At 38.9% G+C, this 57,671-nt stretch carries 45 protein-coding genes and 1 pseudogene (2 of these 46 cut by a window edge); 33 read left to right on the top strand and 13 right to left on the bottom strand.

Going from position 1 to position 57,671, the window contains the following annotated elements; translation table 11 throughout:
• The 5 genes from ABP870_RS01670 to budA all read left to right on the top strand — a co-directional run.
• Positions 1-266: the 3' portion of an NUDIX hydrolase gene (locus ABP870_RS01670; RefSeq protein WP_350013766.1), read on the top strand. 220 nt of this gene lie to the left of the window's left edge; only the last 266 of its 486 coding nucleotides appear in the window; its start codon lies beyond the left edge, outside the window; it ends in the stop codon at positions 264-266.
• 10 nt (positions 267-276) lie between these two features.
• Positions 277-1,455: an AI-2E family transporter gene (locus ABP870_RS01665; protein ID WP_350013765.1), complete on the top strand. Its 1,179-nt coding sequence runs from the start codon at positions 277-279 to the stop codon at positions 1,453-1,455.
• Complete coding sequence (locus ABP870_RS01660; RefSeq protein ID WP_350013764.1) at positions 1,445-2,680, top strand: tetratricopeptide repeat protein; 1,236 nt, start codon at positions 1,445-1,447, stop codon at positions 2,678-2,680. The genes ABP870_RS01665 and ABP870_RS01660 overlap by 11 nt, the downstream gene beginning before the upstream one ends.
• A gap of 121 nt (positions 2,681-2,801) precedes the next feature.
• Positions 2,802-4,481 carry an acetolactate synthase AlsS gene (gene alsS / locus ABP870_RS01655; RefSeq protein WP_350013763.1) on the top strand — a complete coding sequence of 560 codons (1,680 nt, stop codon included), beginning with the start codon at positions 2,802-2,804 and terminating at the stop codon, positions 4,479-4,481.
• Positions 4,482-4,491: 10 nt separating this feature from the next.
• Positions 4,492-5,211, top strand: a complete 720-nt coding sequence (budA, locus tag ABP870_RS01650; RefSeq protein WP_350013762.1) for an acetolactate decarboxylase — start codon at positions 4,492-4,494, stop codon at positions 5,209-5,211.
• An 821-nt stretch (positions 5,212-6,032) separates the two neighbouring features.
• Here the strand turns inward: budA and ABP870_RS01645 are convergent.
• Positions 6,033-7,697, bottom strand: a complete 1,665-nt coding sequence (locus tag ABP870_RS01645) for an Rqc2 family fibronectin-binding protein (RefSeq protein ID WP_350013761.1) — start codon at positions 7,695-7,697, stop codon at positions 6,033-6,035.
• A gap of 398 nt (positions 7,698-8,095) precedes the next feature.
• Between ABP870_RS01645 and trpX the strand changes: the two genes are divergently transcribed.
• The 7 genes from trpX (at position 8,096) to ABP870_RS01610 (ending at position 16,722) form a co-directional block, all read left to right on the top strand.
• On the top strand, positions 8,096-9,106 hold the full coding sequence (trpX, locus tag ABP870_RS01640; protein WP_350013760.1) for a tryptophan ABC transporter substrate-binding protein: 1,011 nt from the start codon (positions 8,096-8,098) through the stop codon (positions 9,104-9,106).
• Between the two features lie 37 nt (positions 9,107-9,143).
• Entirely contained in the window at positions 9,144-10,013 is an 870-nt protein-coding gene (locus ABP870_RS01635) for an ABC transporter permease (protein WP_350013759.1), read from the top strand.
• Positions 10,010-10,768, top strand: a complete 759-nt coding sequence (locus ABP870_RS01630) for an ABC transporter ATP-binding protein (RefSeq protein ID WP_350013758.1) — start codon at positions 10,010-10,012, stop codon at positions 10,766-10,768. Before ABP870_RS01635 ends, ABP870_RS01630 begins: the two co-directional genes overlap by 4 nt.
• Before the next feature lie 358 nt (positions 10,769-11,126).
• Positions 11,127-12,788, top strand: a complete 1,662-nt coding sequence (locus ABP870_RS01625; protein ID WP_350013757.1) for a ribonuclease J — start codon at positions 11,127-11,129, stop codon at positions 12,786-12,788.
• 66 nt (positions 12,789-12,854) lie between these two features.
• On the top strand, positions 12,855-13,637 hold the full coding sequence (locus ABP870_RS01620; protein ID WP_350013756.1) for an alpha/beta hydrolase: 783 nt from the start codon (positions 12,855-12,857) through the stop codon (positions 13,635-13,637).
• A gap of 122 nt (positions 13,638-13,759) precedes the next feature.
• Positions 13,760-14,476, top strand: a complete 717-nt coding sequence (locus ABP870_RS01615; protein ID WP_350013755.1) for a matrixin family metalloprotease — start codon at positions 13,760-13,762, stop codon at positions 14,474-14,476.
• A 326-nt stretch (positions 14,477-14,802) separates the two neighbouring features.
• Complete coding sequence (locus ABP870_RS01610; protein ID WP_350013754.1) at positions 14,803-16,722, top strand: ABC-F family ATP-binding cassette domain-containing protein; 1,920 nt, start codon at positions 14,803-14,805, stop codon at positions 16,720-16,722.
• A gap of 272 nt (positions 16,723-16,994) precedes the next feature.
• On the opposite strand, the gene gatD is transcribed toward ABP870_RS01610, so the two are convergent.
• Together gatD and murT are read right to left on the bottom strand one after the other, a co-directional pair.
• A complete protein-coding gene (gene gatD / locus ABP870_RS01605) occupies positions 16,995-17,783 on the bottom strand; it encodes a lipid II isoglutaminyl synthase subunit GatD (RefSeq protein WP_350013753.1) in 789 nt (262 codons plus the stop codon).
• Entirely contained in the window at positions 17,783-19,126 is a 1,344-nt protein-coding gene (gene murT / locus ABP870_RS01600) for a lipid II isoglutaminyl synthase subunit MurT (RefSeq protein WP_350013752.1), read from the bottom strand. The genes gatD and murT overlap by 1 nt, the downstream gene beginning before the upstream one ends.
• Positions 19,127-19,225: 99 nt before the next feature.
• Between murT and cdaA the strand changes: the two genes are divergently transcribed.
• From cdaA to ABP870_RS01575, 5 genes are all read left to right on the top strand, one after another.
• The gene (cdaA, locus tag ABP870_RS01595; protein WP_350013751.1) at positions 19,226-20,080 is read left to right on the top strand and encodes a diadenylate cyclase CdaA; all 855 of its coding nucleotides are present in this window, start codon (positions 19,226-19,228) and stop codon (positions 20,078-20,080) included.
• Positions 20,080-21,036 carry a CdaR family protein gene (locus tag ABP870_RS01590; protein ID WP_350013842.1) on the top strand — a complete coding sequence of 319 codons (957 nt, stop codon included), beginning with the start codon at positions 20,080-20,082 and terminating at the stop codon, positions 21,034-21,036. The genes cdaA and ABP870_RS01590 overlap by 1 nt, the downstream gene beginning before the upstream one ends.
• Before the next feature lie 49 nt (positions 21,037-21,085).
• Positions 21,086-22,438: a phosphoglucosamine mutase gene (glmM, locus tag ABP870_RS01585; protein WP_350013750.1), complete on the top strand. Its 1,353-nt coding sequence runs from the start codon at positions 21,086-21,088 to the stop codon at positions 22,436-22,438.
• Positions 22,439-22,510: 72 nt separating this feature from the next.
• Positions 22,511-22,879, top strand: coding sequence for an iron chaperone (locus ABP870_RS01580; RefSeq protein WP_350013749.1), 369 nt, complete (start codon positions 22,511-22,513; stop codon positions 22,877-22,879).
• On the top strand, positions 22,869-23,597 hold the full coding sequence (locus ABP870_RS01575; protein ID WP_350013748.1) for a pseudouridine synthase: 729 nt from the start codon (positions 22,869-22,871) through the stop codon (positions 23,595-23,597). The genes ABP870_RS01580 and ABP870_RS01575 overlap by 11 nt, the downstream gene beginning before the upstream one ends.
• Before the next feature lie 47 nt (positions 23,598-23,644).
• Here the strand turns inward: ABP870_RS01575 and ABP870_RS01570 are convergent, their stop codons facing one another.
• Entirely contained in the window at positions 23,645-24,886 is a 1,242-nt protein-coding gene (locus ABP870_RS01570; protein WP_350013747.1) for an aminopeptidase, read from the bottom strand.
• Between the two features lie 164 nt (positions 24,887-25,050).
• Here ABP870_RS01570 and ABP870_RS01565 point away from each other — a divergent pair, with 164 nt between their 5' ends.
• The 3 genes from ABP870_RS01565 (at position 25,051) to ABP870_RS01555 (ending at position 27,039) form a co-directional block, all read left to right on the top strand.
• A complete protein-coding gene (locus ABP870_RS01565) occupies positions 25,051-25,182 on the top strand; it encodes a DUF4044 domain-containing protein (protein ID WP_018379768.1) in 132 nt (43 codons plus the stop codon).
• Between the two features lie 45 nt (positions 25,183-25,227).
• Complete coding sequence (gene obgE, locus ABP870_RS01560; protein WP_350013746.1) at positions 25,228-26,541, top strand: GTPase ObgE; 1,314 nt, start codon at positions 25,228-25,230, stop codon at positions 26,539-26,541.
• Positions 26,542-26,871: 330 nt separating this feature from the next.
• Entirely contained in the window at positions 26,872-27,039 is a 168-nt protein-coding gene (locus ABP870_RS01555; protein WP_350013745.1) for a hypothetical protein, read from the top strand.
• A gap of 1,090 nt (positions 27,040-28,129) precedes the next feature.
• Here the strand turns inward: ABP870_RS01555 and ABP870_RS01550 are convergent.
• Positions 28,130-29,887, bottom strand: coding sequence for a glycerophosphodiester phosphodiesterase (locus ABP870_RS01550; protein ID WP_350013744.1), 1,758 nt, complete (start codon positions 29,885-29,887; stop codon positions 28,130-28,132).
• A gap of 60 nt (positions 29,888-29,947) precedes the next feature.
• On the bottom strand, positions 29,948-31,456 hold the full coding sequence (locus ABP870_RS01545; RefSeq protein WP_350013743.1) for an ATP-binding cassette domain-containing protein: 1,509 nt from the start codon (positions 31,454-31,456) through the stop codon (positions 29,948-29,950).
• A gap of 347 nt (positions 31,457-31,803) precedes the next feature.
• Here ABP870_RS01545 and ABP870_RS01540 point away from each other — a divergent pair, with 347 nt between their 5' ends.
• Entirely contained in the window at positions 31,804-32,307 is a 504-nt protein-coding gene (locus ABP870_RS01540) for an adenylate kinase (RefSeq protein WP_350013742.1), read from the top strand.
• 18 nt (positions 32,308-32,325) lie between these two features.
• Here ABP870_RS01540 and ABP870_RS01535 read toward each other — a convergent pair whose 3' ends face one another.
• Both ABP870_RS01535 and ABP870_RS01530 read right to left on the bottom strand, forming a co-directional pair.
• The gene (locus tag ABP870_RS01535) at positions 32,326-33,066 is read right to left on the bottom strand and encodes an amino acid ABC transporter ATP-binding protein (protein ID WP_350013741.1); all 741 of its coding nucleotides are present in this window, start codon (positions 33,064-33,066) and stop codon (positions 32,326-32,328) included.
• Positions 33,066-35,246, bottom strand: a complete 2,181-nt coding sequence (locus ABP870_RS01530) for an ABC transporter substrate-binding protein/permease (protein WP_350013740.1) — start codon at positions 35,244-35,246, stop codon at positions 33,066-33,068. The genes ABP870_RS01535 and ABP870_RS01530 overlap by 1 nt, the downstream gene beginning before the upstream one ends.
• A 286-nt stretch (positions 35,247-35,532) precedes the next feature.
• Between ABP870_RS01530 and uvrB the strand changes: the two genes are divergently transcribed.
• Together uvrB and ABP870_RS01520 are read left to right on the top strand one after the other, a co-directional pair.
• Complete coding sequence (gene uvrB, locus ABP870_RS01525; protein WP_350013739.1) at positions 35,533-37,524, top strand: excinuclease ABC subunit UvrB; 1,992 nt, start codon at positions 35,533-35,535, stop codon at positions 37,522-37,524.
• Between the two features lie 126 nt (positions 37,525-37,650).
• Positions 37,651-38,322, top strand: a pseudogene (locus tag ABP870_RS01520) (transposase); the annotation flags it as partial.
• An 89-nt stretch (positions 38,323-38,411) separates the two neighbouring features.
• Here ABP870_RS01520 and ABP870_RS01515 read toward each other — a convergent pair.
• From ABP870_RS01515 to ABP870_RS01505, 3 genes are all read right to left on the bottom strand, one after another.
• Complete coding sequence (locus ABP870_RS01515; RefSeq protein ID WP_350013738.1) at positions 38,412-39,248, bottom strand: sugar ABC transporter permease; 837 nt, start codon at positions 39,246-39,248, stop codon at positions 38,412-38,414.
• Entirely contained in the window at positions 39,248-40,609 is a 1,362-nt protein-coding gene (locus ABP870_RS01510) for a carbohydrate ABC transporter permease (protein ID WP_350013737.1), read from the bottom strand. The genes ABP870_RS01515 and ABP870_RS01510 overlap by 1 nt, the downstream gene beginning before the upstream one ends.
• Before the next feature lie 178 nt (positions 40,610-40,787).
• Positions 40,788-42,020 (bottom strand): extracellular solute-binding protein, encoded by a 1,233-nt coding sequence (locus ABP870_RS01505; protein ID WP_350013736.1) that lies wholly within the window; start codon positions 42,018-42,020, stop codon positions 40,788-40,790.
• Positions 42,021-43,023: 1,003 nt separating this feature from the next.
• Here ABP870_RS01505 and ABP870_RS01500 point away from each other — a divergent pair.
• The 4 genes from ABP870_RS01500 to ABP870_RS01485 all read left to right on the top strand — a co-directional run bounded on the left by ABP870_RS01500 (position 43,024) and on the right by ABP870_RS01485 (position 50,089).
• Entirely contained in the window at positions 43,024-44,046 is a 1,023-nt protein-coding gene (locus ABP870_RS01500; protein ID WP_350013735.1) for a LacI family DNA-binding transcriptional regulator, read from the top strand.
• Positions 44,047-44,577: 531 nt separating this feature from the next.
• On the top strand, positions 44,578-46,086 hold the full coding sequence (gene malQ, locus ABP870_RS01495) for a 4-alpha-glucanotransferase (protein WP_350013734.1): 1,509 nt from the start codon (positions 44,578-44,580) through the stop codon (positions 46,084-46,086).
• A gap of 24 nt (positions 46,087-46,110) precedes the next feature.
• Entirely contained in the window at positions 46,111-48,372 is a 2,262-nt protein-coding gene (gene glgP / locus ABP870_RS01490) for a glycogen/starch/alpha-glucan family phosphorylase (RefSeq protein WP_350013733.1), read from the top strand.
• 898 nt (positions 48,373-49,270) lie between these two features.
• Positions 49,271-50,089 (top strand): transporter substrate-binding domain-containing protein, encoded by an 819-nt coding sequence (locus tag ABP870_RS01485; RefSeq protein ID WP_350013732.1) that lies wholly within the window; start codon positions 49,271-49,273, stop codon positions 50,087-50,089.
• A gap of 90 nt (positions 50,090-50,179) precedes the next feature.
• On the opposite strand, the gene mnmE is transcribed toward ABP870_RS01485, so the two are convergent.
• Together mnmE and ABP870_RS01475 are read right to left on the bottom strand one after the other, a co-directional pair.
• On the bottom strand, positions 50,180-51,547 hold the full coding sequence (gene mnmE, locus ABP870_RS01480) for a tRNA uridine-5-carboxymethylaminomethyl(34) synthesis GTPase MnmE (RefSeq protein WP_350013731.1): 1,368 nt from the start codon (positions 51,545-51,547) through the stop codon (positions 50,180-50,182).
• Positions 51,548-51,562: 15 nt separating this feature from the next.
• A complete protein-coding gene (locus ABP870_RS01475) occupies positions 51,563-52,279 on the bottom strand; it encodes an XRE family transcriptional regulator (RefSeq protein WP_350013730.1) in 717 nt (238 codons plus the stop codon).
• 138 nt (positions 52,280-52,417) lie between these two features.
• Between ABP870_RS01475 and rpiA the strand changes: the two genes are divergently transcribed.
• The 6 genes from rpiA to deoD all read left to right on the top strand — a co-directional run.
• Entirely contained in the window at positions 52,418-53,089 is a 672-nt protein-coding gene (rpiA, locus tag ABP870_RS01470) for a ribose-5-phosphate isomerase RpiA (protein ID WP_350013729.1), read from the top strand.
• Positions 53,090-53,181: 92 nt separating this feature from the next.
• Positions 53,182-54,393, top strand: coding sequence for a phosphopentomutase (locus ABP870_RS01465; protein WP_350013728.1), 1,212 nt, complete (start codon positions 53,182-53,184; stop codon positions 54,391-54,393).
• Positions 54,394-54,403: 10 nt separating this feature from the next.
• A complete protein-coding gene (arsC, locus tag ABP870_RS01460) occupies positions 54,404-54,814 on the top strand; it encodes an arsenate reductase (glutaredoxin) (RefSeq protein WP_350013727.1) in 411 nt (136 codons plus the stop codon).
• A gap of 12 nt (positions 54,815-54,826) precedes the next feature.
• Positions 54,827-55,636, top strand: a complete 810-nt coding sequence (locus ABP870_RS01455) for a purine-nucleoside phosphorylase (protein WP_350013726.1) — start codon at positions 54,827-54,829, stop codon at positions 55,634-55,636.
• Between the two features lie 251 nt (positions 55,637-55,887).
• The gene (locus ABP870_RS01450; RefSeq protein WP_350013725.1) at positions 55,888-57,030 is read left to right on the top strand and encodes a chloride channel protein; all 1,143 of its coding nucleotides are present in this window, start codon (positions 55,888-55,890) and stop codon (positions 57,028-57,030) included.
• A gap of 304 nt (positions 57,031-57,334) precedes the next feature.
• Positions 57,335-57,671, top strand: the beginning of a protein-coding gene (gene deoD, locus ABP870_RS01445) for a purine-nucleoside phosphorylase (RefSeq protein ID WP_350013724.1). It continues 374 nt past the right edge of the window; the window shows 337 of its 711 coding nt (coding positions 1-337); it begins with the start codon at positions 57,335-57,337; its stop codon lies off the right edge, out of view.

The following is a 57,671-nucleotide window of genomic DNA, read 5'->3' as shown; positions in this document are numbered from 1 at the left end:
CAAACTTTACACCAGGTCATGATTGGTATACCTACGTTTATAAAATCACAGATTTTGAAGGACAGCTGATCTCAGATGAAGAGTCAAGAGAGGGGACCTTGGAGTGGGTGCCTTACGATAAAGTTCTAGACAAGCCAACATGGGAAGGAGATTATCTCATGTTCAAATGGATTCTAGAAGATGTTCCTTTTTTCTCAGCAAAGTTCACCTATGAGAATAATGTTCTGATTGACCAAGATGTAACCTTTTATGGCAAAACAAACTAAAGGAGGTAATATGAATCAATCTGAAGAGAAAAAAATGAGCCTAAGTTGGTTTTTTAAATGGTTCTTAAACAATAAGGGAACCATGGTTCTGTTGATTAGCCTCTTACTGTTTTTAAATGTGTTTGTCTTCACTAAGATAGCGCATTTATTTGAGCCGGTCGTTGCTTTTTTAACAGTTATCATGTTACCTATTATTATTTCCGCATTACTGTATTATCTATTAAAGCCTTTTGTAGACTTTTTTGAGTATAAGCTGCATCTGAAGCGAACGCTAGCTATTGCTCTTGTTTTTGTTATCGTTATTGCGCTTTTAATTTGGGGCGTAGCAGTTTTGGTGCCATCTATTGAAACCCAATTGACTAACTTTGCGAATAATTTACCTGGTTATATAGAAGATATCGAAAGACAGATGACTAATCTTCTAACTGATCGTCAATTAAGTCATTACAATATTGAATTACAAAAAATAATCAATAATTTTTCTGATAGTGCCATCAATTATGCGCAATCTTTGTCCAAGTCAGCAGTCACATGGGCAGGTGATTTTGCCTCTACCGTGGCTCGAGTAGCTGTGGCCATTATGATTTCGCCTTTTATTCTCTTTTATTTACTAAGAGATGGTGATCGTTTGAAGTATTATGTGTCCCAATTTTTACCTCCAAAGTTACGGGTACCAACACGCCGTGTTATGACAAAAGTCAACCAGCAATTATCAAGTTACGTTCAAGGACAAGTACTGGTTTCCATTGTCGTAGCGATGCTTTTTTCCGTTATGTTCAGTGTTATCGGACTTAATTTTGGCGTGACATTAGGTATTATCGCTGGTTTCTTAAACCTTATTCCTTATTTAGGAAGTTTTGTAGCCATGATTCCAGTTTTTATATTAGCCTTCGTAGCTGGCCCCGCCATGGTGGTCAAGTGTATTATTGTCTTTACCATTGAACAAACGATTGAGGGGCGCCTTGTCACTCCGTTAGTGATTGGTAGTAAATTGCAAATCCATCCGATTACGATTTTATTTGTCCTGTTAACAGCAGGTACCTTGTTTGGCGTTTTGGGTGTTTTCTTGGCCATTCCCATCTATGCTTCAGTCAAAGTGGTGGCTATTGAAGTATTTGAATGGTATAAAGTGGTTAGTGGTCTGTACAAGTCTGATTTTTTAGAGGAGAATGCTGAAGATGTGGAATAGTGAAAAAATGGTGGCGTCCATTCAAAGTCAGGACCTACAACATGCAGATAAGTATTTTGAGCGTGCGCTAAGAGAAGATGATGAGCAAATCTTGCTGGAGTTAGGAGCTTACTTAGAGAGTATTGGATTTCTCCCACAGGCGAAACGGATTTATGATCAATTACGAGAGCGATATCCAGAGGTTAATCTTAATTTGGCCCAAATTGTTGCGGAAGATGGAGATATTGAAGAAGCCTTTCTCTATTTGGATGCAATCGATTCAGAGTCTGAAGATTACGTCAATGCCTTGATTATTATGGCAGACCTTTATCAAATGGAAGGTCTAGCAGATGTGGCAAGAGACAAGTTAGAACAAGCTCTCTCTTTATCAGATCATCCCTTAATTCGTTTCGGATTGGCCGAAATGCAGATGGAAGTTGGTGATTTTAAAGAAGCCATCACCAACTATGCCACTCTTGATAACCGCGACATTTTAGAGGAAACAGGTATTTCTACCTATGAGCGCATTGGGCGTGCCTATGCGGACATGGGAAAATTTGAATCTGCCATTGAGTTTCTAGAAAAAGCCGTTGAGATTGATTATGACGATATGACCGTTTTTGAATTGGCAACTCTTTTGTTTGAACAAGAGGAATATCAAAGAGCCAACCTTTACTTTAAACAATTGGATACCATGAATCCTGATTTCGCCGGGTACGAGTACTATTATGCCCAGTCTCTTCATGAAGAACACAGGATAGAAGAAGCATTAACATTAAGCCAACAGGGCCTATCCAAAAATGAATATGACAGTCAGCTCTTGTTGCTTGCTTCACAATTAGCCTATGAAAATCACGAAGCTAAATTATCCGAATCCTATCTCTTATCCGCTAAAGAATTGGCAGAAGATATGGAAGAAGTCGTTCTGCGTTTAACGAATCTTTATTTAGAAGAAGAACGTTATGAGGAAGTTGTAAGCATGGCAGAAGAAGATATTGATAATCTTTTAGCTAAATGGAATATTGCGAAGGCATACAAAGCTCTGGATCAAGAGGAAGAAGCTTTTGCGATTTACCAAGACCTTGCCAAAGACCTCAACCAAAATCCAGACTTTCTCTATGATTATGCTTATATCTTAAGAGAATTCGGTCAACTTAAAAAGGCAGAAGAAACAGCCAAAGCTTACTTAACCTTGGTGCCAGATGACTTAAACATGCAAAATTTCTTAGAAGAATTAGACTTTTAAAGGATTTGAGAGCACTCAAATTCTTTTTTTATTAAAATAATGATTTCACAAATGAAAATTTCACAAACTTTTCTAAAAAGTGCTATAATAAAAGCGATAAAAAAGATTGGAGAAAAAAGTCATGACTGAAGAAAAACAAGCTTTTGGTGCTGATTTAGTGGTAGATAGTTTGATTAACCACAAGGTTGATTATGTATTTGGTATTCCAGGAGCTAAAATCGACCGCGTTTTTGACACGCTTGAGGATAAAGGTCCAGAATTAATCGTAGCTCGTCACGAACAAAATGCTGCTTTTATGGCGCAAGCGGTTGGCCGTATTACTGGTGAACCAGGAGTTGTCTTAGTAACAAGTGGACCAGGTGTCTCTAATTTAGCAACAGGACTTGTTACGGCAACTGATGAAGGAGATGCTGTTTTAGCCCTTGGTGGTCAGGTTAAGCGTGGTGATCTTCTCAAACGTGCTCACCAATCAATGAATAATGTGGCCATGCTTGAACCAATCACCAAGTATTCAGCCGAAGTTCATGATCCAGATACGCTTTCTGAAACCATTGCCAATGCTTATCGTTTAGCAAAAGAAGGTAAACCAGGAGCTAGCTTCATCTCAATTCCTCAAGACGTTACAGATAGCAAGGTTTCTGTTAAGGCTATTAAACCATTAACAGAACCTAAATTAGGATCTGCATCCGTTGAAGATATCAACTACTTGGCGCAAGCTATCAAGAATGCTGTATTACCAGTATTGCTACTAGGTAACGGAGCCTCCTCAGCTAAAGTAACAGCAAGTATTCGTCGGCTCTTAGAGTCTACTAATCTCCCAGTTGTAGAAACCTTCCAAGGTGCAGGAATTGTCTCACGTGAACTTGAAGATGAAACATTCTTCGGACGCGTCGGTCTTTTTCGGAATCAACCGGGTGACATGTTGCTTAAAAAGTCTGACCTTGTTATTGCTATTGGTTATGACCCAATTGAATACGAAGCACGTAACTGGAATGCGGAAATTTCAGCACGGATTGTGGTTATCGATGTGGATCAAGCGGAAATCGATACTTACTTCCAACCCGAACGTGAACTGATCGGTGACATCTCTGGCACACTTGATTTGCTCTTGCCTGCCATTAAAGGTTACCAATTACCAGAAGGCTCTCGTGAGTATTTGGTATCTCTGCGGGATATTACCAATAAAGATGTTAAATTTGACCGTAGCCAAACTCAAGAAGGTCGCTTGCACCCGCTTGATTTGATTGATCGTTTGCAAGATCAAGTGACCGATGATATGACTGTTACAGTTGATGTTGGTAGTCACTACATTTGGATGGCACGCTACTTCAAATCATACGAAGCTCGTCATCTTCTTTTCTCAAATGGTATGCAAACCCTTGGTGTAGCACTTCCTTGGGCAATCTCTGCAGCCTTAATTCGTCCAAATACAAAAGTTGTTTCTGTATCTGGTGATGGTGGCTTCCTCTTCTCAGGACAAGAGCTGGAAACAGCAGTTCGTCTTAAATTGCCAATCGTTCATATCATCTGGAATGACGGCAAGTATAACATGGTAGAATTCCAAGAAGAAATGAAATACGGTCGTTCTTCAGGTGTAGCATTTGGACCGGTTGACTATGTCAAATACGCTGAAAGTTTCGGTGCGAAAGGCTACCGCGCAACTAGCAAGGAAGAATTTTCAACTATTTTGGAAAAAGCTCTTGCTGAAGCCGTTAATGGTCCAGTTATGATTGATGTGCCAGTGGATTATAAAGATAACATCAAACTTGGTGAGACCATCCTTCCTGACGAATTTTATTAAGGAGTAACTTATGACACAAGTAACCAAACTATTTCAATATGGTACCTTAGGTGCTTTGATGACAGGACTTTATGATGGCACACTGACTATCAGTGAGCTTCTAGAACATGGTGATATTGGAATTGGAACACTTGATCAGATTGATGGGGAGCTGATTGTTCTTGATGGCAAGGCCTATCAGGCTAAATCGACAGATGGTCAGCTTGAAGTTTTGGAAGTTTCTTCTGATATGACAGTCCCCTATGCAGCAGTTGTCCCTCATAAAGTTGCTCATTCTTTTGAGCAGGATCAAGTGATTTCGGATAGAGAGTTACACGCTAAAATTGAAACTTATTTTGAAGGGCAAAATCTTTTTAAATCCTTTAAAATGCACGGAAATTTTAAAAAGATGCACGTACGCATGATTCCAACTGCCAAAACTGGAGAATCCTTTGTCAAAGTAGCTGCAAATCAGCCTGAACACACTGCAGAAAATGTTAGTGGAACAATCGTTGGCATCTGGACACCAGAACTTTTTCATGGCATCGGAGTAGCAGGTTATCATTTGCATTTCCTATCAGATGATCATAGTTTTGGGGGCCACATTATGGATTATGTCATGATAAATGGTCACATCGAAATTGGGGATATTGCTCAACTGGATCAGCGTTTCCCCGTTACTGATGAAAAATACCTCAAATCTAATTTCAATTTAGACCAAATGAAATCAGATATTACAGCAGCAGAATAAGAAAAAACAGATTAGAACCCAATCGGTAACTTGAAGTGATTTCTGATGACGTTTGATTTCTATGACGTTAAAAGTGACAAAGGGACATGGAATTGGAAAACAAAGTGGGAAAATTTTATGTCATGCCTTGGAACTGTAAAAGTTAATAGCATCATTGAATAACAGTCTTCTATCATCTATCTGAAATTAATTCAATAAAAGTAAAGAAACTAAAGACTTTGAACTGCCTCTGTCAAGTAGACAATGAAATAACAAAAGAAACTGCCTTGTTCCTCTTGAAATGAGGAACGAGGCAGTTGCGCTTTTCTTGACAATACTGGTTATTGTAACAATAGATATAGGTATCACTAGCACTTCAAAGTTCTTGCAATATCTTCGACAATCAAAAGCAGACCTTGTTGACTTGATATGATGGACTTCAGCTCTATCTGCTATCTGTGTCGCCTAGTCTACTTTTGATTTTTATTGAGTATGAGTAGGGCGAGTCGAAAGTAATGAAGTATCAAAGTTCCTTCATTTGACTGTAAACTCACAACACTTCGTTTTAAAGCGACCAAAGAAGCTCTCAATCTGTACTTACCAATACGGGACATTGAGCGTGTTATCTGATGTTGTGTCACTGATAGCATGGGCTTGACTCCGTCGTCCCACTGATTGCTTATGTTCTAGATAGAATGCTACAATTATCTACTTTTCCTCTACTGATTTCAGACTTTTTTGACATATGAAAAGTCCCCTAGTAGCTTTCTTTTAGTGAGATTTTTGCTTGTTCACTATCCACTACAAGGGGAGCATATCAGTCTATATCAGCTTCTTTGTCTTTATTTTCTCGGCATTTTCATGCTTTGAATTTTTTCTTCAGTCGGGGTTACCCTAAGTGTTTTTTGTCCGGTATAGGTTACAAAGCCTGGTTTGGCAGCTGTTGGTTTATGCAATTTTTTGACCTCAATCATGTCTACCTGTACCAAATTAGACAAGCGAGCTTTAGAATAATAAGCGGCTAACTCAGCAGCATCTGTTTTGACGTCATCGCTTGGTTCAAGGTTATCCTTAATTAAAACGTGACTACCTGGAATGTCCTTGGCGTGGAACCACAGTTCCCCTTTTTTAGCTATTTTAAAGGTCAATTCCTCATTCTGAAGATTGTTTCGCCCAACCATGATGATGGTTTGTCCATCGGAAGCCAGGTATTGTTCTGGTTTTTTCCGCTTATGACGTTTATCAGTGGAACGACGCTTCATAAAGCCAGACTCAATAAGCTCTTCACGAATATCACCAATGTCATCCATAGTTGCTTGAGAAAGATTGACATCGACACTTTCAAAATAAGCAATACTTTGTTTGGTCTCTTCAATTAAGCCTTTGAGGTGTTTAACAGCCTCTTTGAGTTTTTGATATTTTTTAAAATATCGTTGAGCATTTTGATTGGGACTTAGAGTAAGGTCTAAAGGAATGGTAATGGGCTCACCAGTGTAATAATTATCTAGAGTCACCGAATCTTTATCATTAGGAACCATGGCCATATAAGTAGTTAACAGCTCTCCTTTTTGGCGGAAGTCTTCCGCAGATTCGGTCGCTGCTAATTCAGCTTCTTGTTTGACTAGTTTTTTACGATTTTTTTCCAATTCATTTTGCACGCGGTGGATCAAATCGCTAGCTTGCTGGCTGATACGATCTTGTTCCGCCTTTTCTTGGTAAAAGTGGTCCATCAATTCTGATAAGCTATCAAAAAATTGGCTCGAATTGGAAAAAGCGACCGCTGAGAATGACTTTTCAGTTAAACTTGGCTGACATTCTTGAGCAAAAAAGGTGCGGAAGGCTTTGAGTTTCTGGTCAGCAGTGGAGAGTTTTTTGGATAATTCTTTAGCCGTATCACGTCCTAAGCCTTGAAAGGCTTGCTGCAAGTTTTTAACTGATAAGTCAGTGGTTTGAAGAATTTCAAATAACTTGGCATCTTCAACTGTGAAAGGATTCAAGGCATCTGTCTTTGGAGGAGCAATGTAGCTTGACCCTGGTAAAATGGTTCGATAAGAGTTTTGCGAGAAGCCAACGTGTTTGATGGACTCGATGATTTTGCCTTCATTTTTATCAATCAAGATGATGTTACTGTGTTTGCCCATGATTTCGATGACCAGAGTTACTTTAACGTGATCGCCGATTTCATTTTTATTAGAAACAGTGATTTCTAAAATCCGATCGTTTTCAATTTGATTGACCGATTCAATGACAGCCCCTTGCAAATATTTACGCATAATCATGGTATAGGTGTTTGGGGTTTGTGGATTTTGAAAATCTGCCTTTGTTGTTTGAATGCGTCCGAAAACAGGATGGGCAGACAAAAGTAACTTGTAGTTTTGACGATTGTTGCGAATGCTTAGGACTAATTCACGTTCAAAAGGCTGGTTAACCTTTTGGATACGTCCATATAAAATAGATTCTTGTAATTCTTTAGTTAAGTGATGTAAAAAAAAGCCGTCGAAAGACATGGTTATCAATCTCCTAATATCAGTGTATTATTAAATAGTCACTAGTTTTACTACCGTTTCAATGTATCAGTTTATTATACCACAAGTCAGAGGTAGATAAGTTTTTAAGGATTTTTTGAAAAACCGATTGCAATTGTCAGCATTTATAGTATAATGATACAAAATAGATGGAAGGAAGTACTGATATGACAACACAAATCACACTTTGGCAAAGCTGGCGTAGATAAAAGTTGTGTTTGTGTGGTTTAGCATAGATACGACTTTTGATGTACTTCAAAAAGGATGGTATCTATGCGCAGCTCTATCAGTGATTATGACAAGAACAGGGCGCGTAGTTTCAGGCTAGGTGCTTTTCTTTTTGGAAAAAATGATCAGGACGAGTAAAGAGGGGAAATCGTATGAAAAATAAAGCAGTTATTGGAACATTAACAGTTTTGGTATTGATGGTCCTTGGTTCCATCTTTTATCATTTGGGTCAAAGCACTGCTCATTCGGAACAGGATAAAAAAGAAAAAGTAAAAGTTGGTATTTTGCAATTTGTGACCCACGATGCTCTAGATGCCATCAGCGCAGGCATTTCGAAAGGTCTCGAAGAGTCAGGTTATGATAAGGACAAAGTGGTGATTGATCATGTCAATGCTGAAGCAGACCAATCAAAAATCCAAACCATGAGTAAACAGCTTGTGGCAAACGGAAACGATGTGCTTGTTGGGGTTGCCACGCCGGCTGCTCAAGGCTTGGCTAATGCCACGAAGGAGATACCAGTTGTCATGGGAGCTATTTCTGATCCGGTTGGTGCTAAACTTGTTTCTGATTTAAAACACCCATCAGCCAATGTCACAGGAGTATCGAATCAAGTACCAGTGGCTCAAGAGGTTGATTTAATCACTCAATTAACACCTAAGGCTAAAACAATTGGTGTTCTCTATGCCAGCAGTGAAGATAATTCACAAAGTCAAGTAGATCAATTTGAAACATTGGCTAAAGAAAAAGGATTAACAGTAAAAACCTATGCTGTGCCATCAACCAATGAAATCACTGCAACCATGTCTGTCATGACAGGAAAAGTAGATGCCATTTTTATCCCGCAAGATAATACTATTGCTAGTGCGATGAAAACGGTCGCAGCGTCTGCTACTAAAGTAAAATTACCTGTTTACGTTGTCGATGATAGTATGGTTAAAAATGGTGGTTTTGCAGCTGTAGGGCAAAATCAATTTGATTTAGGCGTTGAAACAGGGAAAATGGTTGCTCAGTTACTTGATGGTAAAGCCGTCAAAGATACCCCAGTTAATGTTATCAATACTGGAACACCTACGCTCAACTTGAAGGTGGCTAAAGAGCTTGGTATCACTATTCCAAAAGAGATTATGGATGTGGCAGAGATTTCTGTTAAAGGTGATAAGTAGACAGTGATTACTAAAAAGAATATAGAAGGATAACGCAATGATTATTTCATCAATTTCACAGGGTCTTTTATATGGAATTCTTGGTTTGGGAATTTACCTGACCTTTCGAATCCTAGATTTTCCCGATTTAACCACAGAAGGGTCGTTTCCTTTGGGCGGTGCAGTGGCTGTCACCCTGCTCAATATGGGATGGCATCCGCTTTTGGCAACACTAGTTGCTATTTTGGCTGGTTGTTTGGCTGGCTTAGTAACAGGGCTCCTCTATACGAAGGGGGGTATTCCGACAATCTTAGCGGGAATATTGGTCATGACCTCCATCAACTCAGTCATGCTTATGATTATGGGTCGTGCCAATCTTGGTCTTCTCGATATCAAGCCTGTCCAGGACTTACTGCCATTTGGCACTAATTATAATCTCTTGGTGCTTGGTCTTGTAGCTGTCGTTGCTGTCATTGCTTTTCTTATCGTTTCCCTCAATACTCGTTTGGGGCAAGCCTATATTGCGACTGGAGATAATCGTGATATGGCGAAGAGTTTTGGTATTAACACGGACCGCATGGAGGTCATGGGCTTGGTTGTTTCTAATGGAATTATTGCCCTATCAGGAGCGCTAATCAGTCAACAAGATGGTTACGCTGATGTTTCCAAAGGAATTGGTATTATCGTTATCGGTCTAGCGAGTATCATTATCGGTGAGGTCGTCTACGCTAGCGACTTGACCTTCTTGGAACGTTTGGTGACGATTGTTATTGGGGCTATTTTCTATCAATTCTTGATAACAGCGGTGATAGCACTTGGCTTTAATACCAATTACCTTAAACTCTTCAGTGCCATTGTCCTTTCTATCTGCTTAATGGTGCCAGTCTTAAAAAACAAAGTATTTAAGGGGGCTAAAGTAACGCGATGACAAAAATAGTTGAATTACAAAAAGCAACAGTTCAGGTCCACAACGGTTCCAATGATTACAAGACAATTTTAGATGAGGTGGATTTGACCATCTACGAACATGATTTTATTACCATTTTGGGGGGAAATGGTGCTGGGAAATCCACCCTTTTTAATGTGATAGCAGGGACACTAATGTTAACCAGCGGTAAGATTTTCATTATGGGTGAGGACGTGACTCACTTGACAGCTGAGAGGCGCGCCAAGTATCTTGCACGCGTTTTCCAAGATCCCAAAATGGGAACAGCACCTCGTATGACCGTGGCTGAAAACCTTTTAGTAGCCAAATACCGTGGTGAAAAACGTGGATTAGTACCTCGACGTATCCATCAGTTTAAGGATGAATTTCAAGAACTGATTAGCAAAATTGGCAATGGCATTGAAAACCATTTGGAAACGCCAACCGGTTTTTTGTCGGGCGGCCAACGTCAGGCACTTAGTTTACTAATGGCTACCATTAAACGTCCCAACTTGTTACTATTGGATGAGCATACGGCGGCCTTAGATCCCAAAACTAGCGTGTCCCTCATGAACTTGACAGAAGCCTTTATCCAAAAGGATAAGTTAACCGCCCTCATGATTACCCATCGCATGGAAGACGCCCTCAAATACGGAAATCGTCTCATCGTCATGAAAGATGGCAAAATCGTGCAAGATAGGACAGCTGAAGAAAAAGCAGGACTGTCGATCGCTGATTATTACCAAGTGTTTGAGTGATGGAAGTAGCAGGACGAACCTATAAAGAAAATTGCTATTTCAGATAAGGGATTTTCATAACAATGATATTTCTTATAATGACCTTTTGCTATAATAGCAACGAAATGTGGGATTACCTTTGCGAGACTGTCAATGTTGCGAAAATCGGTTAAAAATACATGTAACGTTTGAAAATAGCTTGCAAAATTGAAAAATAGACCATAAAGTTGTATACTGAAGGGGAGTATGCAACTTTTTTGCTACTATCTGTAATTCGACTTAGCTTGCTAAGGACCGTTTGATGAAAATACTCTGATAGAGTATAATCATGGGATTTGTTTTCCATGACTGATAACTAATAACATTTTAAGGAGAACAAATGAGCGATATTAAAATTATGGCTTTGGGTGGGGTTCGAGAAAATGGAAAGAACCTTTATATTGCCGAAGTCAACGATGCCATTTTTGTGTTAGATGCGGGATTAAAATACCCGGAAAATGAACAGTTAGGGGTTGATGTTGTCATCCCTAATCTCGATTATCTCGTTAATCATAAGGACCGTGTTCAAGGTGTCTTTCTAACGCATGGACATGCGGACGCTATTGGTGCGCTTCCTTATGTGATTTCGGAAATGAATGTTCCGGTTTTTGGATCGGAGTTGACTATTGAGTTGGCAAAGTTGATGGTCAAAAACAATTCATCTGTTAAAAAATTCAATAACTTCCATGTAGTAGATAGTGACACTGAGATTGAATTTGAAGATGCAGTTGTATCTTTCTTTAAGACCACTCATTCCATTCCAGAAAGTTTAGGGGTTGTTGTTGGTACTAAAGAAGGCAATATTGTCTACACTGGTGACTTCAAGTTTGATCAGGCTGCACGTGATGAATACCGTACGGATTTTGCTCGTTTGACTGAAATTGGTCGAGAAGGTGTCTTGGCTCTTTTGGCAGATTCTGCTAATGCGACTAGTACAGAACAAGTGGCTAGTGAATCTGAAGTTGGTCTTGAAATTAACCAAGTTATTGGTGATGCACAAGGTCGTGTTATCGTAGCAGCCGTTTCAAGTAACTTAGCTCGAATTCAACAAGTTTTTGACGCGGCAGCTAATTATGGACGCCGTGTCGTTTTGACAGGGTTTGATGTGGAAAACATTGTTCGAACAGCTATCCGTCTTAAAAAATTGAGTATCGCTGATGAGCGTATTATGGTGAAGCCAAAAGAGATGGCTAAGTTTGAAGATCATGAATTGGTTATCTTAGAAACTGGGCGAATGGGTGAGCCAATCAATAGTCTGGAGAAAATGGCTATTGGCCGGCATCGTTATGTCAATATTAAAGATGGTGATTTGGTATACATTATAACGACACCAAGTATTGCGAAAGAAGCTGTTGTAGCGCGGATGGAGAACATGATTTACAAGGCCGGAGGTTCGGTGAAATTGATTACGCAAAACCTGCGCGTGTCCGGACATGCCAACGGTCGTGACTTGCAGTTGATGTTAAACCTCATCAAACCAAAATACCTCTTCCCAATTCAAGGAGAATATCGTGATCTAGCAGCACATGCAGACATGGCTGAAGAAACTGGGATGTTCCCAGAGAACATCTACATCATGAAACGAGGTGACATCATGCACCTTTCTGATCAAGGCTTCTTACATGAAGGAGCAGTACTTGCAGGCGATGTCATGATTGATGGAAATGCTATTGGTGATGTTGGGAACATCGTTCTTCGTGATCGTAAAGTATTATCAGAAGATGGCATCTTTATCGTTGCCATGACTGTTAACAAAAAAGAGCGCAAGATTGTTTCACGTGCGAAAATCAATACGCGCGGTTTTGTTTACGTTAAGAAGAGTCGCGATATTTTACGGGAATCAGCTGATTTGGTTAATACAACTGTTGAAAATTACCTTGCCGAAGATGGCTTTGATTGGGGTGAACTCAAAGGACAGGTGCGTGATGAAATTAGCAAGTTCTTATTTGAACAAACCAAACGTCGTCCAGCCATTTTACCGGTTATTATGGAAGTTCGCTAAGGGTTAATAAAGATAATGATTGAAGTTGAGCTAGTTTCAACTTCTTTTTATAGAAAGAGGAAACACATGGCATTTTTTCAAATAGAGTACAGTTCGGAAGTTTTAGGTTTGTATCGGCAGGTCGATGTCTTGTATCCAGATGCTGACCAAATTAAGGAAGACTATCGTGAGGATAAGGATATCCCAGTTCTTTATCTCCTGCACGGTATGGGTGGTAATCATCGTTCTTGGATCTCTCGAACAAACTTAGAGCGTTTGGTGCGTAAAACAAATCTTATTGTCGTTATGCCAAATGGGGACAATGGTTTTTATACCAATACCAAATATGGGGCACGTTATTTCGATGCTATCGCTGAAGAGTTACCTCAGGTCATGAAACGTTTTTTCCCAAATATGACTGATAAACGTGAAAAGACCTTTATAGCCGGTCTTTCTATGGGAGGCTATGGGGCTTTTAAACTTGCTATGTTGACCAATAACTATGCTTTTGCTGGTTCATTTTCAGGAGCATTGGGATTTGATTTTGATGATAAAGACATGATCGATGCCGAAAACGATTATTGGACAGGCTTATTTGGAAGTGTTAAAGAATTTACAAAAAGTGACAATAATCTACAAGTAGCTGCTGAACATGTTGATGGCAGTACGAAGTTTTACGCTTGGTGTGGTTACGAGGATTTTCTCTATCGGATCAATGAAACAGCCGTTGCTGACTTCAAAGAAGCAGGATTAGATGTTGACTATCGCAATGACCATGGCACCCATGACTGGTATTATTGGGAAAAACAGGTCGAAGTCTTTTTGGAAATGTTACCGATTGATTATGTCAAAGAAGAACGTTTGTCATAAGAGAGGGTTGTAGGACCATTTAAAAAGAGGTAACAGTCTGGTTTTGAGTTGAATTGTCCGAAAGAGCCTGCTATACTAGGAGACACTGTTTTAGGAAATTTACGTCAAAGAAAGTATGGAATATGAAATTTCTGTTGAAAACCTTGATTGCTATACCAAAATTAATTATCTCTTTTGTTTGGCATTTAATTTTTAGTATTGTTAAAACTGTCATTTTCGTGGCTTTAGTGATATTCGCTCTGATGTATTATGCCAACCATAGTAGTTCACCAGTGGCTAATCAACTGTCCAATTTCTTTGAGACAGTAACGACAGTGTTTGACAGTTCTCAGTTTGAAAATCCCAGCGAGTTGGGCAAACAATTAACTTACCTAAAGACTGACTCACATAATCACCTAGGTGGTGCCCGCTGGTCAACTAATTCAGCGACGATTTATATTGAAACTAAAAATGAAACCTTTCGTTCGGCCTATCAAGAAGCCATTTCAGCATGGAATCAGACAGGTGCTTTTCAGTTCAAATTAGTCGATCAGCCAGATCAAGCTAAGATTATTGCTAAAGAGTATTCAGATCCGTCAACTCAAGCGGCTGGTTTGGCTAATACCAAAACCAATGCTTTAACCAATCGTTTGGTATCTGCTGAAGTGTTTCTCAATGCCTATTATCTTTCCGATCCTGACTATGGTTACAGTCAAGAGCGTATTGTGAATACTGCGATTCATGAGCTTGGACATGCCATCGGTTTAGAGCACGATGACAACCACGACTCTGTGATGCAATCAGCAGGTTCTTATTATGGCATACAAGACGTTGATATTGAGGCAGTGAAACAACTCTAGGCTTCTCAAAGCAAGGCGTCCTAAGGCTTGCTATTGTGTTCTTATTCTGCTTAATACGTCAACTAAGTCTTCAACCAATCATAAAGTTAAAAAAGACCACGACAAACGTATGAAACAGTTATTTCCGAATTATAGTACAGATAAAAATAGTTTATCTAAGCGTTTTTACTATAGGAAAAACGCTTAAACATGGCTATTATTTTTGTAAATGCTGAACATTGAAATACAGAAAACTTTATTTTCTTGCTAAAAATCCTTCATGCGTTTGTCGTGAAAAAAGACCTTGCTTTCTTTTAGGAACAAGGTCTTTTTGCTATAATATAACTATGATTATTTTACAAGCAAACAAGATTGAGCGTTCCTTCTCTGGGGATGTTTTATTTGATAATATTAACCTACAAATCGATGAAAAGGACAGGATTGCTCTGGTTGGCCGCAATGGCGCAGGTAAATCAACCCTTTTAAAAATTTTAGTTGGTGAGGAGGCCCCTACAAAAGGAGACATCAATACCAAGCGTGATTTGCAAATAGCTTATTTAGCGCAAGATAGTCGTTTTGAATCTGAAAATACGATTTACGATGAAATGTTAGCTATTTTTTCTGATTTACGACACGATGAGCAAAAGTTACGACAAATGGAAAGTCAGATGGGAACTTTATCAGGTGAGAGTCTCGATAAACTTATGACCGATTATGACCGTTTGTCTGAACATTTTCGTCTGGCTGGCGGTTTCACTTATGAGAGTGATATCCGTGCCATTCTTAATGGCTTTAAGTTTGACCAAAGCATGTGGGATATGAAAATATCGGAGCTATCTGGCGGTCAAAACACACGATTAGCCCTAGCTCGAATGCTCTTACAGAAACCAGAACTTTTGGTTCTAGATGAGCCGACTAACCACTTAGATATTGATACGATTGCCTGGCTGGAAAATTATTTGGTTAATTACCAAGGTGCCCTTCTCATCGTCAGTCATGACCGTTATTTCCTAGATAAGGTGGCGACAGTAACGGTTGATTTGAACGCGCATTCTCTGGATCGCTATGTGGGAAATTATTCTAAATTTATGGATCTCAAAGCTGAGAAATTAGCCACAGAAACTAAACATTTTGAGAAACAGCAAAAAGAAATTGCCAAATTAGAAGAATTTGTTCAGAAGAATATTGTCCGTGCCTCAACCACTAAACGAGCCCAAGCTCGTCGCAAGCAGTTAGAAAAAATGGACCGTTTGGATAAACCGACAGTTAGCCAAAAATCAGCTAACATGACCTTCCATTCAGACAAAGTTTCTGGCAATGTTGTTCTGACAGTGGAAGAGGCAGCTATTGGTTATCATGATCATGTGTTGTCAGAACCCATCTCTCTTGAACTGAACAAATTAGACGCCGTTGCAGTAGTTGGTCCAAATGGTATTGGCAAAACGACTTTTATCAAATCAGTTATTGGTCAACTTCCTTTTATCAAGGGACAGGCTCGATTTGGTGCCAATGTAGAGACAGGTTATTACGATCAAACTCAATCGCATTTGACTAATTCTAATACTGTACTCGATGAACTTTGGAATGATTTTTCAACCACACCAGAACTTGACATTCGCAATCGTCTCGGCGCCTTTCTTTTCTCAGGAGATGACGTCAAAAAATCAGTTAGCATGCTGTCAGGTGGGGAAAGAGCTCGGCTACTTTTAGCGAAATTATCTATGGAAAATAACAATTTCTTGATATTGGATGAGCCAACCAACCATTTGGATATTGATAGTAAAGAAGTGCTTGAAGAAGCATTGATAGACTTTGACGGGAGTTTACTGTTTGTTAGTCACGATCGCTATTTTATCAATCGTATTGCTACCAAGGTTTTGGAAATTTCTGAAGAAGGAGCAAGGCTTTATCTTGGTGATTACGATTATTATGTCGAAAAAAAGGCCGAGTTAGCATTTTTAGCGCAAGAGGCTGCTGAAGATTTGGAACAAGAGGCAGTAAGTCCATCACAAGGTTCTACAGATTACCAACAACAAAAGGCTAATCAAAAAGAAGTTCGTAAGATAGCTCGCCGCGTTGAGGCTATTGAAGCTCAATTGGAAATGATTGATAATCAAGAAGCAGATATTACCGAGCAGATGGCACAAAGCAATGATGCCATGGCATTGGCAGATTTACAAAAAGAGTTGGACGTGATCCAAGAAAATCAAATGCAACTGATGGAAGAATGGGAAGTGCAATCTCAATTACTTGAAGAACTTTCCTAAGTTCTCTTCCTTGTCAATGGCAACTAGTCCCTTTTTATAGTCAACTGAATTACCTTTCAAACAAGGAACTGAGACGCGGAGAGTACTTTATTTTCATGGAAGATTAGTACGGTAAGTTGAAAGTGTCGATCTATCAAAGCTCATTCAAAAGACTCTATCAAAGCTCATTCAAAAGACTCTATCACTGCTGAATCGAAGAACACTCTAGGAAGATTGGAGTATATAGAAAGAAAAAATCAAAATCTCGTTCTTGAGATTTTGATTTTTTGTATTTATTGTTCAAATGCTACTCTGGACTTAACATCACCGTACTCTTCAGGAACTTCCCGTCCTAAAATAGTTTCATAGCTTGGTAAGACAAGGTCTTGACCATATTTGTTGCGAAGAGCCGTGGTCACTAATCGGTAAGCCAAGTTGGTATTTCTGGATAAGATTGGACCATGGAAGTAGGACCCATAAACATTTTTATAATGAACGCCTTCGCTACCATCTTCCTTATTATTACCGTTACCGTAGATAACCTTTCCTAATGGTTTTTCATCGTCTGAAAGGAAGGTGCGTCCTTGATGATTTTCAAAACCATAGTAGGTTTCGTTAAATTCCTCATTATGGATTTTGATGTCACCAATGTAACGGTTATTTTCTTGATTGAGCGTATAGTGTCCCATCACACCAATACCATCAATTTTGACACCATTAGCTTGAATATAATATTGTCCCAAAAGTTGGAAACCACCACAGATAGCCAAGATAACTTTATCTTCTTGGATGAATTGGTCAATACTTTGGCGTTTGCTTGGTAAATCTCGAGCTACAATGGATTGTTCGTAATCCTGACCACCACCAAAGAAGATCATATCGTAATCATGAAGATCAAAATCATCCCCTATGGATACGATATCAAAGGTCATTTTGGCACCCAATTTTTCTCCAACATACTTCATCATAAGGATATTGCCGTTATCTCCGTAGGTATTTAGAAGATTTCCATAGAGATGGGCGATATTGAGCTCATAATCATAATCTCGATTTTGGGGAGATTGTAAAGAGGTATAGACCATTAGTTCATCTCCTTTCCAACAGCTTTTTTAGTAGCTAGGATGTCCCGAAATTCAAGCATTGCTGTATAAGTTGCTAAGATGTATGCGTGATCAGCTGTTTGATGTTCGATCCTGGACACGATGTCATCCAAGGTTTCGGCTTGGTGAATCTTATCTTCTGGATAACCGGTCACTCGTAAACGTCGAGCAATTTCAGTTTGGCGTACGCCACCGGCATTGATTTCTGTGATTTCCATGTCGTTAATGGCTTCAAAGTTGGCATCCCAAATCCATGATGTGTCAATGCCATCTGCGTAGTTGGCATTTAAAAGAACGGATAAGGAAAATGAATAATCTGCTAATTTAATCATCTCGAGAGCTTGACTAGCTCCCACAGGATTTTTGATGAGGACTAAGGTACATGATTTGTCACCAATTTTGAAAGTTTCTTGTCGTCCAAAGACAGCCCGACTCTTATCAAAACCAGCCTTAATGTTATCAGGTGAAACACCAAAGAACTCAGCAACTGAGACGGCAGCGAGAGCGTTATAGATGTTGTACAAGCCGCCAACATTGATTTTGTAATCCTGTCCATCAATGACAAACTCAGATGTTGTATTGGTAATGTTGGTTAAGGCTGTCAGTTTGTAGTCTAGCTGCGGACGCTTGAAGTCACAGTTGAGGCAGACATAATCACCAAGATTAGCGTAAGTATTCATCTTATACTGCAAAATGTGCTCGCATTTTGGACAGACAATACCTTCTGTATTGTAGTGGGCTAACTGTGGTTCGTGGGATTCTGTTTCAAAACCGTAAAATTGGACAGGGTTAACCACTTGTCGTGAATGGAATAAAGGACTGTCTCCGTTAGCTAGAATAGTCGCTTGAGGAGCCTTAGCAGCACCTGCTAAAATCATATCGTAAGTGGTATAAATCTCACCGTAGCGGTCCATTTGATCTCGGAAAATATTGGTGAAAACAAAAAGGCTAGGAGTGATGTACTCCGTAATTTTGGGCAAGCTAGCCTCATCAATTTCAAGCACCGCAATTTTTTTTCCAGATTTATTCGGTTTGGCTGTTAAAAAGGTAGAAGTGATTCCAGTAATCATATTGGCACCACTGGGATTGGTTACGATTTCGCCAAAAGCCTCTTTGAGAATTCCAACTGTAAGAGCAGTTGTGAGGGTTTTACCATTGGTACCAGTAACAACAACAATTTCATAATCTTTAGCTAGATTATCTAAAATATTAGTATCGAATTTAAGGGCAACTTTTCCAGGTAGAGTTGAGCCACGTCCCATTTTGGAAAGAAAAAAATGAGCTGTTTTACCGGCAAAAATTCCCATTTGAGTTTTCATAGTCATGGTTTTATTCTAACAAAAATACTACAAACTAGCTAGAGAAAATGCTATAATGAAAACAGTGTCTATTTAGAAGGTACAGATAAGAAGGAGCGTACCAACATGAGTTTTTTTTCACAGCTTGATGCTAGGTTCTGGCAATCACTGTTTGACAACCCTTGGACTATATTAGTTAATATTTTAGACATCAGTCTTGTTGCCTATCTGATTTTTCGCTTTATTAAAGCATTGGCTGGGACTAAAGTCATGTCTTTGGTTCAAGGTATTATTTTATTTATTCTCTTAAAATTATTAGCAGAATTTATCGGTTTAACAACAATAACCTATTTGATGAATCAAATTATTACCTATGGCGTTATTGCAGGTGTTGTTATCTTTGCCCCTGAAATTCGTCTAGGGTTAGAGAAATTCGGTAAAACGACACAACTATTTGCATCAGGTTCTTCGGTGACTACTGACGAGGAAAAATTGATAGAAGCTCTGGTTAAATCGGTAGCCTATATGAGCCCTCGTAAAATCGGTGCCCTCATTTCCATTCAAGGGACACAGACTTTGCAGGAATATATCAATACAGGGATTCCCTTAAATGCGGATGTCTCCAGTCAATTGTTGATTAATACCTTTATTCCAAACACGCCATTACATGATGGTGCAGTCATTATAAAAGGTAAGAAAATTGCAGCTGCTTGTTGTTATCTTCCTTTGACGGAATCAACAGCCATTTCAAAAGAATTTGGAACAAGACACAGAGCAGCGATTGGTTTATCCGAAAATTCCGATGCTCTAACGATTGTGGTATCAGAAGAAACAGGTGGTATCTCGATTACGCATAATGGACGTTTCCAACATGATTTGAGCAACGACAGTTTTGAGTTGGTTTTAAAAGACATTCTCATGGCAGATTTAGATAAACCACTTAGTTGGAAAGAACGCTTGTTTGGGAGGCAGAAGAAATGATCAAGAGATTTTTTAACCAACCCATTTTCTACATTGTTGTTTCTGTTTTCTTTGCTTTGGTTCTCTTCTTTTTAGCCAAATCAACGGCTTATAATGCTTCTGGAACACAATTATCTCGTGTCACAGAGACTTATAGTCATACCATTGAAAGTGTTCCCATTGATATTAAGTATGATACGGAAAAGTATTTTATCAGTGGTTATTCTTACGAAGCGGAAGTTTACCTAACTTCTACTAATCGGATAAAGCTTGATTCTGAGATCAATGAAGATACACGCCGCTTTAAGGTTGTAGCGGATTTATCCAATGTCAAAGCTGGAACAGCTAATGCCAAATTAAAAGTCGTTGGCTTACCTAGAGATGTGAATGCTACAGTTAATCCGAAAAGCGTCGCGATTACAATTGGCAAAAAAGCTAAAAAAACCTTTAAGGTAAAATCAACGATTCCACCAGAACAAGTAGCAGACGGCTATAAGATTGAAAGCATAGAGACTGGGATTTCTGAGGTTACCGTCACTAGCAATGAATCCACCTTACAACAAATTGATCACGTTGAGGCGGTTTTGGTATCTGATAAGGTTTTAAGTAGTGATTACAGTGGTACTGTTAATTTACAAGCTGTTTCATCAGATGGCACTATTTTGGCTTCAATTGTTGATCCCGCTAAAACTCAATTGAAAGTGTCGGTAAAAAAATTAACCAAAGAAGTGCCCATTAATTTATCGGTGACGGGTGTGCTTTCTGATAAATTAACAAATATTGGCTATAAGTTGAGTCAAGAGACAGTAACCGTATCTGGGACACAAGAAGAACTTGATGCTATTGATAGTGTCAAAGGGACTGTCGATATTACAGGGGTTTCAAAAGACGTCTCAAAGACGGTTTCATTGTCTGCGTCGAATGTAACAATCATCCCGCAAACAGTAACGGTTAAGTTGACAGCAACTAAGAAATAAGACATAATAACTTTAAGAAAAATGGAGGAGCGCATAAGCGCTAAAAACTATGGGAAAATATTTTGGAACAGATGGTGTTCGCGGAGAAGCAAACTTAGAGTTAACACCAGAACTAGCATTTAAATTGGGGCGTTTTGGTGGCTATGTTCTTAGTCAGCATGAAAATGAACGTCCTAAAGTCTTTGTAGCTCGTGATACTCGCATTTCTGGTGAAATGTTAGAGGCTGCTTTGGTAGCAGGACTTTTATCTGTTGGCATTGAAGTCTACCGACTTGGTGTGCTGGCAACACCAGGCGTTTCCTATCTTGTAAGAACAGAAAATGCTAGCGCTGGCGTGATGATTTCAGCTAGTCATAATCCTGCCCAAGACAATGGGATCAAATTCTTCGCTAATGACGGTTTCAAACTCAGTGATGCATTAGAAGCTGAGATTGAAGCACTTTTAGAAGCTGAAGATGATAACCTACCGCGTCCATCAGCTGAGGGCCTTGGCAGTTTAGTGGATTATCCAGAAGGCCTTCGTAAATATGAAGCCTTCTTGGTTTCTACCGGTGTTACCCTTAACGGTATGAAAGTTGCCCTTGACGGTGCCAACGGTGCTGCTCATCGTTCAGCACGTCAGGTCTTCCTAGATTTGGATGCTAATATTTCAGTCATTGGGGATCAGCCGGATGGACTAAACATCAATGCCGGCGTTGGTTCAACACACCCAGAAGCTCTACAAGACTTGGTTAAAGAAACTGGTTCAGCGATTGGCTTGGCTTTTGATGGCGATAGCGACCGCTTAATTGCAGTAGATGAGAATGGTGAGATTGTAGACGGTGATAAAATCATGTACATCATCGGTAAGCACATGGCCCAACATGGTCAATTAGCTAAAAATACGATTGTAACGACTGTCATGTCAAACCTAGGTTTCCATAAGGCTTTGGATAGAGAAGGTATTGAAAAGGCAGTGACAGCAGTTGGTGACCGCTATGTTGTCGAAGCAATGCGTCAATCAGGTTATAATCTTGGTGGTGAACAGTCTGGACATGTCATTATTATGGATTACAACACGACGGGTGATGGTCAATTGACAGCAATCCAACTGACAAAAGTCATGCAGGAAACAGGGAAGTCACTATCTGAATTATCATCAGACGTCACTATTTACCCACAAAAACTGGTCAATATTCACGTTGAAAATGGCATGAAAGATAAAAGTATGGAAGTTCCAGCTATCGCTGATATCATTGCCAAGATGGAAGCTGAAATGGCTGGCAACGGCCGTATTCTCGTTCGCCCAAGTGGAACAGAACCTCTTCTTCGAGTAATGGCAGAAGCTCCAACAGATGAAGAAGTAGACTATTATGTTGATACTATCGCTGATGTTGTACGGGCAGAAATTGGTATCGACTAGAACCATAAAGTCGTCATTTGACGGCTTTTTTGGTATGATTGAAGAAATGATAACAATAGTGAGGTTACAGCTATGCCAATGCTTGCAGACAGTAAGGCCGTAGATAATTATATTGCAAAAGTGGATGAAACACACCGGACTCTTTTGAAAGAACTAAGAGAGATTATTAAGACCACCTTGCCAAAGGCTTCAGAAGGTTTAGCCTGGTCCATGCCCTCTTATTGGCAAAATACTTACATCATCCACTTTCAAGCTTTTAAAAAGCATGTCAATGTTTATGTTGGACCTGATGCTGTGTCCTATTGGCAAGATAAATACCCTGAACTATCATTTACCAAACGTGGTTTTCAGTTGCCCTATGATCAGAAAGTTCCAAAAGAAGCCATTAAGACGATTTGTCTCTGGCAATTACAACAATATGGAGAAAGAGATGAGACTTGATAAATTTTTAGTTGAAAACGGCATTGGTTCTCGTACAGAAGTTAAAGCTATTCTCAAGAAAAAGCACATAGCAGTAAACGGGGAGGTAGAAACATCACCTAAATGTCATATCGATCCGTTGGTGGATCAAGTGTTTTATAATGGTCAATTGTTGGTTTATGAGAAATTTCTTTATTACATGTTACATAAGCCAGCAGGAGTGGTTTCAGCGACAGAGGATGTTCAGCATAAAACAGTCCTGGATTGTCTGGATGGCTTGGCTAGAACGAAAGGCGTTTTTCCAGTTGGGCGTTTAGATATTGATACAGAAGGATTGCTGTTATTGACCAACAACGGACAACTAGCGCATGCTATGCTGTCACCTAAGAAACATGTTGATAAGGTCTATCAAGCAGAGGTGGAAGGTATCATGACCACGGAAGATCAGCTTATGTTTCAAAAAGGCATTGCCTTAAGTGATCATGTTTGCCTACCTGCTCAGTTAGATATTATATCAGTGGACATGGAAAATCAAAAAAGTCTTGTTAATATTACGATTCAAGAAGGTAAATTCCACCAGGTTAAACGTATGGTGAAAGCTTGTGGCAAGGAAGTTATCCATCTTAAGCGTTTATCCATGGGACCACTATGGCTTGATAGTCGTTTAAAAAAAGGTGACTGGCGTCGTCTTTCTGAAAAAGAACTCTCCAGTCTAGAGTTATTCGATGTGACATTATAAAAAGAATCTCGCTTGGTTAAACGAGATTCTTTTTGATATGATGGCATTTAGATGGCCCATTCTCCGTTACGGAAAATCGGAACAACTTGCCCATCGGCAGTGATACCATCAATATCCATTTGATCAGAGCCGATCATAAAGTCAACGTGTGCGGTTGAACGATTAAGGCCAGCAGCTTCGAGCTCTTCATTGGACATCTCAGTACCACCTTGAATGCTAAAGGCATAGGCTTGACCGATAGCCAAGTGGTTTGAGGCATTTTCATCAAAGAGAGTATTAAAGAAAGTCAATCCTGATAATGAAATGGGTGTTTTATGTGGGACAAGAGCCACTTCACCCAGAGAGCGGGCACCATCACTTTCTTCGACTAGACGCTTGATGGTATCTTCTCCTTTTTTAGCAGTAACATCAATAATGCGCCCATTTTCGAAAGTGAATGTCATATCTTCGATAATAACCCCAGCATAGCTTAGTGGCTTGGTAGAAGAGACGTAACCATCAGCACGACGGTAATCAGGAGCCGTGAAAACTTCTTCAGTTGGCATATTGGCAATAAATTCTTCGCCTTGAGCATTAATGCTACCAGCAGCTTCCCAAAGGTGATTTTTAGGCATACCAAGCGTTAAGTCAGTTCCAGGAGCTGTATAATGAAGGGCGTCAAATTGGTAGTTGTTTAAAATGTCAGCTTTTGAAACTAGGTTTGCTTGATGCTGATCCCAAGCTTTAATTGGGTCTTCTTCGTAAACACGGTTTAGTTTGAAAATAGTATCCCAAAGGGCATCAACTTGCTCTTCTTCAGTAGCTAAATCAGGGAAGACAAGAGCGGCCCATTCTTTACCAGATGCAGCTGCTAAATTCCAGCTAATTTTATTTGATTGTGTTGCTTCACGCTGTGCAGCAAGCGCGATTGCTTGAGCCTGAGTAGCTTTTGAAAGGCGCTCTTGATCGACGACTGAGAAAACATTTGGATCAGATGAACGGATCACTAAGCGGCTAGCTTTTTTCTCTAAGAAATAGTCTGACTTAGCCACCAGGTAATCCGCAACGCTTGTGACGCGCTCCTCATCAGCATGTAGGAAGCGATCACGCGTAATTTGGTCGTCAATGTAATCAACAACCACTTCAGCAGCCCCATATTGGTAAGCAAATTTGGTTAATAAACGGGCGAAATCAACTTGATCAACGCCAATTGAAATAACAAGTGTGTGTCCTTTTTGAACATTAACCCCTTTAGCGATCAGCAATTCTGCATATTTTGCTAAATTAGCTTGAAAATTAGGTAAAACCATAACGATCTCCTTTTTACATAGTAAGTTTATTTTACCATAAAAACGCTGTAAAATCACAATTTCTCGACAGTTCCAAATCTTAAGAAGTGACTGGTTTCAGTTGCTATATCATCTAAATCATGGTATCATTTTAAGAGATAAATTCAGAATAAGAGGTATTACTTTTGGCATTTGGAGATAACGGACCACGTAAGAAAACAGCATTTCAAAAATTAACGATTGTAGTCGTCTTTTTGATGGTTATCATAACCGTTGCTGGTCTTGTTGTATCAGCACTAGGTTCATTAGGCTGGTAGGGAAACGCTGTAAAGCGTTTTTTTCTGCTAAGAAAAGAGGAAAATATGAGTATGTTTTTAGACACAGCCAAGGTTTCAGTGAAAGCTGGTCGTGGCGGAGATGGCATGGTTGCCTTCCGTCGTGAAAAGTATGTTCCAGACGGAGGACCTTGGGGAGGTGATGGCGGACGTGGCGGTAACGTCATTTTTGTCGTGGATGAGGGCCTTCGTACCTTGATGGATTTTCGGTACAACCGTAAATTTAACGCCCAAGCTGGGGAAAAAGGAATGACGAAGGGCATGCACGGAAAAGGTGCTCAGGATCTTTATGTTAAGGTCCCTCAAGGAACAACCGTCCGTGATGCGGAAACTGGAAAAGTTCTAACTGATTTGATTGAAAATGGTCAAGAATTCGTTGTCGCGCGTGGGGGTCGTGGGGGTCGTGGTAATATTCGATTTGCAACTCCTAGAAACCCTGCACCTGAAATTGCTGAAAATGGGGAGCCAGGAGAAGAGCGTCGCCTTGAGCTTGAATTGAAAATTTTGGCTGATGTTGGTTTAGTCGGCTTTCCATCTGTTGGGAAATCAACACTGTTAAGTGTGGTTTCAGCAGCTAAACCTAAGATTGGCGCTTACCACTTCACGACTATTGTCCCTAATATCGGTATGGTCCGTACTAAGTCAGGTGAGAGCTTTGTCATGGCAGACCTTCCAGGACTGATTGAGGGAGCTCATCAAGGTGTCGGCTTAGGCACTCAATTCTTACGTCATATTGAGCGTACGCGAGTGATTCTGCATGTTATTGATATGTCCGCTAGTGAAGGTCGTGATCCATTTGAAGATTATCAAACGATTAATAACGAGTTGGAGTCTTATAATCTCCGTTTGATGGAACGTCCGCAAGTCATCGTAGCTAATAAGATGGACATGCCAGAATCAGAAGAAAATCTGAAAGTATTTAAAGAGAAATTGGCAAAAGAATATGATGAATTTGATGATTTGCCAATGATTTTCCCAATTTCAAGTATTGCTCATCAAGGTTTGGAGAATCTTCTTGAGGCAACCTCTGAGTTATTGGATCATACAGATGACTTCTTGCTCTATGATGAATCCGATATGCAAGATGATGAAGTTTACTATGGTTTCAATCCAGATGAACGTCCATTTGACATTTCACGTGATGATGATGCCACCTGGGTACTGTCTGGTGAGAAACTGGAAAAACTTTTTGTCATGACGAATTTGGAACGCGACGAATCCCTTATGAAATTTGCACGTCAACTGCGTGGTATGGGTGTTGATGATGCTCTTCGTCAACGTGGTGCCAAAGATGGTGACATCGTCCGTATCGGCAACTTTGAATTTGAGTTTGTGGATTAACATACAAAAACCATTAACGGTTTATCGTAAACTTACAGCTGTGACAATTCATGATTGACCTTTTAAAGAAAAGCAACCACTAAAATGTTACGCTACGTTAGTTTTCTTAGAGGCTGCGTTGCCGTGTTCAGTTGTAAATATTTTCAACTTGGATAAGATAGTATAGATAGATTCCTTTCGTGTCGTAAGCTGCACTATCTGGAAACGGAAATATAGACAGCAGAAATCTCGGGAAATTTATTTAAAGTTGATATGATTATAAATGAAATGCGATGACATGATCTGCAATTTCAAAACTAGAGCTCAAAAATTCATTTACGGGAGGTTGTTATGGGAGATAAACCCATATCTTTTAAAGATAAAGATGGTAATTTTGTTTCGGCAGCCGATGTTTGGAATGCTGCTAAGTTAGAAGAACTGTTCAACCAACTTAATCCAAATCGAAAATTACGCTTAGAGCGTGAACGAAAAGCTAAAGAGATAGAATTAAATCAATAAGAAAACAGTATGAAGCATTCATCGTTGAGTTCAGCTATACTGTCTGTTGACGACAATGGATAACTGATGTCTAAACAAAAGAGAAGACGAAGGGTAGAGTTTACTGAAAAGTAAGCCTTACTGTTTACATAAAAAGAGAAAAGAGGAATCTAGCCATACTAGGGTGGATTCCTTTTTGCTTTTGTTTTATCATATCCATCAAAATCCAAAAAAAGCGGAATCCAGTCTCTGTATACAATTGATTTTAGTCGGGGAGGAGTGAGTTCTTTTGGCATAACAAGACCATACCGCTATTTCTGAATTTTAGTAAATGTTAAGGCCATAATCTTCTTCGAATTAACCACAATAGGATTGTGGCTGTTTGTAATGCCATGTTGAAAAGACCTGATACCTTAGAAACATCAAGACTATATCTGTGTTTAAGTCCGCATTTTTGGCTTTTATCTTTTAGTGATGATTTAACAGACGCTTTTTCTAAAATCTCTTCTGAAAGAGGTGTTCATCACGCCTAATGGTGATAGCATTAGTCACTTCTTGATAACAATCTGCTTTTGAAGGGTAGATTTGACAAGGCTTCATATTAAAATAGTGGGTTTCCTGAGGATGATATTTTTCCGTCGTATCCCTATTTTTGCCTTCTTTAGTGCCATATGTCCCTTAATGAGTCCAAAGAAGGACTGCCTTTTTTAACGAAATGGCTCTTAGCTAGGATAATGTGACAATGAGATTTCTTTCGGTAGCTTTACCTATTTGGTGACGTATCGTTGCCATTTCTTGGATGTCCAGAATGAAGATTATCGGTGGTTCCTAATATCATATTTCCTTGACAATGAGAAAAGTGGAATGTTTGAACATTGTAGTTATTTTGATAACCGTAGGCTATCGTAAGACAAATGAGATTTTGATATTGGACTCTTTTAGTTCCAACGATTCTATGACATTCTGATTCGTTTTAGACGATGCTTGCTAACGCTCCGTTTCCTTGCTTTACATGAAACATCATATGGCAGGTTTTGCTTAAACTAAAAAGCCCTATTATCTCTATAGAGTGGAATTGACCCAATATAGAAATGATAGCGCCTGTTTACAATTAGTCTAAATGGTATAATCTCATCAAAAACGTTAAATAATCTTGTGGCTTATTCGTTATATGCTTTTGTTCATAGCGAGCTTTGTTAGGATAGTCTGTGATTATCCCATCAATAGGTGCTTGGAGATATGTTGCTAATTGCTTTTGGTCATTGATAGTCCAAACATATAAATCTTTATGTTTATCGTGAGCTAATTTAGCGATGTGATTGGTGTATGAAAATTCTTCAAGAGCATAGAAGTCAACCTTATCACTGATAAAGTCTCCAAATTGAAAAGTGATAACATGCCCCGTTTTGAGATCAGGGCGCTTGTCCTCAATAGTTTCGATGAGGTTTAAATCCTGAGACATGAATTGATGTTTAGGATGATGTGATACCCTGCTTAATTCTTTTAGGAAATATTCGGCATAATCAGGTTGATGTCTCGTAGGTTTTAACTCAATCAAAAGAGGTAAGTTTATCTTCTGAGCTTCTTCTAAAAATGTTTTGAAAGAGACGATCTGGCTAGTATGTTCATTTTGTCTAAGGGTTTGACCGATGATATCCTGTGCTTTAGATTGACTTACTCGCTTAGCTTGACCAGTAAGACGTCTAAGATTATCATCGTGATTAATGATAAATTGTTTATCCTTTGTCATTAGAACATCAATCTCAACCATATCTGCCCCCGCTTGTTTAGAAGCTTTCAGACCTTCTATCGAATTTTCAACAGCCTCGTCAACATAGCCACGATGGGCGATAATGTTAACTTTTTCTGGGTCCCCATTGCCAAGCCGGTTGGCATTGTAAAAGAAGGCACCAAAAGCAACGGCGATATTTAAAAGAAGAAGTCGCATCCAACGGCCTTTTCGACGTTGGGGACTCGGTTCTACGTCGATAATATCCTTTTGTTCAAGTTCTAGAATGAGATAAGCCAAGGAGGCTAGTTTAATCAAAAGACTTGCGGTAAATAGGATTAACCAAGTCAGGCTGGCTAAAATAGTTTGAGCTAATACCTCTGTACCGCTATTTCCTCTAAAAAGAAGAGCAAGGATGCCCAGTAAAAGCCCTGTTGCTATCATAGATAGCAGTGTGATGGTTCCAGCAATAACTGCCAGTCCAATGAAGGTTAATAAGGAGCGCCCCGCAGTCATTTGCCAACTGGTTCTGAGGTTGTCAGTGAAAGAACTCTCCTTACGTGTAACTGTTAAAGGGAGCGTATAGACTAATCGACTATTGATGTAAAACAGTAGAGCATAGACGATAAAGAGCCCCACTTGACCTGAATGAGATTTTTGTAATTCTCCAATGATAAACTCTGGAATATAGAGCCGTTCAATAAGAGCAGATGAGAAGAAAAAACGAAGTACTGGAATGGTTATCAGCAGATACGACAGAAAGGCAAAGAAATGTCGACCCTTAATGCTGCCAATAAAGTTTTTACAATCGGTTTTAAAATATTCAAATCCCAATTCTAAAGGAGTGTCTTTGTAGCGTAGTATTTCAACAAGGAGGGAGAATTCTATAAAAACAAGAAAGGCTAGTACAAGTAAATAAATCAGTAGGAGTAAAAACGTTAATGGATTACCTAAAAAGCTATAGATATTATCCATAGATAGGCCAGGAAATCCCGAGGTTACTAAAATGCCACGGAAAAGCCAGGAAAGTAGGTAAGAGCCACCGATGGTCATGGTTACCTGTAAAAAAGCCGTACGAAGACTATATATGATAACATGTTTGTAGATGTCGTGTAAGACAGCAAGAAGTTTGATAATCATAGGATACTTTCTGTTGATATGATTATTCTATTTTATCAGATTGACCGTATTAGGGGAATGTCATTGTCTTATTTGTTCGAGTTTTTCAGGAGTTAACTGATACCTCTTTTGGGCAACCTCTCTAATGTAGTTTCTGTCATGTGAGACACTAATGATGGCTCCTGGAAAATCTCTGAGAATTTCTCGGATGATGGGCTGACTAGTCGGAGAAAAATGTCGAGTTGGCTCATCTAAAACGAGCACATTATTACCCGCTAAGACCATTTTAGCTAAGAAGAGTTTGGCCTTTTGACCTCCAGACAAATCTATTACCGAATGTGAGATTTCATCTCTTGTGAATTGAAGGCTCGCCAGTAGTGTTCTTGCTTTTTCTGGTTCAGTAACTTCAGTTAGAAAGTCAAGAGTAGAAAGATTGTGATTTAGAAAATCATCATAATGCTGGGGCATGTAGCCAAGGGATGGTTCTGTTCTAGAAGATAGTTCGTTCAAGATTTTCTTGAGGAGGCGAGTTTTACCGATGCCGTTTGAGCCAGTGATAACTATCTTGTCTTGTCCCTTGACCAGTAAGTTAATCGTTTGGCCAGTTTCAAGGGGCTGTTCTACCCAATTGATCAGGATTTTGTTTGTGGAAAGGGGAGAGATTTCTGAAAAGAAGAGGTTAATAGCATCCATATCTTGCGGGATTTCCGTAAACTTTTCAGCTTCCTTGCCATAACGTTTTTCTTGGGAAAGAATGGTGTTCAGTTTTTTAGCTAATAATCGACCTGCTACACCATTTTTAGTATGACGAAGTTGGTGCTCTACGCTTTGATGAATACGGTGACTGCGAGCCATACGTTCTTGATGTTCCTCTCTTTCCTTGTTGGCTCGTTGCAGTTGTCGTTCAAAAGTTTCTCTTCGATTTTCTTTATAGTCACTATAGCTACCTTTGAAATAGCTAGCGCGCGGTGTGGAACGTTTTTTTAATAACTCTAAATGAAGAATAGCAGTGGCTGTATTTTCTAGAAAAGTTTCGTCGTGTGAAATAAAAATAATCGTCTTATCGGATTGAATAATAAAGTGTTCTAACCAAATAATACTATCTCGATCCAAGTCACTAGATGGCTCATCTAAGATTAGTAAATCAGGATCCTGTGCTAATATTTTTAACAATTGGATCTTTAATTTTTCCCCGCCTGATAAACTAGATAGAGTCTGAGCATTATCCTCGAATCGCTCTACATCAAGGTGAAAACGATCAGCCATTCTGTAAAATATAGAAAAGTCGAAAGTGGTGTAGTCTATGTCCCCATAGAGAAAATCAGCTACACTTTGTTTCAGTTGTTCTGAAGTTAGACTTTGTGGTAAATAACCGATATGATGCCATTGATTTATAATTTTGCCCTCTACATTGATGTAGTCAGATACAGCAGTAGGGTCTATAATTGCTTTGATAAGGCTGGATTTACCAGTCCCTTCTTCACCGATAATGGCCAGTTTATCGCCAACATTAACCACCAAATCAAGATTGTTAACCAAATCCGTCAAGTCTTTTTGATGAGTTAGAGTAAGATGCTGTGTTTGTAACATAAATGCCTCCTTTTGAACAAGCTAAAAACTCCCTACTTTATCAAGTAGAGAGTCTGAGTATGCAGATAGACCTGATAGTCAACGAAAATCAAAATAAGACCAGGAGATGCTGGTGTCGATAGAAATGAAGGGCATTTCTATCAAGTCAATAAGGTCTCAATTTGAGTTTAGAAGCGTGTGAAAGATTAGCATTTGAAAACAGGTACGAAAGAGCATACTAAAAAACAAAACTTGATAAAGCTATCATATTTTCTTTCTTAGTGAATCATGTGCTCCTTACCTCCAGCTGTTATTGAATTGACTATAACATACTTTGTAAATGGTGTCAATTTTGATATGATAGAGGTATGAAAAAAATCATCGTTATTGGTTGCCCTGGCTCTGGCAAATCAACCTTGGCTAGACAACTGGCAGAACTGACAAAATTCCCCTTACACCATTTGGATTTGATGAATTGGAATGCTGACAGAACAACAGTCGCACCTGAGCTTTTTCTAGAACGTCAAAAAACTATTTTAAAGCAAGATTCTTGGATTATCGATGGTAATTATGGCGGTACACTAGATTTGCGCTTTGAAGCGTGCGACACGATTATCTTTCTCGATTTTCCTTTGGATATCTGTATAGAAGGAGTGATGAAGAGAGTCGGGACTGTTAGACCAGATATGCCTTGGATTGAGACAGAAATTGATTTAGAGTTTTTAGAGTTCATCAAACAATTTCCTGAGAAGAGCCGCCCTAAAATTTTAGCTTTAATTGATAAATTTTCCCATAAAAACATTTATCAATTAATAAGCAGAGAAGAATCAGAAGCATTTTTACAAAACATCAAAAAAGCCTTCAAGTCATGAAACTTGAAAGCTTTTTTCTTAATGACTGAGAACCTTATCAAGGAAGTCTTTAAGTCGCGGATGTTGTGGGCTATCAAAGATTTGTTCTGGTGTACCATCCTCGATAAATTGACCACCATCGGTAAAGATAACACGATTGGCAACTTGGCGTGCAAATCCCATCTCGTGGGTAACAATTAACATGGTCATGCCTTGTTCAGCTAGGTCTTTCATAACGTTAAGAACATCCCCAACCATTTCAGGGTCAAGGGCAGACGTTGGCTCGTCAAAGAGCATAATATCAGGATTCATGGCCAATGAACGAGCAATGGCAACACGTTGTTTTTGTCCACCAGACAAACTATCTGGAAGAGCGTCCCGTTTTTCAGCCAAACCAACTTTTTCGAGAAGCTCCATTCCTTGTTTTTCAGCTTCAGCTTTTCCTAATTTACCAAGTTCAATCGGTCCAAACATGATATTTTCAAGAACAGTCATGTGAGGAAATAAGTTGAAGTGTTGGAACACCATACCGATGTTTTCACGAGCTTTATCGATATTTGTTTTGGGGTCTGAGAGTTCGAAGCCATCAACGATAACATTACCACTTGTGATGGTCTCTAATAGATTAAGAGTACGAAGGAAAGTTGATTTTCCTGAACCAGAAGGACCAATGATACAAACGACATCGCCTTCGTAAAATTTAGCATTAATTCCTTTTAAAACTTCGTTATCGCCATAAGATTTGTGCAAATCCTGGACGTCGATTTTTAATTCTGCCATTATTTAAGCCTCTTTTCTAAACGTTTTGCCAACTTAGTCAATAGCGTAATGATGACTAGATAAATGAGAGCAAGGATTGCATACATCCGGAAAGATTGGTAGTTACGAGCAATGATAATCTTACCTGTTTGGAAAAGTTCCACCAAACCAATCGCTGATACGATGGTGGTATCCTTCAAAGAAATAACAAACTGGTTGATGAAGTTTGGAAGCATTAGTTTAACTGCTTGAGGTAGAATAATCTTACGCATAGTTGTCTGGTAGGAGATACCGAGACTGCGGCTGGCTTCCATCTGTCCAATAGGGACCGCTTCGATACCACCACGTACAATTTCAGCAATATAAGCACCACCATTTAAAGAAAGGGCAATAGTTGCTGCAACAAAGTCATTGATGGGTGATTGTTGACCGGTAATGCTTTCAATAAGATTAGGGATTCCCCAGAAAATGAAAGCAGCTACAATCATAAGTGGGATACCACGCACCACATCAACGAAAATGGTTGAAATGACACGAAGTGTTTTATTTGGGGCGACAGCCATCATACCAAAGATAATTCCGATAATCATGGCAATGGCAAATGAAATAAGTGTTAGGCTAACTGTCGTCCCAAGGCCAGAAAGAAGTTGTTTGTAGTTATTCTTGATGAGCCCAAGAATAGTTGTTTCATCAATCGTTTTTTCCTCTTTATTGTTAGAGGTTGTTGAAGTAGCAAGGTATTTTTTAACAAGTTTATCGTAAGTACCATCTTCTTTAAGGGCAGCCATACCATTATTGAACATTTCAATAAGTTCTGGATCAGTTCCCTTTTTAACGGCAAATCCAACTTGACCAGAAGGTTCTCCTTTGATAGGTGTTTCGAACTTACGACCTTGTTGAATAGCGTATGCTAAGACTGGCTCATCATCCATAAGTGCATCGATAGAACCTGAGTTCAAACTGTCATACATGGTGGATGCTTCGTCGAATGCTTTTAGTTTGTAGCCGTATTTCTCTTTCTTGTCAGCGAGGAAATCGTAAGAAGACGTTCCGTTCTTAGCACCGACTGTCTTACCTTTTAAATCTTTATACGAAGAAACGTCAGTCCCTTTTTTAATGGCAAGGATGATATTAGTAGTGTAGTAAGGATCTGAGAAATCAAATGTTCCTTTACGCTCTTCGGTAATAGTCATACCAGCGATAGCACCATCCGCTTGGCTAGATTGCACGGCGTTAAGAGCAGCATCGAAACCAACATTGTTAATTTTGATTTTAAAGCCTTGTTGCTTAGCGATGGCTTTGATTAAGTCCATATCAAAACCAGTGTATTTACCAGCATCATCTTGGTATTCAAATGGTGCAAAAGAAGTGTCAGATGCGATCACATATTGTTCTTTTTGGGGCTCTGCCTTAGCGTTTGCATCGCCAGTTGAACTTAGCTTAGCAATGGTTGCAGCTTTACCGAGCCATTTAGCCATGATGTCATCATAGGTACCATCTTTTTTCATGTCAGCAAAAGCTTCATTAAAATCCTTGATAAGGTACTCGTACTGGCTTCCTTTTTTGACGCCAAAAGCAAAGCTACCGACTTTCTCGCCATCCATTTTGATAGCGTAATCCTTGCCTTGTTTAATAGCAAATTGGACAACAGGTTCATCATCCATAGCTGCATCAATAGAACCAGAATCAAGACTGTTATTCATAAGATCACTAGTGTCAAATGTTTTAACTTTAAAGTGGTATTTTTTATGAATGTTATCTAAGAAAGTTTGAGAAGCAGTACCATTTTTGACACCCACTGTTTTGCCTTTTAATTGGCTATATTTTGAAATAGTTTTCCCTTTTTTAGTATATAGGACAACAGCTGTATCATAGTAAGTGTCAGAGAATGTAAAGACTTTTTTACGAGGTTCAGTAACTGTTGTACCAGCCATCAAGGCGTCTGCTTGGCCAGCTTGTACAGCATTTACTGCAGCATCAAAGCCAGGAAAAGTCATATTAACATCCCAATTCTTACGTTTGGCGACCTCGTTGATAATATCAACATCAATCCCCTTGTAAATTTGGTCGGAATCTTTGAATTCAAATGGTGCATAAGCGGTGTCAGAGACAACGTCAATCGTATCAGCAGCGACACGAGCACCGAACACAAAGAAAACGGAAACAAGCGTTAATAGAAATGCTTTAAATTTCGTCTTCATGTTCATCTCCTTATATAAAAAAATTATAGCTCATTATAGCAAAATATTGACAAGATAGCAAGATTTGAAGGACGTTGTGTCATAAAACCTAACATTGCAAGATTAAGTTTTCATAAAACTTATTAAAACGATAATAGCATCAGCCAAAGTTTGCTTAATATTGAGTATTCGTTATCAGTTAAAGAAACAGACAAAGATGGTAGCATTAGGATAGTTGGACAAAGAATTACTTGAGATTAGAATCTTTTTCTCTTCTTAAAAGGAAGGGCTATGATAAAATAGAAGCATGATAGATAAACAAGAAAATAATGTATTTAAATTAGTATCGAAATATCAACCTTCAGGGGATCAACCGCAAGCCATTGAGCAGCTAGTTGATAATATCGAAGGTGGCGAAAAAGCTCAAATTTTGCTTGGAGCCACGGGTACTGGTAAGACTTATACCATGAGTCAAGTCATTAGCAAGGTGAACAAGCCCACCTTGGTTATTGCTCATAATAAAACGTTGGCGGGTCAGCTTTATGGTGAGTTTAAAGAGTTTTTCCCGGACAATGCGGTGGAATATTTTGTTTCCTATTATGATTATTATCAGCCAGAAGCCTATGTCCCTTCATCTGATACCTATATTGAGAAGGATTCTTCGGTTAATGATGAGATTGATAAATTAAGGCATTCAGCGACATCAGCGCTTTTGGAGCGAAATGATGTGATTGTTGTTGCCTCCGTATCTTGTATCTATGGATTAGGATCACCCAAAGAATATGCTGATTCAGCCGTTTCTCTACGACCAGGTCAAGAAATCTCCCGTGATCAATTGCTAAATCAACTGGTAGATATCCAGTTTGAACGTAATGATATTGACTTCCAACGTGGGCGTTTTCGTGTTCGTGGGGATGTTGTAGAAATTTTCCCAGCTTCTCGTGACGAACATGCCTTTCGTGTCGAATTTTTCGGTGATGAAATTGACCGCATTCGTGAAATCGAAAGTTTGACAGGTAAAAATCTAGGCGAGGTTGAGCATCTGGTTCTCTTCCCTGCTACTCACTTTGTGACAAATGATGAGCATATGGAGCAATCCATTGCCAAAATTCAAGCGGAGTTAGAGGAACAACTAAAGGTCTTTGAATCAGAAGGCAAACTCTTAGAAGCCCAACGTCTCAAACAACGAACTGAATATGATATTGAGATGTTACGCGAGATGGGCTATACCAATGGTGTTGAAAACTATTCCCGCCATATGGATGGACGAAGTGAAGGCGAGCCACCTTATACACTGCTTGATTTCTTTCCTGAGGATTTCATGATTATGATTGATGAAAGCCACATGACTATGGGGCAAATCAAAGGCATGTATAATGGTGACCGTTCTCGTAAACAGATGCTGGTTGATTATGGATTTCGTTTGCCATCGGCTTTGGATAACCGTCCGCTTCGTCGCGAAGAATTTGAAAGCCATGTTCATCAGATCGTTTATGTATCTGCGACACCTGGCGACTATGAGAACGAACAAACCGATACTGTCATTGAACAAATCATCCGTCCAACAGGCCTCCTAGACCCAGAAGTAGAAGTTCGCCCAACCATGGGACAAATGGACGACTTGCTAGAAGAAATCACGATACGATCAGAAAAAGGTGAGCGTACCTTTATTACCACACTGACTAAGAAAATGGCTGAGGACTTGACAGATTATCTGAAAGAAATGGGTGTCAAGGTTAAATACATGCACTCAGATATTAAAACGCTTGAACGGACTGAGATCATTCGTGACCTTCGCTTAGGAATCTTTGATGTTCTTATTGGGATTAACTTACTCCGCGAGGGGATTGATGTTCCAGAAGTCAGTCTGGTAGCGATTTTAGATGCTGACAAAGAAGGATTTCTTCGAAATGAACGCGGTCTTATCCAGACTATTGGACGTGCTGCTCGTAACTCAGAGGGACATGTCATCATGTATGCAGACAAGATGACTGAATCCATGCAACGGGCCATAGATGAAACCGCTCGTCGTCGTGAGATCCAGATTCGCTACAATGAAGAGCATGGCATTGTTCCACAAACCATTAAGAAAGATATTCGTGATTTAATTGCTATTTCCAAGACTTCTGATAGCGATGTCGCAGAGGAAGCGGTTGATTACACAGCGATGACTAAATCCGAGCGTCAAGAAGCCATTAAGAAACTACAAAAACAAATGCAAGAAGCGGCAGAGTTGCTTGATTTCGAATTAGCAGCCCAAATCCGCGATATGGTCTTGGAATTGAAAGCTATGGATTAGGAATTAGACTGCTATTTTGAACTGCTCTACTTAGATGGAAGACAAAGTTCTTAGAATTTTATTTCTAAGGACTTTTTGCCAATTTTAGGAGTATAATAAAAGAAAAAACATTTGTGAGGTATGGGTATGTTTCACAAAGAAAATCCAGATTATAATCGCAATCAATATGGTTTCTACACATTAGATCAACTCGTTCCTGAGGATCATTTTCTTCGACAAGTAGATGAGATTATTGACTTTGGTTTCATCTACGATTTGGTAGAGGAGACCTACTCCTCTGACAATGGGCGTCCAAGTCTTGATCCTATCATGCTTATCAAAATCCCTATCCTTCAATGCTTTTATGGCATTCGTTCCATGCGTCAAACCATCAAGGATATTGAAGTGAACATAGCTTATCGTTGGTTTCTTGGGTTGACTTTGGACGATAAGATACCCCATTTTACCACTTATGGTAAGAATTACAGTCGACGTTTTCAGGATAAAGCTGTGATTTCTGAAATCTTTAGCCACGTTTTGACTCAAGCACTCAATGCTGGTTTAGTTGATTCAGATGAGATTTTTGTAGATGGCACCCATATTAAAGCTGCAGCTAATAACCATAAGTATCGGAAGGCATTAGTGGAACAGCAGGCTAAGTTTATGAGTGATCAGTTAGACCTTGAAATTGATTTAGACAGGGAGAAGCATGGAAAAAAGCCCTTAAAAACTGCCAAAAAAGAGGACCCTCAAGAAAAGAAACGATCAACCACCGACCCTGAAAGTGGCTGGTTCCATAAAGGGGAGCATAAGGAGGTCTGAGTATAAGTAAGGTCTTACATTATGATATGTTGACGATTAAAAAGCATGTCAGCTTAGAGCTGACATGCTTTTTGAATATAGTCGTGTTATTTAACTGACCCACCCGTAATACCTTCAACATAGTATTTTTGCATGAACATAAAGAGGAGGGTGATTGGTACAGCAATGAGAACAGAGCCTGCTGTAAACGACATGAACCAATCGTTAATAGTGTCAGGTTGTAACATGGAGAAGAGTCCAATAGCCACAGTATACTTACTGGTAGCATCACCAAGAATAACCTGAGCAAAGATGAAGTCCATCCATGGTCCGATGAAAGCCATCAAAGCTGTGTAAACGATGATAGGTTTTGAAAGTGGTAACGTAATCTTAAAGAAAATATCTTTACGAGTAGCTCCATCAATCATAGCGGATTCATCCAAAGAATATGGGATAGTATCAAAGAATCCTTTGGCAATATAAAAGCCAAGTGCTGCCCCAGATGAGTAAACCAGGACTAAGGCTATGAGCGATTGCGTTAAATTAAGTGCTTTTAAAATATAGTAAACAGCAATCATGCTCATGAAGCCTGGAAACATGTTAAGAACAAGCGCCAATTTTAAGAAGCCATTGCGGAATTTAAACTTAATGCGGCTGAGAGAGTAAGCCATGGCTACGGTGATAAAGGTTGAAATGATGCAGGTTGCCAAAGCCACAAAGAGCGTATTCAGAAACCATTGTCCAAATGGAAAGGAATCATTAGTAAAGAGTTTGATGTAATTTTCTAAAGTCCAAGTTTTTGGAATAAAGTAATTAACATAAGCTGTTCCTTCACCGCGTAAGCTTGTAAGAATTACCCAAGCGATAGGAAAGAGCCAGATAATAGAAAGGACGATAAGCAGGGTATAAACAAACCCTAATTGCATACGGCGTTTTGATTTCATTATTTAACAGCTCCTTCCTTGTAAGATGCAGTGCGCGTGTAGGCTAGTAGACTAAATGCAGCTGAGAGAACAAAGATCAAGATACCGATAACTGAAGCCAAGTTATAGTCCGCAGCTGTAACTGTTAATTTGTAGAGCCAGGTTACCAAGAGATCGGTTGAGCCTGCTTGATAGAATTTTGAGTTAACAGGACCACCACCTGTGAGAAGGTAGATAACGTTAAAGTTATTGATATTACCAATAAATTGTTGGATCAAAGTCGGTGTCATGATTAAGAGAATTTGTGGGAAAGTGATGGATTTAAAGACTTGGAATTTGCTGGCGCCATCGATTTCTGCAGCTTCAATTTGCTCTTGCGGTAAGTTCATGATGATCCCAGTTGCAACAAGCATGGTTACAGGAATACCAACCCACATGTTAACAAATATGATTGAAAATTTAGCCCAAAGTGGATCTGATAGAAACGGTAGACCGTTACTAATTAAACCGATTTTTTGAAGTAAGACATTTAAAGGACCCTCATCATTCAATAGGTTTTTCATGATAAGCAATGAAATGAATTGTGGCACAGCCATAGTGATAACAAAGATGGTACGCCACATTTTTTTGAATTTGAGGCCTTTAGTGTTAATCAAAAGAGCAAGTAGAATACCAAAGAAGAAGTTCGTCACGGTAGCAAAGACCGCCCAGATTAGAGTCCAAGATAGGACTGGGAAGAAGGTGCCAGCCATACGACCACTAAGGATATTACCAAAGTTTGTAAATCCGACCCAATCAAAGAGTGATTTTGGTGGTAAGTGGTTATGATCATAGTTGGTGAAAGCCAATGAGATCATGTAAATCAATGGCAAAATAGTAAACAGAAGAACACCAATCATAGGAATAGCCATTAAGGTCATGTGGAACCGACCGTTGGACAATGTCTCAAGATCTTCCTTAAATGTTGGAATCTTCGCCTTATCACGTTTGATGACATACAAATTTCGAGCACTTTTTAGGTTACACCAGTAAATATAGGCGAAGACCAAACAAAAAATGATAGAAGCTAAGCCAAAGATCAACATGAGCATGGAATTGTCACCTTCGACAGCAACGGCAATTTCGATACCATTGACTGTCTTCGTCGTCATTCCTTGTTCTTTAGTACCGAGTGTTATTAAATTTCCAAATGCTGGAATAACCTGAGTTACAAAGGAAATAAGAAACACAATCTCAGTTGCTAAGAACAAGATGCCTTTTATAATTTGTTTATTGGCCAAATTTGCGAAACCCATAATTAGGGCTGATAACTTAATATCCCATCCACCTTTGGAAAGGGCTTCAGGAACACTGACGTCTTCATAAAAGAGGGACTTAGTCATAGGTTTATCTCCTTTAAATATGATTGAATTTCTACTGGCTAAATCAGCTAAATGAAACATTTAGTCAATTTAGCGAATAGAAAATCTTAAAAAAATAAAAGGTGGAGTGTTCTCACAACACGTATGTTGGAATCAATCTCCACCTCCTCTGTTGATTACAAATACAATTTAATAAGGATTATTTGGCATCAGCTAAGTCTTTATCAAGTTGTTTTAATTTCTTAAGGTAATCAGCTTCTTTGATTTTACCGTTATAGGTGTCAGAGAGGATAGCAGCACTTTCAGTCCAGAAAGCTGTCATTTGGCTAAGTTTAGGCATTACGACAGTGTACTTATCTGAAGAACCCATTGTGATAACAGTTTTAGCCAAGTCATCATTTTGAACGTCGTCTGATTCTTGAACTTCTTTGTTTGAAGGGACGATAGAACGTTCTTCGAATTGATTTTCTTGGCTATCTTCGTTAGTTAGGTAAGAAGCCAGTTGGTAACTAGCTGCGATACGTTCTGCATCACCGTCAGCTGGTGCTTGGTTAACAGCGTAAAGTTTAACCCCCAAGAAAGCTTTTTGTTGCACATCTTTATCACCGATTTTTACGGTTGGGTAAGCAGCTACACCAAGTTTGTCTTCTCCAACAGATTCCTTAGCTGTTTCATAATCCCACGGACCTGATTCAAAGGCTGCAATTGAGCCATCGCCGAATTTAGACATGGTATTGTTGGCATCTGCGTTAACAAATCCTTTATTGTCTTTTTGGCTAGCAATCCATTTTAGAACGTTAACGCCTGCCTCGTTACCCCAGTTTGTACCTTTGACATCTTCACCATTTTTACCAAAGAGTGTGTCACCAACTGACATGAAGAGTGGTGCGATGTGGTAGGCATTAACTTCTTTCAAGTTAGCTCCAAAAGTAGCATTTTCTGTAATGCTTTCGTATGATTTTACTTGGTCTTCAGAAAGTTTTTCTTTATTGTAGTAGAGCACTTGAGACTCGATCCCAAATGGGAAAGCATAGGTTTTGCCTTTGTATTGAGCACCTGCAAGAGCTTGCTCTGTTGACTCTGATTTAACTTCTTTAGCATATTTTTTTGGTAACGCTTGGATAGCACCAGATTCTACTAATTGACCAAGTTGGTCGTGAGGAAGTGAAAAGACATCAGCAGCAGCGCTAGGATCTTTTTTGATTTTTTCTTGTGCTTTTGGATCTTCAGACTCAACGACTTTTACTTTGTAACCAGAATCTTTTTCAAACTCTTTAACAATTTCTTTGTAAGATTTTTTAGATCCGGTTGGGACCCAGAGTTTGATAGTTTTTTTTGAAGCAGCACTTACTTCAGTTGTGTTAGCAATAGCAGCTCCACCAACAAGTGAGAGAGTTGCTCCAAATAATGCGACTTTTTGCCATGATTTCATAGCGCTTTCCTCCTAAGAAAATTCTTTATGTCTTTATTATGCAATCGCTTGCAAGAATTGTCAAGCATTATTTAACAAAAAAATAAAAAAATTTTTAAATCCCCTTTATTTAAGCTTTTCTTAGTGTTAAAAATCTACTCATTTGAACAAATCGCTTGCACTTTATGATAACTAAGTCTAATCAACTAGAAAATAAAGGGTTGGATATAGTTTTAAAAATTCCGACTATTAGAAATTCCACCAAAAGGTTTGCCAGATTTCAAAAAGTGACCGTCAATGTCATTCAAAGCAGTCATTATCAGTTGCCCCAAACTTGGATAAGATGATTTATTTATTACTGCTATGAATGAAGACACAATAGGTACTACCTGATGTTACTGTCTGAAGATAAGCTTAACTGATAAGAGATGGATGATTAAGTTGACTGAACAGCAGATGCTTTATTGCTTTTATCGCATGATACTGTTCCTAAGGATATAGCAGCTCCTGATATGCCGAGACTTCGCTCTCCTTATTCAGTTAAATGAACCTTGGTGAAATAGAGATTTACTTTTGTCTTTTTTGAATACAGGGTTCCAGTTCAGCCTTTACTATGGCAATGAGATAGGATTCAGTGGTCGTTCAGATATGGTCATTTATCATTGAATACCATGAAAAAAAAGATGAGATTTAGGATTGTTTTCGTTAGTCAAAAGTGAGTTGCCTTTCAGTATTAACATCGTAAACATAGAGTTTTATAAGGCTAATACATGATAGTGGAAAGCTGCTGGAGATCTTACTTGATGTTAGGATAAAATACTAAATTGAAGATTCAAAGAGGGGTTTTTAATCAACAAAAAGCAAACGTTTGCCAAAATTGAAAACCTTATTATATCAGTATTTAAGCCTGAAATTTTTTGAGAAAATAGTTTCAGTATTGCAATAAATAGCAAAAGTTATTGAAAACGCTTGTGAAGTGTTGTAAACTAGAACAATCAAAAGATTAGATAAAGGAGTTTAGGCCATGGCTACTATAAAGGATGTCGCAAAAAAAGCTGGTGTAAACCCATCAACCGTTAGCCGAGTACTTAAAGATAATCATTCTATTTCACAAAAAACAAAAGATAAGGTTAGAAAAGCCATGGCAGAGTTGGGCTACGTGCCTAATGTTGCTGCACAAATGCTAGCCAGTGGTTTGACTCATAACATTGGTCTGGTTTTTCCTCCATTAGCCACGCCGGACCGTTTAAGTGAGCCTTTTTTTATGCGTATCTTATCAACCATTACCAATGAAGCTAAATTGAAAGATTTTACCATTTCTATTGCGACTGGAACTTCCTTGGATGACTTATTAGAGCAAGTTACTTTGATGCACCAACAAAAAAGGGTCGATGGTTTTATTATTCTATATTCAGATCAAGATGATCCGATTAGACACTATTTGTTGGAAAATAAACTTCCCTTTGTGATTGTCGGAGCCCCAGAGGGCAATGAAAGACAGATTACCTATATCAATAATGATAATCAGCTCATGGGAAAACATGCTGTTGAATATCTCTTGGATAAAGGGCATGAGACCATTTATTTTGTAACAGATGATTTAAAATCTGAGGTTGCTTCAGAGCGTTTTATGGGATATGTCAAAGGAATGATGCGACAAGATTTAACCTATCACCCCATGTTTTTATTTGACCCATCGGATGCTAAAAAAGTGGATGTCTTAATGACTGCTATTCAAACTGGAAACCCCACAGCATTAGTTGTTATTTCGGATCGTGTGACGATACGATTAATGCAACTACTTTCCTATTATGGGTTGAAGGTTCCCGATGATATTTCTATCATTACGTTTAATAATTCTATTTTTTCAAAGTTAATCCATCCTTATTTAACGACTTTTGATATCCATGTGGATCATCTGGGAGAAAGTAGTTTTAAGCGCCTATTAACTATTATTCAATCAAAGCAAGAAGAAAAAAGTGAACAGATCATTGTGCCTTTCACCCTAAAAGAAAGAGAATCCGTTAGAAATTTAAAGAAGGAGTAGTAAGTAGCAAACGATTCTTTCTGTTAACAGTGAAGTTCTTGGTATTAAGGAGTCAGGTTGAAGAAAGTCAGAAAATAGACAACCCCTCCCAAACATAAAAACATTGAGAAATCAGCCTCTATATCGTTAAACAAAAAACTCTTAGAAGTATTGCTGTAACAGTATTTCTAGGAGTTTTTTGTTTTCCAATGTAAAGAAAAAAGCTGAGGAAAATTATCCAAGATAACGGTTGTTTTCAATGAGAAGTGTTCGTGTTAAACATTTTCGTTAACTTTTTTAATGTTATTGTAGACAGAAAACTCTCAAAGAGCTCCTAAATCAATAGTCCTAGAGAGATGTCATAACTATCATCAAGTATGATAGACCTAATTTCTTACTGTCTAGAGGATTTGGCTATATTCTAAGGTCTTGATTTCAAGTTTTTTTCATTTTTCTAAAGGAGAAAGCCAAAAAGTTAAAAAAATGATTGACTTGCGCAAGCGCTTGCGTTATAATTTTTATATCAAAACAAAATAAGAAGGGGAAAGTGAAATGACCCAACGTGAAAGTGGTATCCTTATGCATATTTCTTCTTTGCCTGGTCAATTTGGTATTGGCTCATTCGGTAAAGAGGCTTATGATTTCGTGGATTTTCTTGTCGAAACGAAACAAACTTACTGGCAAATCCTTCCATTAACAACGACTAGTTACGGAGATTCGCCATATCAATCTTTTTCTGCCATTGCAGGAAACACGCACTTTATTGATTTTACGTTTTTAGCCGAATCAGGTTACTTAGCATTAGATGATTTCCAAGGGGTTTCTTTTGGTCATAATCCAGAGGAGGTTGACTATGCACTCATCTATGAAAGTCGTCGTCCAGTTCTTGAAAAGGCTGTTCAAGGGTTTTTAGCTAGTCATGAAGGGAAATCTTTATTAGAGACTTTTGAATCGGAAAACAACTGGGTTTCTGATTTTGCAGAATTTATGGCTGTTAAAGAATATTTTGGTGGCAAAGCACTTCAAGAGTGGGATGATAAGTCTATTGTTCAGCGCGACGAGCTAGCATTGTCCTCTTATCGTGAAAAACTAGCAGATGCTATCCTTTACCATAAAGTGACTCAATATTTCTTCTATTCACAATGGTTAGATTTAAAAGCTTATGCCAATGACAACGGTATTCAAATCATTGGTGATATGCCTATCTATGTGTCAGCTGATAGTGTTGAAGCTTGGACTATGCCTGAACTTTTCAAATTGGATGAGGACCGTCATCCAATTACCATCGCAGGTGTTCCTGCAGATGAATTTAGTGATACGGGGCAACTCTGGGGAAATCCTATTTACAATTGGGAATTACATGAAGAAACTGGCTATGCATGGTGGATTTACCGCATTAAAGAAAGTTTCAAACTTTATGATAAATTGCGTATCGACCATTTTAAAGGCTTTTCAGACTTCTGGGAAATCCCTGGTGGAGATGATACAGCCATCAATGGTCACTGGTCAGAAGGACCTGGCTATAAGTTATTTGAGGCAGTCAAAAATGAGCTCGGTGAATTACCAATCATTGCTGAGAACTTAGGTTACATCGATGAAAAAGCTGAAAAACTCTTAGCAGACACAGCCTTTCCTGGTATGAAAATCATGGAATTTGGTTTTTATGATGTAGAGGGACAAAGTATCGATATCCCGCATAACTACACGCCTGATACAGTAGCCTACACTGGCACTCATGATAACGAAGTGGTCAACGGCTGGTATGATAATCTTAATACTGAGCAACGAGATTTCCTTAATGCCTACATCAATCGTGGCCAAGATGAAGCTATCACAGAAGCAATGCTTCGTAGCTTGTATGCAAGTGTTAGCCATATCGCTATCGCTACTATGCAGGACTTGCTTGACAAAGATGCTAGTTCCCGGATGAATACGCCAAACACACTTGGTGGTAACTGGCAGTGGCGTATGCTTGCAGAAGATTTAACGCAAGATAAAAAAGATTTCTTGACTGATATTACTGAGCTTTACGCTCGTGCGAACAAGTCATTACAAAGATAGAGGAGACAGGAGAGTAAACAGAAAATGACTAAAGCATTTATAGCTTATCTAAATGACAAAGGGCAAGAATTAGCCTCATTAAGCAATGAAGCCATCTACAAAGAGTTACTTCACTATGTTAAAGAACTAGCGGTTGAAATGCCTAAAAATACTGCAAAACGTAAAGTATACTATATTTCAGCTGAGTTTTTAATTGGTAAGTTGTTGTCTAACAACTTGATTAATCTTGGTGTTTATCAAGAGGTTAAAGATGCACTAGCTTCAGCAGGCAAAAACCTAAGTGAAATTGAAGATATTGAACCAGAGCCATCATTAGGAAATGGCGGTTTAGGTCGTTTAGCTTCATGTTTTATCGATTCTATGTCAACCCTCGGCATCAACGGAGAAGGTGTCGGCTTAAACTATCATTTTGGTCTTTTTAAACAAGTCTTTAAAGATAATCAACAAGGTGCTGAACCAAATGATTGGATTCAAGATGATTCATGGTTGGTTCCAACAGACGTTCACTATGATGTGCCTTTCAAAGATTTCACCTTACGCTCTCGTTTGGATCGTTTAGATATTCTTGGTTATCACCGTGATAGCAAAAATTATCTCAACTTGTTTGATATTGATGGTCTTAACTATGATTTGATTGAGGATGGTATTACTTTTGATAAGACGAAAATCAAAGAAAACCTAACCCTCTTTCTTTACCCAGATGATTCTGATAAAGCAGGAGAATTGCTCCGTATTTATCAACAATATTTCATGGTGTCGAATGCTGCACAATTATTGATTGATGAGGCTATTGAGCGCGGATCAAATATCCACGATTTAGCAGATTATGCCTATGTTCAAATCAATGATACCCACCCATCTATGGTAATTCCAGAGCTGATTCGTCTTCTGACGGAAAAGCATGGCTTGGATTTTGAAGAAGCTGTAGCAATTGTTAAGCAGATGGTTGGTTATACTAACCACACTATATTAGCAGAAGCTCTTGAAAAGTGGCCATTAGACTATCTTAATGAAGTCGTGCCTCACTTGGTAGCTATCATTGAAAAACTAGATGCGATGATTGCTCAAGAAGTCCCAAATGTAGGATTGCATATCATTGATGAAGCAGGACGTGTGCACATGGCGCACATGGATATTCATTTTGCAACCAGCGTCAACGGCGTAGCAGCGCTTCACACAGAAATCTTGAAAAATAGTGAGTTGAAGGGTTTCTATGAGTTATATCCAGAGAAATTCAACAATAAAACGAATGGTATTACTTTCCGCCGCTGGTTAGAATTTGCTAATCAAGACTTAGCTGCTTATTTGAAAGAATTGATTGGTGATGAGTATCTAACGGATGCCACAAAACTTGAAAAGTTATTAGTTTTTGCTGATGATGAGTCTGTCCATGCTAAATTGGATGCTATTAAACATCACAATAAGTTAAATCTAAAACGTTATTTGAAGGATAATAAAGGGATTGACTTGGATGAGAATTCAATCATTGATACTCAAATCAAGCGTTTCCACGAATACAAGCGTCAGCAGATGAATGCTCTTTACGTCATTCACAAATACTTGGAAATCAAACGTGGTAATCTTCCTGAACGCAAACTAACTGTTATTTTTGGTGGAAAAGCTGCACCAGCTTACATTATTGCGCAAGATGTTATTCATCTCATCCTTAGCTTGTCAGAATTGATTAACAACGATCCAGAAGTTAACCAATACCTCAATGTTCACCTAGTTGAAAACTACAATGTTACTGTTGCAGAACATCTCATTCCAGCAACTGATATTTCTGAGCAAATTTCACTTGCCTCTAAAGAAGCTTCGGGAACTGGTAACATGAAATTTATGCTCAACGGTGCTTTGACATTGGGAACTATGGATGGTGCTAACGTTGAGATTGCTGACTTGGCTGGTATGGATAATATTTATACTTTTGGGAAAGATTCTGATACTATTATCAATCTTTACGAAAGCCAAGGCTATGTTTCACGTGATTACTACCAAGGTAGCGATAAGATTAAAGAAGCTGTTGACTTTATCGTTTCTGAAGAATTGCTGGCAGTTGGTAACCATGAACGTTTGAATCGTCTCCATAATGAATTGCTCAATAAAGACTGGTTTATGACATTGATTGATTTGGCTGAATACATTGATGTCAAAGAAAGAATGTTGGCTGATTACGAAGATCGCAAAGCTTGGAACAGTAAAGTTGTTAAAAACATTGCAAAAGCTGGCTTCTTCTCATCAGATCGTACGATTGCACAATATAATGATGATATTTGGCATAGCTAACATATCGTTTGTTGATAAATGAGTTGGGAGACCAACTAGTAGGTTGAAGAAAAAGTCCATTTTGGATAGCTTTCTTCAGCCTTTTTAATTGCATCCAAAAGACAAAACCTCTCACAAAGGTTAGTAAATCAACAGTTCTAATACTAATTCAAAATCAAAATGGCGGAGATCTAGTCTCTATGTGCAAACGATTTTAGTCGGGAAGAAATGAGTTATTTTATTATAGTAAGTGCCTAGTAAAGAATTGTATTGAGAAGGTTTCAGAGAGTAATCCCTCAATTTGGAAAGTCCGGAAGTCTTGTCAATTACAGTGTTCTTGGATGATTTTTGATCATGGCGAACAAGCTTCTAGAGCCTTTTGTTGATATCCGAATGCGTTACAAAATGAGTGGTATATTTCTCATCTTGTAACTATTTTTGGGGGTAACGGTTACTGATCTCTATGCTATAAGTATTTGGACACTCGTTTATTAAACGTTTTTATTGCCTGTCATTTGCATAGGTTTGGTAGTATGAATATCGAAGCAGCTGCTATTTTGGGATGTCCAGTAGACATTTTTAATGATTGATTAGTAGCCGATAGCCCTTGAGTCAAAAGAATTTCCTCTGATGTGTTATTAAAGCAGTTTCAGAAGAGTAGATGATTCGCAGAAAGCCATATTTTCCATAAAGGAGCAAGCACATTCATTGAAAGCTTTTGTGAACTATTGTTACCTAAAGCCGCTTTAATTTGGACGCTTATATGTGATTAGGAAGCTGCGCGGATAAACCAATATTGCAAACCGTTTCATAAAAAATATCCAACTTTTTATATAATATTGAATAAAAATGCAAATTATTCTTGACTTATGCCCGATGTGCTGTATAATATTGTTATTATAAAAATTGGAGGGTAATAATGAAATTGAAAAAGTTTGTCTTAGGAGCAGTTTTCCTAGTTTCTACTGTAATACTAGCAGCCTGCGGTTCATCTGAATCAGCTGATTTACAGGAAGAAATCAAAAAAGATGGTAAGTTAGTGGTTGCAGTTAGTCCAGACTATCCACCATTTGAATTTAAAGCTCTTGTCAATGGTAAGGATAAGGTCGTTGGTGCCGATATTGATTTGGCTCAAGCTATCGCTGATGAGTTGGGAGTTAAATTAGAAGTTTCAACTATGAGTTTTGATAATGTTCTGGCTAGTTTGAAGAATGGTAAAGCAGATATCGCTATTTCAGGACTTTCAGTAACTGAAGAGCGTAAGAATGCTTATACTTTCTCTGATGCCTATTATGAAACAGAGAATGCTATTTTGATACGTAAAGAGGATGAAGGTAAATATACCAGCTTGGATCAATTATCAGGTAAAAAAGTTGCTGTTCAAAAAGGAAGTATCGAGGAAAATCTTTCTAAAGAGCAATTGAAAGATTCTCAAGTTGTTCCACTAACAGCCATGGGAGAAGCTATCAACGAATTGAAATCAGGTGTTGTAGACGCGGTTGATTTAGAGAAACCTGTCGCAGAAGGCTATATCGCTCAAAATAAAGATATTGCTTTAGCAAAGATAGCCTTGAAGGTTGGGGAAGGCGACGCCAAAGCAGTTGCTATGCCAAAGGGTAAAGAAAGTAAAGAACTCCAAAAAACTGTTAATAGCATTATTGCCAAAATGGAAAAAGAAGGAACTTACAAACAGTACATTTCTGACGCAGCAAAATTAACAGGAAAAGCTGTCGAATAATGAAAAGAATCCCCTTGTTGAGTGAACAACAAGAGGATTTTTGTATTGAATGTTAAAGTTAGCAATAAATGCAGGTAAGACATGGAATCTTTATTTACCGAGACAAAACTGACTAAACAACTGTGTGATCAATTCATCTGGAGCAGCATCGCCTGTAATTTCCCCAAGAATTTCCCAGGTTCTCGTCATATCAACTTGTAGTAAGTCGACAGGCATACCTAGTTCGAGCCCTTCGTTGACAGCTTTTAAACTGTCAACAGCTTTTTCGATTAACGAAATATGGCGTGCATTGGAAAGATAGGTAGCATCTTTTTCGACTAACCCCGCGTTTTCAAAGAAAAGCTGATTGATACGTTCTTCGATTTGGTCAATATTTTCATTTTTCAATACAGAAATGGCGATGACATCATTTGGTAGTTGTGTACGCTCAATCTTTTCTTCCAAGTCAGTTTTATTTAAGAGTATAATCCGATTGCTATCTTTACTAATAGCAAGAAGCGTTTGGTCCTGTTCAGTCAATGGCTCAGATGCGTTTAGCACGAGAAGCACTAAATCAGCTTCGTTGAGTGCTTTTTTGGAACGCTCAACACCGATACGTTCAACAATATCATCGGTATCACGAATACCTGCAGTGTCGATGAGTTTCAATGGGACACCTTTGATGTTGACATATTCTTCAATGACATCGCGGGTAGTTCCTTCAATATCAGTTACAATGGCTTTTTCTTCACGTAAAAGGTTATTGAGTAGACTGGATTTACCAACATTTGGACGACCAATAATAGCAGTGGATAAGCCTTCACGTAAAATTTTCCCACGTTTGGCAGTCTGCAGCAGGTGCTCTAAGAGTGTTTGAAATTCTTGCGTTTTCTCACGCATTAGGGCAGTAGTCATTTCTTCGACATCATCGTATTCCGGATAGTCGATATTAACTTCAACCTGCGCTAAAGTGTTTAAAATTTCTTGGCGTGTGTTATCAATCAGAGTTTTTAAGGAACCATCCAACTGTTGGACGGCGACAGCCATTGCTTTGTCCGTTTTAGCACGAATCAAATCCATCACAGCTTCAGCTTGAGTCAAGTCAACTCGTCCATTAAGGAATGCTCGCTTTGTGAATTCACCAGGTTCAGCCATACGAGCCCCAGAGCGGATCAAGAGTTGAAGAATTTCATTGGTGACAGCAACGCCACCGTGTGTGTTGATTTCGACGACATCTTCACGAGTAAAGGTCTTAGGTTCTCTCATAACACCAACCATAACTTCATCAATAATATCATTATTTTCAATAATATGACCGTAATTAAGGGTGTGACTAGCAACCTTCTTGAGATTTTTTCCTTTAAAAACCTTTTGAGCAATGTCAATAGCCTCACTTCCTGATAGGCGTACGATGCCAATAGCTCCTTCACCAAGTGGCGTTGAAATAGCCGCAATAGTATCAAACTCTTTGGTAATCATAAATATCCTTTCTTTTTAGATAGCAATGGTTGTGTCACGACCAACAACTTGATAAATTTTGATATGGGTATCTTCATCTGGTGGAAATGGAAGAAGAATATCATCATAATCTGGGTTAATGGATACTAGTCGAAGTTGTTCCTTTTCTAAATAAAGTTGCTTCAAAAAGGTACAATCGTTAACAGCAATAGCACATACTTCTCCATTGTACGATGTAAATCCACGGTCAACTAAGTAAACGACGTCACCGTTACGATAGGTCGGATACATAGAATCCCCATTAACGATAGAGGCTAAGTCATAGCGCGGTGGTTGCGAAGGGACATGGACAGTCTCAAAATCATAGTCATTAAAAGCATAACCAAGTCCAGCAGCAAGTTGGGTGACAGTTTTTACGGGATAAACCGGTTGGTCTAAGACTTGTTTCTCAGCTTCCTGCTGTGCCAATTGATGGTTGAGGAAATCTAAAACTTGTTCCTGACGATTACGATCTAATTTTTGGAAAATAATTTGATAGTCCTCTTCTGAAATTCCTAAAAGTATCTCCGGTGATAAATCCAGCGCTTGGGCAAACTGTGGTATACGATTTAAGGGAAACTCTCTAGTTTTATTGAGATAACAAGAGACAGCAGATTTTGCCATGCCTACCCGCCTAGCAAGTTGGCTTAGGGATAAATTTAATTCTGACTTTCTCTGATTGATGATAGCAATGATTTCATTATTAGTATACATGTTGTCTCCTCAATTAGTGCTCGCTTATTATAGCATCGTTCTCAAAAAAGAACAAGCCCAAAATATCAACAATAATTCTTTAAAAAGGATTCGCTTTCATGTTATAATGAAGTGTAACTATTCTATAAGGAGTTTTTCATGGAAGCATTAAAAAAACAAGCTGGTCTTAAAGCCGCGGAATTTGTCTCTGATGGGATGATCGTCGGACTTGGGACTGGATCAACTGCCTATTATTTTGTTGAAGAATTAGGGCGTCGTGTCAACGAAGAAGGACTTTCAATTATTGGAGTAACCACATCAAGTCAGACTTCTAAGCAGGCAGAAAGTTTGGGTATTCCATTGAAAGCTGTTGATGATATTGATGTCATCGATGTTACCGTTGACGGTTCAGATGAAGTTGACCCACACTTCAATGGGATCAAAGGTGGCGGTGGCGCTCTTCTTATGGAAAAAATTGTCGCAACTCCAACAAAAGAATACATTTGGGTTGTTGACGAGTCTAAGATGGTTGGACAGCTTGGTGCCTTTAAATTACCGGTTGAAGTCGTTCAATATGGGGCAGACCGGCTCTTGCGTTACTTTGAAAAAGAAGGTTATAACCCTTCTTATCGTCTCAAAGATGGACGTCGCTTTGTGACAGATATGCAAAATTACATTATTGACTTAGATTTGGGTAACATCGAGGATCCTGTTGCATTTGGGAAGCAATTGAAGGCTATGGTTGGCGTTGTTGAGCATGGTCTCTTTACAGGGATGGTTAATAAAGTTATTGTTGCTGGCCAAGATGGTGTTCGAGTCTTAGAAGCTTAATTGTGTTTTGGTTATATTAAAATCATTATTTTATAACAATCAGTTATACAGGTATTTGGGTGCTAACCGTAACCACCCTAGATTGGAGAATTATGTCTACTTTTGATCGTATTCACTTAGTGGTACTTGACTCTGTTGGTATTGGTGCCGCTCCAGATGCTAATAACTTTGTCAATGCAGGAGTTCCTGATGGTGCTTCTGATACCCTTGGCCATATCTCAAAAACAGTAGGTCTTAGCCTCCCAAATATGGCTAAAATGGGCCTTGGAAATATCCCACGTGAAACACCGCTTAAAACGGTACCTGCTGAAAGTCATCCAACTGGTTATGTGACTAAATTAGAAGAAGTGTCTCTCGGAAAGGATACAATGACCGGTCACTGGGAAATTATGGGACTCAATATTACCGAGCCTTTTGACACATTCTGGGACGGATTTCCTGAGGACATTTTGACAAAAATTGAAGAATTTTCTGGGCGTAAAGTGATTCGTGAGGCCAACAAGCCGTATTCTGGAACAGCTGTTATTGATGACTTTGGTCCACGCCAAATGGAAACTGGAGAGCTCATCATTTACACATCTGCTGACCCAGTGCTTCAAATCGCTGCTCACGAAGATATTATTCCACTTGAAGAACTCTACCGTATTTGCGAATATGCCCGTTCGATTACTCTTGAGCGTCCAGCCCTTCTAGGACGCATTATTGCCCGTCCGTATGTCGGTGAGCCGGGGAACTTTACTCGTACTTCAAATCGTCGTGACTTGGCTGTTTCGCCCTTTGAAGATACTGTTTTGAATAAACTAGCTGACGCTGGTATTCCAACTTATGGTGTCGGAAAAATTAATGATATCTTTAATGGCTCAGGGATTACCCATGACCAAGGTCATAATAAGTCAAATAATCATGGTGTTGACACGTTACTTAAAACCCTTCAAGACCCAGAATTTACCAAAGGTTTTTCATTTACCAATTTAGTAGATTTTGATGCTCTTTACGGTCACCGCCGTGATGCGCATGGTTACCGTGATTGTCTGGAAGAATTCGATGCTCGTTTGCCAGAAATAACAGCATTGTTAGGTGATAAGGACTTAGTTCTCATTACAGCTGACCACGGCAATGATCCTACCTATGCCGGAACAGACCATACTCGTGAATACATTCCTCTTTTGGCTTATAGCCCATCCTTTACAGGTAGTGGTGTGATTCCACAAGGGCATTTTGCTGATATTTCAGCAACTGTTGCTGACAATTTTGGTGTTGACACAGCCATGATTGGGGAAAGTTTCCTAGCTGAATTGAAATAAGGTGAGTGAGATGGAAGAAGTCGTTATTTATCACAATCCAAATTGTGGTACCTCTCGGAACGTACTAGCCATGCTTAAACATGCTGGTATCGAACCAAAAGTTATTGAGTATCTAAAGACGCCACCTAGTCGTGACCAGCTAATCGACTTATTAGACAAAATGCAGATAAGTCCAAGGGAATTGCTTAGAACAAATGTACCTGAATTTGAGAAGCATCACTTATCAGATGAAACATTATCAGACGAAAAGATACTTGATGCTATGATGGCAGATGCCATTTTAATCAATAGACCTATTGTGGTAACAAGTAAGGGAGTGAGACTATGTCGTCCGTCAGAGACTTTATTAGAAATCCTTCCAGTTTCGTTACCAAGTCCATATACAAAAGAGGACGGAGAAGTCGTCTACCCCATATATTAAAAAGGAGATCGTATGACATTATTAGAAAAAATTAGAGTGACCCAGTCTTTTCTAGAAAGTAAAGGAATTCAATCACCGGAATTCGGTTTGATTTTGGGTTCTGGCCTAGGAGAATTAGCTGAAGAAATCGAAAATGCAATCGTAGTCGATTATGCTGATATCCCAAATTGGGGGCAATCAACTGTTGTTGGTCATGCCGGCAAATTGGTCTTTGGTGACTTATCAGGTCGTAAAGTATTAGCGCTTCAGGGTCGTTTCCATTTCTATGAAGGTAATCCTATGGAAACAGTTACTTTCCCTGTTCGTGTGATGAAAGCATTAGGATGTGAAGGACTTCTGGTTACCAATGCAGCCGGAGGGATTAGTTATGGTCCAGGAACCCTAATGGCCATCAACGACCACATCAACATGACGGGAACTAATCCACTCATTGGTGAAAATCTTGATGAGTTTGGACCGCGTTTCCCAGATATGTCAGATGCTTACACTAAAGCTTATCGAGAAGTGGCTCACCTTGTGGCTAAAAAACAAGGAATTAACTTAGAGGAAGGCGTTTATATTGGTGTAGCGGGACCTACTTATGAAACACCAGCAGAAATTCGCGCTTATAAATCATTAGGAGCAGATGCCGTTGGTATGTCAACCGTTCCAGAAGTTATTGTGGCAGCTCACTCAGGTATGAAGGTCTTGGGAATTTCAGCAATTACTAACTTTGCAGCTGGATTCCAATCAGAACTTAACCACGAAGAAGTAGTGGAAGTGACAACCCATATTAAAGAAGACTTTAAAGGGTTAGTGAAAGCGATATTAACAGAATTATAGAAAATAGTATAGTCATACAATAATCAAGCGATCCATTAGTATAACCATACTAATGGATTCGATTCTTGATTTTGACTACTTTTGGAAAACATACCTCAAAGAAAAACTGACATTTATTTCAAAGGAGTTTATTTTTATAGATACTAATCGTGTTTACTAGTTTAAAAACAACAATCTCCTCAGCGATAAGCGTTCTGAGGACGAGGAAAAGATTTTATTTTGCGCTTGTACTATTAGGTGTTATAGTCGGATTGTTAGGTATCGTTCTGCATTCTATCCTTGACGCTACGATGGAAGTTGCCAGTCTTTTTGGCAAAGAATCGATGACTATCGGACATGCTGTTTTGTTAATCTTGTCTGGTTTTGTAGCTGGCTTTTCATGGTATTTCCTTCAAAGACCACCAAATGTGTTATATCGAATTCACGATCTGGTTTTTAATAAAGAGCTTGAGCAACTAAATTATAAACGGCAGATTTGGCATGTCTTAATCCAAATCATCACTGTCGGGTTGGGTTCACCTATTGGAAAAGAAGCAGCACCACGTGAATTAGGTGCTTTAATGGCGCAGCCACTGGGAAAGAAGTTAGGCTTGCCACAATCCGATATGACTTTTCTTGCTGCAGCAGGGGTTGGAGCAGGTTTATCAGCTATTTACCAGGTTCCCTTAGGATCAGTCTTCTTTGTATTTGAAACCCTTAACTTAGATTACTCTATCAGACGTTTTATAGAAGTTTCACTGGTCACCTATTTATCAGCTTGGACCGCTAGTCTAGTTATTTCAACGGATCCCTTATTCCCAGTGGATCATGTGGAAGCGTCTTGGCAAAGTTTATTAGGTATTATCGTCATTACACTGGTTCTAATACCCTTTGCTAAACTATTTAAGCATTTGATTATAAGGGTTGAAAGTCAGAAAATGACGTCTGTAAATATGATGATCCTCCTCCCGTTGCTATTCTCTGGGCTCGCTCTAGTAGCTTTTTATTACCCTCAAATAATGGGGAATGGCTCTGAAATGGTTATCACATTTCTCAAGTTGCCTGATAGTTATACAGTGGTGGCTTTGCTTTTACTTAAAACTATTTTCGTTTTAACAACGTTAAAGGCTGGTGCTTACGGTGGAACTCTGACGCCATCCTTTGCTTTAGGAATGGGATTAGCTTACTTGCTGGTGGCGCCTCTCAATTTTGAAAGTGGCTTTTTACTAACACTGATGACAACGGGCTCTCTAGTATTTTTAGCAACTTGCTTAGAAGCCCCTTTGGCAGCTTTCTTCTTAGTTGTTGGTTTTACAGGGATTAGTTACCAAGCTTACCCACATTTATTTGTTAGTTTATTATTAGTGCAAATCTGGTCACATCAATGTGATAAAGGCCTGAAAAGAAAGAGATGATGAAAGAAAGCCATAGCTATGAGTGGCTTAGTTTTAGGGAGTATTGTTCAACCTGTTAGTGTGTTTAACCTATGGTTTACGGACTCTCATTTCGCAATATTTAGAGTGCTAGATTGCTTGATATTCATCTATCGGTTGAAAAACAGCCTCTAACATTAAAAATAAGAAAGGAAAGAGAGCAAGTTCTATATGAGTTGAACTCGATGAAAACTTGGGAAAAGGGTAAGCTAGGTAAGGCATTAAGAGTTCTTGGTTAGTTTACCTATGTTTCGTTCGTTTTTTGGTTGCTCTTTGTATTATTATTATGTCTATTCATATTTCCGCTAAAAAAGGCGATATTGCTGATAAAATTCTTCTTCCAGGAGATCCTCTTCGAGCGAAATTCATCGCAGAAAATTTCTTAGAAGATGCAGTTTGTTTTAATGAAGTACGTAACATGTTCGGATATACTGGTACTTATAAGGGACAACGTATTTCTGTTATGGGAACCGGAATGGGGATGCCATCTATCTCTATTTACGCGCGTGAGTTGATTGTTGATTACGGTGTCAAAAAACTCATTCGTGTTGGGACAGCTGGTTCCATCGACCCAGACGTTCACGTACGCGAATTGGTTTTAGCCCAAGCTGCGGCTACGAACT

Origin of the sequence: Streptococcus jiangjianxini, from assembly GCF_040225085.1 — a bacterium.
GTDB lineage: Bacteria > Bacillota > Bacilli > Lactobacillales > Streptococcaceae > Streptococcus > Streptococcus jiangjianxini.
This window is presented reverse-complemented; position numbering and strand designations above follow the sequence as displayed.

Excerpts from the sequence above, each read along its gene's own strand:
- ABP870_RS01665 (WP_350013765.1), top strand. The coding sequence starts at position 277 with ATGAATCAATCTGAAGAGAAAAAAATGAGCCTAAGTTGGTTTTTTAAA.
- ABP870_RS01660 (WP_350013764.1), top strand. The coding sequence starts at position 1,445 with ATGTGGAATAGTGAAAAAATGGTGGCGTCCATTCAAAGTCAGGACCTA.
- alsS (WP_350013763.1), top strand. The coding sequence starts at position 2,802 with ATGACTGAAGAAAAACAAGCTTTTGGTGCTGATTTAGTGGTAGATAGT.
- budA (WP_350013762.1), top strand. The coding sequence starts at position 4,492 with ATGACACAAGTAACCAAACTATTTCAATATGGTACCTTAGGTGCTTTG.
- ABP870_RS01645 (WP_350013761.1), bottom strand. The coding sequence starts at position 7,697 with ATGTCTTTCGACGGCTTTTTTTTACATCACTTAACTAAAGAATTACAA.
- trpX (WP_350013760.1), top strand. The coding sequence starts at position 8,096 with ATGAAAAATAAAGCAGTTATTGGAACATTAACAGTTTTGGTATTGATG.
- ABP870_RS01635 (WP_350013759.1), top strand. The coding sequence starts at position 9,144 with ATGATTATTTCATCAATTTCACAGGGTCTTTTATATGGAATTCTTGGT.
- ABP870_RS01630 (WP_350013758.1), top strand. The coding sequence starts at position 10,010 with ATGACAAAAATAGTTGAATTACAAAAAGCAACAGTTCAGGTCCACAAC.
- ABP870_RS01625 (WP_350013757.1), top strand. The coding sequence starts at position 11,127 with ATGAGCGATATTAAAATTATGGCTTTGGGTGGGGTTCGAGAAAATGGA.
- ABP870_RS01620 (WP_350013756.1), top strand. The coding sequence starts at position 12,855 with ATGGCATTTTTTCAAATAGAGTACAGTTCGGAAGTTTTAGGTTTGTAT.
- ABP870_RS01615 (WP_350013755.1), top strand. The coding sequence starts at position 13,760 with ATGAAATTTCTGTTGAAAACCTTGATTGCTATACCAAAATTAATTATC.
- ABP870_RS01610 (WP_350013754.1), top strand. The coding sequence starts at position 14,803 with ATGATTATTTTACAAGCAAACAAGATTGAGCGTTCCTTCTCTGGGGAT.
- gatD (WP_350013753.1), bottom strand. The coding sequence starts at position 17,783 with ATGGTCTATACCTCTTTACAATCTCCCCAAAATCGAGATTATGATTAT.
- murT (WP_350013752.1), bottom strand. The coding sequence starts at position 19,126 with ATGACTATGAAAACTCAAATGGGAATTTTTGCCGGTAAAACAGCTCAT.
- cdaA (WP_350013751.1), top strand. The coding sequence starts at position 19,226 with ATGAGTTTTTTTTCACAGCTTGATGCTAGGTTCTGGCAATCACTGTTT.
- glmM (WP_350013750.1), top strand. The coding sequence starts at position 21,086 with ATGGGAAAATATTTTGGAACAGATGGTGTTCGCGGAGAAGCAAACTTA.
- ABP870_RS01580 (WP_350013749.1), top strand. The coding sequence starts at position 22,511 with ATGCCAATGCTTGCAGACAGTAAGGCCGTAGATAATTATATTGCAAAA.
- ABP870_RS01575 (WP_350013748.1), top strand. The coding sequence starts at position 22,869 with ATGAGACTTGATAAATTTTTAGTTGAAAACGGCATTGGTTCTCGTACA.
- ABP870_RS01570 (WP_350013747.1), bottom strand. The coding sequence starts at position 24,886 with ATGGTTTTACCTAATTTTCAAGCTAATTTAGCAAAATATGCAGAATTG.
- obgE (WP_350013746.1), top strand. The coding sequence starts at position 25,228 with ATGAGTATGTTTTTAGACACAGCCAAGGTTTCAGTGAAAGCTGGTCGT.
- ABP870_RS01555 (WP_350013745.1), top strand. The coding sequence starts at position 26,872 with ATGGGAGATAAACCCATATCTTTTAAAGATAAAGATGGTAATTTTGTT.
- ABP870_RS01550 (WP_350013744.1), bottom strand. The coding sequence starts at position 29,887 with ATGATTATCAAACTTCTTGCTGTCTTACACGACATCTACAAACATGTT.
- ABP870_RS01545 (WP_350013743.1), bottom strand. The coding sequence starts at position 31,456 with ATGTTACAAACACAGCATCTTACTCTAACTCATCAAAAAGACTTGACG.
- ABP870_RS01540 (WP_350013742.1), top strand. The coding sequence starts at position 31,804 with ATGAAAAAAATCATCGTTATTGGTTGCCCTGGCTCTGGCAAATCAACC.
- ABP870_RS01535 (WP_350013741.1), bottom strand. The coding sequence starts at position 33,066 with ATGGCAGAATTAAAAATCGACGTCCAGGATTTGCACAAATCTTATGGC.
- ABP870_RS01530 (WP_350013740.1), bottom strand. The coding sequence starts at position 35,246 with ATGAAGACGAAATTTAAAGCATTTCTATTAACGCTTGTTTCCGTTTTC.
- uvrB (WP_350013739.1), top strand. The coding sequence starts at position 35,533 with ATGATAGATAAACAAGAAAATAATGTATTTAAATTAGTATCGAAATAT.
- ABP870_RS01515 (WP_350013738.1), bottom strand. The coding sequence starts at position 39,248 with ATGAAATCAAAACGCCGTATGCAATTAGGGTTTGTTTATACCCTGCTT.
- ABP870_RS01510 (WP_350013737.1), bottom strand. The coding sequence starts at position 40,609 with ATGACTAAGTCCCTCTTTTATGAAGACGTCAGTGTTCCTGAAGCCCTT.
- ABP870_RS01505 (WP_350013736.1), bottom strand. The coding sequence starts at position 42,020 with ATGAAATCATGGCAAAAAGTCGCATTATTTGGAGCAACTCTCTCACTT.
- ABP870_RS01500 (WP_350013735.1), top strand. The coding sequence starts at position 43,024 with ATGGCTACTATAAAGGATGTCGCAAAAAAAGCTGGTGTAAACCCATCA.
- malQ (WP_350013734.1), top strand. The coding sequence starts at position 44,578 with ATGACCCAACGTGAAAGTGGTATCCTTATGCATATTTCTTCTTTGCCT.
- glgP (WP_350013733.1), top strand. The coding sequence starts at position 46,111 with ATGACTAAAGCATTTATAGCTTATCTAAATGACAAAGGGCAAGAATTA.
- ABP870_RS01485 (WP_350013732.1), top strand. The coding sequence starts at position 49,271 with ATGAAATTGAAAAAGTTTGTCTTAGGAGCAGTTTTCCTAGTTTCTACT.
- mnmE (WP_350013731.1), bottom strand. The coding sequence starts at position 51,547 with ATGATTACCAAAGAGTTTGATACTATTGCGGCTATTTCAACGCCACTT.
- ABP870_RS01475 (WP_350013730.1), bottom strand. The coding sequence starts at position 52,279 with ATGTATACTAATAATGAAATCATTGCTATCATCAATCAGAGAAAGTCA.
- rpiA (WP_350013729.1), top strand. The coding sequence starts at position 52,418 with ATGGAAGCATTAAAAAAACAAGCTGGTCTTAAAGCCGCGGAATTTGTC.
- ABP870_RS01465 (WP_350013728.1), top strand. The coding sequence starts at position 53,182 with ATGTCTACTTTTGATCGTATTCACTTAGTGGTACTTGACTCTGTTGGT.
- arsC (WP_350013727.1), top strand. The coding sequence starts at position 54,404 with ATGGAAGAAGTCGTTATTTATCACAATCCAAATTGTGGTACCTCTCGG.
- ABP870_RS01455 (WP_350013726.1), top strand. The coding sequence starts at position 54,827 with ATGACATTATTAGAAAAAATTAGAGTGACCCAGTCTTTTCTAGAAAGT.